Source organism: Pseudomonas sp. DSP3-2-3 (assembly GCF_049898225.1).
GTDB lineage: Bacteria > Pseudomonadota > Gammaproteobacteria > Pseudomonadales > Pseudomonadaceae > Aquipseudomonas.
In genome coordinates this window covers 1-57,671 of sequence record NZ_JAFCXH010000008.1, presented here as the reverse complement: position 1 = coordinate 57,671, position 57,671 = coordinate 1, and the positions used below count along the sequence as shown (strand labels likewise).

Here is a 57,671-nt window from a genome sequence, read left to right as displayed (position 1 = left end):
ACGTTGCCGGGCGCGGCGCAGGATATCCAGCTGCAAACCTCGCAATAACGCCTGCTGTCCGCTGCGACGGCGCAGGAAATCGGCGCTGGCCCGCAAGTGTTCGGTCAACTGTCGACGCGCCCGTCCCGCTGGAACCTGCAGTGGGCCATAACGTGTGCCGGCATGCCACAACGCGAAGCCGATCAGCAGGGCCAGTGTGCTCAGGGCCAGGGGGAAATGCCGCAGCAACAGGCTGAACAGATTGTCGTGCTGCGTGCGCAACACCATGGTGACCTCGCTGCCCTGGGTCAGATACCAGAGCAGCCATGCATTGTCGTACTTGGCGATAGCGCGGTTTTTCCACAGGTCGGCATCGGTGACCACGGTAATCAGCCCGTCGCCGTAAACCATTTGCAGCATGTGGGTGGCTGCAGCGCTGTTGGCCCAGGACTGCGCCTGATCAAGCGGGTCCTCAAGATGGAAGCTGGTATCGAAACTCATGTACGCCGGAGCTTCATCGTTTTCGACATACAGACGCGTGAGTTCGGGCCAGGGTATGGCGGGCGCCTTGTGGGTCGGAGCGAGCAACGGGATGACTGGTTTGAATCGCTCATCATCCTGTTGCCGTTCCTGGTCGTGCAGTTCCGTGGTCAGCAGTTGGTGGATCTGCAAACGGTCCAGCAGCGCGTCGCCGCTACGGCCTTTCTTCTCGTTCCACAGTTGTTCGGCAACAAAGAGCAGTCGCCCGCCAGCGCGAACCCAGCGCAGCAGCCTGTCGACCTGACCGGGCGTCATGTTTTCCCGGCTGTCGAGGAGCATCAGCGTCTGTGGCTGCTGAGCTGGCGTGGGCAGATTGCCGGGGGTGTCGCTGAGCTGAACGGGAATCGCGTGCTGTCGCAGGAAGTTTTCGGCAGCCAGGTAAGGATTGGCGCGCACTTGCGGGGAAGGACCCTGGTCGACTGTTTCGTCGTAGCGCTCAAGGTGTTTGACGAGGTACAGGCCAACAAGGCCCAGGACCAGCAACGCCGATAATGCGATCAACAGGGTTCTGCTGCGGCTCATCGTTGCGCCCCGGTCTTGAACAGCTCGCGCCAGCTGTTGCAGAGTTCCTGCCCGACATGGGCGGGTGGGAGCTGATGGCCGTAAGCAAGGTTCTGCCAGTGGCGGGTGAGGTTGATGCTGAAGTCATGCAGCGACTGTTGATTCAGCTGTGCCACACGTTCCAGCACTTCGCCCTCGGTATCGGCGCTTTTCAGCGGCAGCCGATAATCAGTGAGCAAGCGGCTGAGCAGCGCCCGATACAGCAGGCCGAGCGCTTCGCGGGGTTGGTTCGGCCACAGTTTTTCGGCGCTGCCCGCGACATCGTCGGGCAGGCTTTGCGCCCCGACCTTGAGTCCGAACATCTGCTGCGGAGTGCTGCGAACTACGCGTTTTTTGAGGGGCTTGCGGCTGACCAACGTGCTGAACCAGCTTCTGTAGCGCCAGATCACCAGACCGATCAAGGCAATGGCTGCGCCCCATAACAACACTTTGATAATTTCGGACGCTACGCTGGCGGCATTGAATAACCAGGCCAGCCATTTGAGTGGCGGGTTGGTTTTGTGCTCGGCCTTGGTTGCGTTGGGTGCCGGTTTTTCTTCGGCAAATCGCCAGCCCGAGACAGCTTTGGGGTTCTTGAACGGCGGCTGCTCCAGCAGCGCCTTGATTTGCTGGCGCGCAGCTTCGCTGGACAATGGCTGGTGGGTCAGACGCGCCGTGTTGGGTCCGGCTTCGTTCTTTCGAAAAGCGTGTTCTTCCTGGAGCGGAACCGGGCAGCTCAAATCCGCTTGCGCCGACCATGCCGGGGGCGCCAGGGTCGTCAGGATGACTCCTGCTCCGATGATCAGCACATAGGCGCTGCCGATCAGCCGCTGGCGCAGGCGACGCAAGACCAACTCGATGTCCCAGGCTTCGAGGGCGGTGCGGCGGTTCAGATAAAGCGTGAAGCCGCAGGCAACGTAGATCGGCCCCCAGACAATCAACACCAGCGCATAAAAAGCGTTGGTCAGGTGCTCCAGCCAATTCCAGCTACCTTCGATATCCACAAGGGTGCGCCAGCTCCAATCGATTTCGATTTGTTGCGGTATCAGCGTGTAAAACAGGATGCCCATGCCGATCCACAGGCACAGCTCCAGCGCACTGCCCACCAGGGTCAGGCAGCGCGCGGCGCGCAGGTCTTTCTGGCTGAGCAGGCCGATACGCACACTGCGTTGCGTACCCGACAGGTTTTCCAGTTGCTGCACGGGCAGGGTGAAACTGCGGGCGAGACTGAATCTGCGCCATGTGATGCTGGCTAGCAGTTGCGGTTTCAACAGGCGTAGCCACGCCTTCAACGCGCTTTTCAGGGTCGGTGCCGGGCCGAACAATGCCTGCGAAAGGATCAGTAGCGGCAAAGGTTCGAAGACCGGTTTCAACCACCAGAACAGTACGATTGCCAGGGTTGGATAGTCCCAGAACACCAGACTCAGCAGGGCGAAAACCGGCAGGGTCACAATGGCCCAGCTGGCCATCAACAGGCTGCGGTGCTCTTGAGCCAACAGCACGCCCAGATCGATGGCTTCCCAGGGATTACGTGGCCGAATCGCCACGCTGGCGTCAGTCAGGCGCATGGGCAATCCGTCCGGCGAAAACCAGGTAGCTGATCACCAACCCCCAAAGTGCCGCGCCGACCGCGTATTTGACGGTGGGACCGGGCCAGACCATCGACGACCAATAAGCTTCTATGAATGCCGCGATCAGCAGAAACAGAATCACGCCGTAGATCAGCTGCAGACTTGTTTGCGCTGCACGTCGCAGCGCTTCGCCCCGGGTCAACCGGCCGGGAGCCAGTAATGACCAGCCCAGTTTCAATCCTGCAGCGCCTGCCAGGGCAATGGCTGTCAGCTCAAAGGCGCCATGGCCGACAACGAACGACCAGAACGTCTGCCCGTAGCCGATGCCGGTCAAATGCCCGGCGACGGCGCCAATCATCAGGCCGTTGAAAAACAGGAAGAACAGGCTGCCCAGGCCGAATAACAATCCGGTCGCATAGGTCTGAAAGGCGATACCGATGTTATGCATGATGTAGTAGCCGAACATCATCCAGTCGTCGCTGGATTCACGCTCCAGTGCCTGGCCGATCCGCCGTGCCGTCGGGTCGTACATGCTTTCCATTTCGGCGACCTGCTGGGCGTCGATCACGCTGTACACCAGATCGGGAAAACCATGCACCAGCAGGCCCATGCCAATCAGGCTGCCGAAAAACAGCACGCCGGCAATCCACACGAAGCGCCATTCGGCGCGCACCAGACGGGGAAAGCCGGCCAATATGAAACTCAAAACCTGCATGCCGACGGCGCTGCGATGGCGATAGAGCTGTTGATGGCCGCGCATGGCCAGTTGTTGCAGCGGATCGATCAGGTGGCTGCTGTAGCCGCGCTCCTGGGCAAGGGCCAGTTGATGGCAGATGCGCCGGTAATCGCTGGGGAAACTCCGGCTCGTGGCCGCGTCGGCTTTGCCGCTTTCAAGGGCGTCCAGCTGCTCGGTGAACAGCTGCCAGTCAGGCTGGTGCCGGCTTTCGAAGAGACTCTGTTTCATGTCGGACCCAACAGGCCGCGTGCGATTCCGTTGAGATGAACCACCGCCTGCTCGGGATGAACATGCAGCGGTTGGGCAAGGATCGAGGCGAGTTCGCGGGTACGCTCGGGGGACAGATCCGCCTGTCGCTCGGCGAAACCGAGCAGCGCGCGCTGCTCTTCCAGGCTCAATACGAAGGGCGCAATCACCGGTTCGGCGAAGGGCAGGTCAGGGCGTTGCAACGGCATGTCGCGATAAACCACCAGTGTGCCGGCGGCAAGATCGCCAAGTCGCTTGAATTGCGGGTGTTGCAGGCAGCTTATGGCGCCGATGCTGTAGCCGAAAGGCAGCATGTCGACGAAGCGCAGCAGGTTGCGGATCAGCGAGGAGGTCCAGCCAATGGGCGTGCCGTCATCATGAATGACCCGCAGGCCCATAAAGTGCTTGCCGGGCGTGCGTCCCTGATTCAGCACTTCGAACAGCACCATGTACCACCAGGTCACGAGGAACAGCGCCATGGCGCTCAGGCCCATGCCGAACTTGTCGAAGAAGCTGAACAGCACGAACAGGACTGCCATGACCAGGGCACGGATGCCGAAGTCGATGGTAAACGCGATAGCGCGCGGCACCAGGCCCGCCGGACGCATGATCAAATCGATGCCTTCCGGGGTTTCGATTCGGGTACGGGTGTCCAGTGGCGCGGGTGGCGCTGCATTCCTTGGCAAAGCGTGCGGGGTTGGCATTGTCGGGGACGATACACCTGAGTGTGATGCTGGGGGGTTATTGCCGGTTCGGGCCAAGCTAGCCAGCAAGACTAGCCACGGCGGGGATGCTAAGCAACTGAACTCTGAAAGCAGCGGTTGTAAGAAATGGTTTCGATGTGCAACGAATTATCTCTAATTCGCAATTTGCCTATGGGAAGTCCTACACTTTGCCGATCTTTAGTTCAGGATCAGCCCGTGACTTCCAGCATATTCTGGTACGACTACGAAACCACCGGCATCAATCCGCGCAATGATCGCGCACTTCAGGTGGCAGGTATCCGTACGGATGCCGATCTCAATGAAATCGCTGAGCCGGTCAATATTTATTGTCAGCCCAGCGACGATATTCTGCCTCACCCTGCGGCGTGCATGATTACCGGAATCACGCCGGCCCGACTGGCTGAAAGTGGCTTGGGAGAGGCCGAGTTCATGACTCGGGTGCATGCCGAGCTGTCAGCCCCCGGTACCTGCGGCGCGGGTTACAACACTCTGCGTTTCGATGATGAAATAACCCGCTACAGCCTGTATCGCAACTTCTTCGATCCTTATGCTCGTGAGTGGCAGGGCGGCAACAGCCGCTGGGATCTTATTGACGTGGTGCGCGCCGCTTATGCATTGCGTCCGGACGGCATTGTCTGGCCTGAGGAAGAGGGGCGTGTGACGCTCAAACTTGAGCGTCTGACCGCCGCTAATGGCATTGACCACGGGCATGCTCACGATGCGTTATCCGATGTGCGCGCCACTATTGGCCTGGCGCGCCTGATTCGGGAGAAACAACCTCGGCTTTATGACTATCTTTTCCAGTTGCGCGGTAAACAGAAAGTCCAGGAGCAAATTCGCCTGTTGGAACCACTGGTTCACATTTCTGGAAGGTTTTCCGCTGCCCGACATTACTTGGGGGTCGTGATACCGCTGGCGTGGCATCCGCAGAATCGCAATGCCCTGATTGTCTGCGACTTACAGCTGGACCATTCGCCGCTGCTGGAGCAAGACCCGGAAATATTGCGACAGCGTTTATATACCCGGCGCGAAGATCTGGCCGATGGCGAGCTGCCGGTACCGCTCAAACTGCTGCATATAAATCGTTGCCCGGTTATCGCACCTTTAAAGGTGTTGCGAGACGAAGATCAGCAGCGCTTACAACTGGATATGTCGGCTTTGCAGGCTCGTGCCCGCGAGCTTCAAGACACGCAGGATGTCTGGCAGGAAAAACTCAAGGCGGTTTATGGGCGTGACGATTTTGCCGCCAGCCAGGATCCTGAGCAGCAACTGTATGACGGCTTTATTGGTGATCGTGATCGCAGGCTTTGTGAACAAGTACGCACTGCCGAACCTGAACAGTTGGCGGCCGAGTCGTGGCCTTTCGATGATCAGCGTTTGCCTGAATTGTTATTTCGCTATCGCGCGCGTAACTTTCCGCACACCCTGAGCAGCGAGGAGCAACAACGCTGGCGTCAATTTTGTCAGGATCGCTTGAAGGCCACGGAATACGGGGCGCCTAATACCTTACAAGGTTTTACAACGTCGCTTGCCGAATTGACCCTTAGTGCCACACCTGAGCAGCTCAAGGTATTGAGCCAATGGCAGGATTATGTAACGCAGTTACGCCAGCGGCTGGACCTTTGATAAAACGAAACACTTTATTGCAGGCAATAAAAAACGCCAGATGACTGGCGTTTTTGAGGGGTCGCGAAACAAGGCGACCTGCTTCGGGCTTAGCCCAGCAGGGTTGCCCAGCTCTCAACCTCGTCACCGCCCCACTTGGCTTTCCACTCTTTCAGAGTCTTGTGGTTGCCACCTTTGGTTTCAATGACTTCGCCATTGTGCGGGTTTTTATATTGCTTGACCTTGCGAGCACGCTTGGTGCCGGTAGTTTTTACCGCTGCGCCGCGTGGGGACTTGCCAACTTTGGCGTCCGGATCCAGCAGAGCAATGATGTCACGCAGCGATTTTTGATATTCGCCCATCAGCGTGCGCAGTTTGCCTTCGAATTCCAGCTCGGTTTGCAGTTTGTCGTCTTGGGACAGATTCTTCAAACGGGCTTGCAGTTCTTTGATGGCTTCTTCTGTGGCGCGGTATTCGTTGATCAAGGACATGAGGGATACCTTATGTTGTCAGGTGGCAGGGAGACAGTGACGCAATAATAGTCACGCGCTTTGACCAAGTAAACATTAAAGAAAAGTTTTATTTGAATTATTTAGAAATATACAGGTTTCCTACAGCGTCATAAAACTAGATGGACGCCGCCAACGCAGTAAAGATGCTCGCTATAACGCTGTTAAAGCAGCCAATGATCAGCCGGGCGTCATCTCCGGTGGCAGGATTGAGTAAGGTGGGTGCTGCGGGAGGCGAACACGCAGCCCGGCTACGAATCAGTCAACAGGAATACTGCAGTTTTGCCGCACATTCGCTAGAATGGCGACCTTTGCGAAGTTCTGGAGTTTTTTCAAATGCGCACTTTTCGTCTGGTGATAGCTTGCCCGGACCGTGTCGGCATCGTTGCCAAAGTCAGTAACTTTCTGGCGTCCTATAACGGCTGGATCACCGAAGCGAGTCATCACTCGGACAATCTCAGTGGCTGGTTCTTCATGCGTCACGAGATTCGTGCCGATACCTTGCCGTTTGAACTGGAAGCTTTTCGCGAGGCGTTCACGCCCATCGCCGAAGAGTTTTCGATGGATTGGCGTATCACCGATTCGGCGCAGAAGAAGCGTGTGGTGCTGATGGCGAGCCGCGAGTCGCATTGTCTGGCTGACCTGCTGCACCGCTGGCACAGCGATGAGCTCGATTGCGAAATATCGGCGGTGATCTCCAATCACCAGGATTTGCGCAGCATGGTCGAGTGGCACGACATTCCTTATTACCACGTGCCGGTTGATCCAGCAGACAAGGAACCGGCGTTCGCCGAGGTATCGCGTCTGGTGGCCCATCATCAGGCCGATGTCGTAGTGCTGGCGCGTTACATGCAGATCTTGCCACCCCAGCTGTGCCGCGAATATGCGCATCAGGTCATCAACATTCACCACAGCTTCCTGCCTTCGTTCGTCGGTGCCAAGCCTTATCACCAGGCCTCGCTGCGGGGCGTGAAGTTGATTGGCGCAACTTGCCACTACGTGACTGAAGAGCTGGACGCCGGGCCAATCATCGAACAGGACGTGGTTCGCGTCAGTCACAGCGACAGCATTGAAAACATGGTGCGTTACGGCCGCGATGTGGAAAAGATGGTTCTGGCCCGTGGCCTGCGCTATCACCTGGAAGACCGCGTCCTGGTGCACAACAACAAGACTGTCGTATTCGACTAATCTGTACGCCAACAGTCCGGCTGGCTGTATGCAGACAGGCAGGCAGCAGTCGGACGCTGACGTGACAGCGAGGTGTGAAACGCGTGACTGATCCTCTCGATAAAGCCACTTCAACAGCGCCCCCGACCTTGGGCGAGGGCTGCCTGAGCCGCTACGACCCGGACGCCTTGTCGCCAGATGACGGCACCGAGTTCGAAGGTGCCGCCGAGCTTTGGCGGGATCTGCAAAAGACCTCGGATAAAGCTGACCAGAAAAGCTGAGTTACGCTTCCCGAAGACGCATCAGCTTGTTCAGCAATGGCCGGCCAACCATTAATAAGAAGATCGGGCCGCCAACCACCAGATAGAAGTAATAGGTCACTGCGCGCCAGATCAGAATCGCGGCGGCCGCCGTGGACTTGCCCACGATCGGCGCCAGCAATGCCGCTGAGGTCAACTCGGCGGCGCCCGCGCCACCTGGCAGCAGGCTGAACTGTCCGGCGCTCAGGGAAAGCATCTGGATCAGAAAACTCCACGCCCATTCCACATCCACTCCAAGTCCGCGCAGCGCCAGGTACAGCACGCTGTAGCGCAGCCCCCAATGCATGCAGGTCAGCAGGAAAACCGCCGCCAGCCGTTTACGCGGCATTTTCAGGGTGTCGGCCAGCGCATCCCGAAAATGCAGGAGCTTGCGGGCCCATCGTCGGCGGGTGGTGGCTTTGGTATTGAGCCGCTTGAGCAAGCGACCGTTGAATTTGATGACCTGCCGATGAAAGTGGCCGAAGCCCGCACACAGGCATAAACCGCCGACAACCAGAACGCCGCTGACCGTCAGCATCCACTCCATGCGCTCGCCTAGATGATGAAAAACGGCGTAAAACATGATGCCTACCAGTGCCAGCACGAAGAACAGCAGGTCGCTGAGCTGATCGGTGGCAAACACCGCACTGCTTTTCGCCGCGCCGACGCCATTGCGCGAAAGTACTGCCATCAGGGTCAAGGGTCCGCCGCTGCCGCCGGGTGTGGCGCAATAGGCAAATTCGGCGGCCATTACGACGCCAAGGCTGCGCGGTACGCTGACCGCGCTGCTGCTTTCGCCCAGCAGCAAGCGCAGGCGCATCGTGTTCAGGCACCAGCACACAATGATCATGCCGAACATGGCCAGCAGCAGGGCGAAGGGAAAACTGCCCAGACGCTGAAACATGTCTGCGCCGCCGAGCACCAAGGGAGCCACGATTGCGACCAGCAAACCGGCGCTCAGCCAGAGGATGCGGGTCACGCTGCCGACCTCAAGACGTGCGCCTGCTTTTTCAACCAGGTTGCTTTGGTCATGGGTTGTCTGCCGTTTTCGATAAGTCGTTTCAATAGTTGCAGCCAATAGTTGCGTGAATAGTCGTGGCGCATGTCCACCGGGTGCAGGCCGAGGCGAATTGTCGAAGCATCCTGCAATTGCGCTTCACGATGATCACTGATGAGTTTCGACAGGCCGCGTCGCCAGGGGCTGCGAGCGCTCCAGACGATGCCCGGTGCGTCGATTCGGGAAAAGTCTGGCAGACGATACAGATGTTGCGGATCACTTGTGTAGTCCAATGGTAACTGGCGAAGCGCCTGACGCGTGCCGTCACTCATCAGCCAGGCCGGTGCGACAAACCCGTGCAGCGGCCAGCCGTGGCGTTGGAAAAGCTCGATGCCCGATTCGATTCGGCCCATGGCCCGGGCTTGATCCAAGGCATAAAACTCGCCTTCCCAAGTGTAGATACGCCGCATGAAATAGTCTCGTGGCGTACGCGCCGGTGGGCCGTCGTCGCAATGATAGTAACCGTGCAGGGCCAATTCGTCGCCCCGACTCAGTCGTTGCTGCAGCAGGTTCTGAAACTTCAGGTCATTAACAATCGGGTTACGCTTGTGGAAATCCGGCACCACCAGCCAGGTCATGGGAATTGCGCCCATGGCGTCCACCGCCGCAACAAAGGCCTGATAGTCCGGCCAGGTTTCTGGCGCTACGTCATGCAGAACCAACAGCACACTGCGCTGGTTTGAATTGACGTCAACCATGAGCGAGCGCCGGAGTGCGGCAGTCCAGCACCGCTTGATAGTGTTCGAGCAAGCCGCTGACGACGATATCCCAGCTGTAGCGCTCATTTACATGTTGCCGGGCTGCCTGGCCTTTTTTTGCAGGATTTGTGGCGAACAGTTCGCGCACCGCGCTGGCCATCGCCTGCGGATGGTTGGGTGGGCAGAGCAGGCCGCATTCCTGAGGCAGAATCTCGGTGAATGCCCCGGCTGCCACGGCCACCACGGGAATCCCGCTGGCCATGGCTTCGAGGACGACCAGGCCGAAGGTTTCCTGATCACCTGCGTGGATGAGGGCGTCAGCGCTGGCTAACAGCCGCGCGACTTCAGAGGCGGCGCAGAAATGGCCGATCACCGAAACGTTATCCGGAACCTGCATGGGCATGTGTGACCCGACCAGCAGCAGGTGATAACCCGCACCCAGCCGCTTCATGCAGTCGAGCAGCACCGGCAGGTTTTTCTCCTTGGAGCCACGGCCGGCGAAGATCAGCAAGCGCGTATCTTCGCTAAGACCAAGTTCGGTCTTTACAGCGGGATCGCGCAACCCGGGATTGAACGTGACCAGATCCACCCCAAGCGGCTGCACATAGACGTTCTCGACGCCCAGGCTAATGAGCTTGTCGGCCATGACCTTGCTCGGCGCCAGCACCCGATCAAAATTGCCATACAGCTTGCTGACATAGGCTTCAACGTTGGTTCCCAGCCAACTGCCCACGCGATTGCTCACCAACAGCGGCAGGTCGGAATGATAGAAGCCGATCACCGGCACATCCAGTTGACGGCGTGCGTCCAGCGCAGCCCAGGCAGTGAGATAGGGATCACCGACTTCGATCAGATCCGGCTTCAAGGCTTGCAGGACGTTTCGCCAAGGTGCGACCCGCAACGGAAAACGATAGCCGTTGCCGAAGGGCAGGGCCGGTGCGGGTACTTTATAGATGCCGTCTCGCTGACTGAAACCGGGGCCAGGCACCAGCAGGCTGTGGCGAACGCCAGGGCGCAGGCCCAGACGACGATGTTTGGCGTCAAGGTAGGTACGAACGCCACCGCTGGCTGGGGCGTAGAACATGGTCATGTCAGCGATATGCACGTGAACATTCCTCCGGTGTGTCGTCGTCCTAAACGTTGACCACTGACAAGAATAGTTGTTCGGCGCAACGTGGCGGCTGGTATCGCGGCAACAGACGCACTAAAGCTGAGGAGCGGGGACCGCGCCTCAGGTAGACGCGGCGGTAACAGTGGGGGCTGGTTGAATTAGATGCGGAAGCTGCCGACCAGATGCTTCAGACGAGCGGCCTGTTGTTCCAGGTCCGAACAGGCGCGCAGCGTCGATTGCAGGTTTTCCACGCCCTCCTGATTGAGGGTGTTGATTTCGGTGATGTCCACGTTGATCGATTCGACCACCGACGTCTGTTCTTCGGTCGCAGCGGCCACCGACTGGTTCATGCCGTCGATCTCACCGATGCGTCGGGTTACGCTGCCCAGTCGCTCGCCGGCCTGATTGGCAATGGTCACGCTGTCCTGGCTATGGCGTTGGCTTTCACCCATTGTCGCCACCGAATCTCGCGCACCGACCTGCAATTCTTCGATCATCTTCTGTACTTGCTGCGACGATTCCTGCGTGCGGTGGGCCAGGTTGCGTACCTCGTCGGCGACCACGGCAAAACCACGCCCGGCTTCCCCGGCCCGTGCGGCCTCGATAGCCGCGTTGAGCGCCAGCAAGTTGGTCTGCTGGGAAATACTGGTAATGACTTCCAGGATTTGTCCGATATTCACCGTTTTGCTGTTCAGCGCTTCGATGTTCACGCTCGACGTGCTGATCGTCGACGACAACTTGTTCATCGACTCGATGCTTTGCTCAACCACCCGTTGACCTTCTTCGGCCATCGTGCGCGCGTCACTCGCCTGTTGCGACGCCTGCGCCGCGTTGTGGGCAATTTCCTGCGCGGCCGCGCCTAATTGATTGATCGCGGCGGCGACACTGTTGGTGCGATTGGATTGTTCGTCGGAATTGACCATCGATGAATTGGAAGCGCTGACGACTCTCAGGGCCACTTCGTTGACCAGTTGGGTCGCCGAGGACACTTCGCGAATCGAGCTGTGAATACGTTCCACGAAGCGGTTGAACGCGGTGCCCAATATGCCGAATTCGTCCTGCGCCTGAACGGTCAGGCGTTTGGTCAGGTCGCCTTCACCGTCGGCGATGTCCTGCATGGCGCGGGTCATGACGTGCAAGGGTTGCAACAGCAGGCGAATCAGCATGCCCAGCAAGGCAATGATGATGACCACTGCAATGACCGTGGCGATCACCGCCGAAGTGCGGAACTGGCTGAGCATGGCGAACGCTTTATCTTTATCAATGCTCAGCCCGAGGTACCAGTTCACCGAAGGCAGGCCCTCGATGGGCGCAAAGGTGAAGATGCGGGTCTTGCCGTCAACATCCACTTCGCTCCAGTCGCTGCTGATGCGCGGCGTGTCCTGTGGATAAATCTCTTTCAGGGACTTCATTACCTTGGCTTTGTCCGGGTTGACCAGGACTTTACCGTCAGCGCTGACCAGAAACGCGTAACCCATGCCATCGAAGTTCAGCGCGTTGATGATCTTGACGATGATATTCAGGTTCAGGTCGCCGCCGGCCACACCGATGGTCTGCCCCGCCTTGGTGACCGGCGTGGCGATCGTGATGATCAATTCGCCATTTGAGGCATCGGTGTAGGGTTCGGTCAGCAGGGTGCTGCCGTTGCTCAGCGCGCCTTTATACCAGGGCCGCGAGCGGGGATCGTAATCGGCCGGCAATTCACTGACCGGCAGGCTGATGAACTTGCCAGCGCTGTCGCCCAGATAGGCAAAATCGAATGTCGAAGCCAGCGCCTTTTGACCCAGCAGGCTGGTGACGGTAGCCGGGTCGGGATTGTTGGCAATGGTCTGGGCAACGTTTTCCACCAGCAGGATGCGCCCGGACAACCAGTTCTGAATATTGGTGGCAGTGCTGTTGCCCATTTCCTGAAGATAATTATTCAGGTCGTCTCGAATGGCATGACGTTGCAGATAATCGTTATACAGAGTGAAAGAGGCAAACGCGGCAATCACAATCAATGACGCGGCAAGCAGGATTTTATGGCTGAATTTCAGAGTTTTGTTCATATCGTGATAGGTCCGCTAAGGTTAATTCCGTACCAGACGCGTGTTGGGCGACTGCTTGGCCGGGAGTACCACGAAAAATGGTCAATACTTTCTCTCACTCCTTTAAGAAAAATCCGACAAATTTCCAGGTCATTGGGTGTTATCAAACCTATCGACCACTCAGATATAAAGTTTAAAGACAGGTGACGAAATGCCCGACTCTCAGCAGTTTGTTATTGGCGCCAATCTCGATGGGCAACCGGTAACCCAGGATATACGTCTGGCGAACCGACATGGCCTGGTAGCAGGCGCGACCGGCACCGGCAAAACGGTGACTTTGCAGCGTCTGGCGGAAGCCTTCAGCGATGCGGGCATTGCCGTGTTTGCCGCAGACATAAAAGGTGATCTTTGCGGGTTGGGCGCAACCGGTGAGCCCCAGGGCAAGATTGCCGAACGGATCGCCGGCATGCCCTGGTTGAATCACACGCCGCAGGCTTATCCCGTCACGTTGTGGGATATCCACGGCCAGAGCGGTCATCCGTTGCGCACAACCTTGACGGAAATGGGGCCGCTGCTGCTGGGCAGTCTTCTGGAACTGACCGACAGCCAGCAGTCGGCGTTGTACGCGGCGTTCAAGGTGGCCGATCAGGAAGGACTGCTGCTGCTCGACATCAAAGACCTCAAGGCGCTGCTCAATCATCTGCGCGACAATCCGCAGTTGCTCGGCGAAGACAGCTCGCTGCTGACTACCGGTTCGAGCCAGGCCTTGCAGCGGCGTCTGGCAATTCTGGAGCAGCAAGGGGCTGAAGCCTTGTTTGGCGAGCCCGCGCTGCAACTGGAAGATATTCTGCAACCGACCCGCGACGGGCGCGGGCGCATTCATCTGCTGGACGCCAGCCGTCTGGTGCACGAAGCGCCGAAGGTTTATGCGACGTTCCTGCTGTGGCTGCTGGCCGAACTGTTCGAGCAATTGCCGGAGCGAGGCGACGCCGACAAACCGTTGTTGGCGCTGTTCTTCGATGAGGCGCATCTGCTGTTCGCCGACACGCCCAAGGCGTTGCAGGAACGGCTTGAGCAAGTAGTGCGGCTGATTCGTTCCAAGGGTGTCGGCGTGTACTTTGTCACGCAATCACCGGGCGACCTGCCGGACGATGTGCTGGCGCAACTGGGCCTGCGTATCCAGCATGGCTTGCGCGCGTTCACTGCCAAAGAGCAAAAGTCCCTGCGTGCGGTGGCCGATGGCTTCAGGCCCAATCCCGATATCGACACCCTGGCGGTGCTGACCGAGCTGGGCATTGGTGAAGCGCTGGTGGGCACCTTGCAGGCAAAGGGTACGCCAGCCATGGTCCAGCGGGTGCTGGTCGCACCGCCCCAATCGCGCATCGGGCCGCTGAGCGAAGGCGAGCGGGCGAGCCTGATGGCTCAGTCACCCTTCGTCGGTCGTTATGACAAGCCTGTGGATCGCGAATCCGCTTATGAAATGTTGATCGCCCGCAAGATTGCGACGCCTGACGGAACCGAAGTGCCTGAGAAAAGCGCCAAGGAACAGGATAGCTTCAGCGACATGGCGGGCGAATGGCTGGGCGGCGTGGCGGGGCAGGCCATGAAAAGCGCGGTACGACAAGCCGCTAATCAGCTGGGCCGTCAGTTGGTGCGCGGTTTGATGGGGTCACTGCTGGGCGGGGCAAAAAAACGCCGGTGAGTCAGGAGCAGCGCCCCGCGGATTGCCCGCGCTGGCGCTGCTCACTACTGGATGGTCGTCAGGCCAGTACTTTGGACGCCAGCCAGAATAAACCGGCGGACAGGCCGACAGTTGCCGGCAGGGTCAGCACCCAGGCCAGCAGGATGTTGCGTACCGTACCGCCTTGCAGGCCACTTTTATTCGCGACCATGGTGCCGGCCACGCCAGACGACAGAATATGCGTCGTGGAAACCGGCAGGCTGAACACGTTGGCCAAAGCGATGGCGCTGGCGGTGGTGATCTGTGCCGACATGCCTTGAGCGTAAGTCATGCCTTGTTTGCCGATCTTCTCGCCAATGGTCAGAACCACGCGTTTCCAGCCAACCATGGTGCCGACACCCAACGCCAGCGCGACCGCCAGAATCACCCAGAACGGCGCGTATTCGGTGGTGACCGTCAGGTCCTTACGCAGCTTGTCCAGATCGGATTTTTCACGTGGGCCCAGGGTTGGCAGTTTGGCAACCTTGCGAGCAGTGTCGTCCAGGCAAAGCAGGTAACGACGCACTTCGATGCGGCGTTCAGGCGGCAACGCGTGATAATCGGAAACACCTTTCAGCGTATCGAGCAGGGCGTCGATGGTCGGTTCGGTCTGATCCGGGTTGCAGCTTGAACTGGCTGGCAGATCACCTTTCTCCGCTTTGCCCAGGGCCAGGAATTCACCCAGCGTCGCGCTATTACGGTTATAGAACTGACTCAGGTGCAGGGTTGCATCGCGAGTACGTTCAATCTGGTAGGTGGTGCTGCTCAAGTCCAGAACAAACTGGCTCGGCACGATACCAATCAGCACCAGCATGATCAGGCCGATGCCTTTCTGGCCATCGTTGGAACCATGCACGAAGCTCACCGCCATGGCGGAAATCACCAGTACCAGGCGATTCCAGAACGGCGGATGCTTTTTGTCATCCAGTTTGCGGCGCTGATCCGGTGTCTTGTGCATCTTCGACTGCGGACGCCACCATTTCAAACCGACCAGCACCAGTGCGGCAACCAGGAAACCGGCCAGCGGCGAGAACACCAGCGAAGCGCCGATATCGATCGCTTTCTGCCAGTTCACGCCATCAGCCAACGGAATATCGTTGATCAACGCGTTGGCCAGGCCCACACCGAGGATCGAACCGATCAGCGTGTGGGAACTGGACGCCGGAATACCGAAGTACCAGGTACCGAGGTTCCACGTGATCGCCGCTGCCAGGAGTGAGAACACCATGGCAAGGCCGTGGCCGGTGTTCACGTTGATCAACAGCTCGACCGGCAGCAGGTGAACGATGGCATAGGCCACGCCGACCCCGCCCAGCAGCACGCCGAGAAAGTTGAACACACCGGAGAAGAACACTGCCAGGTGAGGCGGCATGGCTTTGGTGTAAATGACTGTCGCCACCGCGTTGGCGGTGTCATGAAAGCCGTTGATGAACTCGAAGGTGAGGACGAAAGCCAGGGCGAGCAGCAAGCTCACAAGTACCCAAGCATCTAGCCCGCTGAATAAATCGATCATGAAGGTTTTCTGACCCGGTCTGAAGGGGGCGGGATTATGACAGAAAAAATACTGATCGATGTGTCAGCCGCTCACTGGTATCGCCAGACAATGAAAATCAGTGCGTAAATACCCCGCCCGTGAGTTGGTCGGGGAAGTGGTAATGCACTTGTTTCATGAATGCAACCGTGACACGCAATTGCCTTGAAGAGGTCGACCGACTTCGCCAGACGCCGCGCGCCGGGGAATGGAAGGTGTCAGAGCTCTTCTTTCAGGTCGCTTTCCATCTTCTGCAATTCTTGCTTGAACGCTTGATCCAGCAGACTGGCTTTTTTGCGCCAAGGCTTGCGTTCTGGCTCTGGTTGCGCGGCGTAGGTGGTGATTTCCCCGCCGTAAACATCCTTGAAACGTTGTTCCTTGCGCTCAAGTTCCGCGCGCAGTTCATCTTTCGTCACTGTATTACCTGATTAAGTTGAGTTAACTCTGGTGATATCGCGAGCGTAGAAGTGTTCGAACATGATCATCCCAACGTACGACGCTGTAATGGCCTACCGGCCAGACAGATACCTGGGATCAGGAACATGAAGCTGAACGTCTTCTTGCTGCTCGCGGCTACGGACACCAGAAACAACGCTGTCGTAGCGACAAGGTCAAGTTGCAAACGCTATAGCTGTATTGGCGGCAGTTTTCATTTCGCATGATTAAGAAACGATGCACCGCTGCAGTCCAGTGATTCCGGCATGGGAACCGTGCCTGGAGTGCGCCTTGCATTCACTGCGAATCGTTATTGCCAGCCAATTGACTGACACTATCTCCAAGAACTTCAGTCTCGTCAACTATATGTGAGGGTTGAGTTGCCGACGACTTCATTAAAGGCGAATTTTCTGTACGACTGTTCCGAAGTTCAGGTGGGTGATGAATATGACGATAGTTTCATACACGTGATATTGACGCAGTCGGCCAAAATTCTGACGTCTGCTTCTATGCAAAGGCATCAACTGCATTGGCTGTTTTTGCCTGCTACAGAAATGGCATGAAGGAGAGGAATGGCTTTGGGCTATCAATGCGCAGAAATAAAAACGGCCTTGCTTAGTGGGCAAGGCCGCGCCTAGGACTTCTCAGTGGGTACCTGACCAGTATTTCCAAGAAGCCACTTATTGGCAGGTGAAAGGTATAAGTATCTTCGCAGCGGGTCAATTGCGATTATCGGCCAGTTGTTCGATAATCGCCCGTCGTGTTATGAGCTGGGGCTTTAACAAAGCCTGAAAGCGGCGGTATATAAGGCCTAAAAGGGTATGGGTGAGGTATCAACGATGAACGACGAACTGCGTAATTCTTTTGCCTCGCTGGCGCCGCCCATCGTGGCATCGCCCGCCAAGCGCATTCAGGCGTTTACCGGCGACCCGGATTTCATGACGTCGCTGGCGCGCGGGCTGGCGGTGATCCATGCGTTTCAGGAACGTAAACGCCATCTGACCATCGCCCAGATCAGCCATCGCACGGAGATTCCCCGCGCCGCTGTGCGCCGCTGTTTATTAACCCTGATCAAACTCGGCTACGCCACGACGGATGGACGCACCTATTCATTGCTGCCCAAGGTGCTGACGTTGGGTCATGCCTATCTGTCGTCAACGCCGCTGGCGGTTTCCTCCCAGCCGTATCTGGATCGCATGAGTGATTTGCTGCACGAGGCGTGCAACATGGCGACCCTCGAAGGCGACGACATTCTTTACATCGCGCGCTCGGCGACTACCCAGCGACTGATTTCCGTGGACCTGGCGGTGGGCGGTCGGTTACCGGCGTACTGCACTTCCATGGGCCGGATCCTGCTGGCAGCGCTGGATGATGTTTCCCTGCACGAATACCTGGATCACGTGGACTTGCAGCCCAAGACCAGCCGCACCATTCGCACGCAACAGGAATTGCTCGAATGCCTGCAGCAGGTTCGTCAGCAAGGTTGGTGCATTGTCGATCAGGAGCTGGAACAAGGCCTGCGTTCCATTGCCGTGCCGGTTTACGACGCGTCGGGTCAGGTATTGGCCGCGCTCAATGTCAGCACCAGCGCCGGGCGGGTCGCGCGCAGTGATCTGGAGCAGCGTTTCCTGCCAATCATGCTGGACGCCAGTCGGGATCTGAGCACGCAGCTGTTTACCTGAGATGAACCTGATTTGGTGCGATTAACGAACACTTAGTCGATTATCGGATTGTTTGCCTCGATGCCCCGGCATAACCTCATATCCATTCCAGCGCAGAAGTCTTGCGCTGTCCAATGACAAGATTTGAGTTCGGGAGCACCCTCATGGCTGAAATACTTTCTCTACGCGACGCCGTGAAGCAATTCGTCAACGATGGCGACACCGTTGCGCTGGAAGGCTTCACCCATTTGATCCCAACCGCTGCTGGCCACGAAATCATCCGTCAGGGCAAAAAAGACCTGACTCTGGTACGCATGACGCCGGACCTGATCTACGACCAGTTGATCGGTGCCGGTTGTGCCAAACGCCTGATCTTCTCCTGGGGCGGTAATCCTGGTGTTGGCTCGCTGCATCGTCTGCGTGACGCCGTCGAAAAGCAGTGGCCGCACTCGATTGAAATCGAAGAGCACAGCCATGCCGACCTCGCCAATGCTTATGTCGCAGGTGCTTCCGGGTTGCCATTCGCCGTGCTGCGGGCCTACGCCGGTTCCGATCTACCCAAGGTCAACCCGCTGATCAAGACTGTCACGTGCCCATTCACTGGCGAAGTGCTCGCTGCGGTGCCGGCGGTGCGTCCTGATGTCACCGTGATTCATGCGCAGAAAGCCGACCGCAAAGGCAACGTGCTGCTGTGGGGCATTCTTGGGGTGCAGAAGGAAGCCGCCCTGGCTGCCAAGCGTTGCATCGTGACCGTCGAAGAAATCGTTGATGACCTGCAAGCGCCGATGAATGCCTGCGTCTTGCCGACCTGGGCCTTGAGCGCGGTATGCCTGGTGCCGGGCGGCGCGCATCCTTCTTATGCCCACGGTTATTACGAGCGCGACAACCGTTTCTACCAGGCCTGGGACGCGATTGCCCGCGACCGCGCAAGCTTCACCGCCTGGATCGACGAATACATCCTGGGCACCGCTGATTTCAGCGAATTTCAGCAAAAGCTGGCCGCACCGGAGGCAAAATAATGAACTACTCCACCAATGAAATGATGACCATTGCCGCCGCACGCCGCTTGCGCAACGGCGCGGTGTGCTTCGTCGGCATCGGCCTGCCTTCCAAGGCCGCCAACCTGGCGCGGCTGACGTCCTCGCCGGACGTGGTGCTGATTTATGAATCCGGCCCGATTGGCGCCAAGCCTTCGGTCTTGCCCCTGTCGATTGGCGACGGCGAGTTGGCCGAAACCGCCGATACCGTGGTGTCCACCAGTGAAATCTTCCGCTACTGGCTGCAAGGCGGCCGGGTAGACGTCGGCTTTCTCGGCGCCGCGCAAGTCGACCGTTTCGGCAATATCAACACCACCGTGGTTGGCGACTACAACAACCCGAAAGTGCGTTTGCCGGGTGCCGGCGGCGCGCCGGAAATCGCCGGTTCCGCCAAGCAGGTGTTGATCATCCTCAAACAGTCGGCCCGGGCGTTCGTCAACAAACTCGACTTCATGACCTCGGTCGGCCATGGCGAAGGCGGCGACTCGCGCAAACGCCTGGGCCTGCCAGGCGCCGGGCCGGTAGGGATCATCACCGATCTGTGCATCATGGAACCTGAAGCGGATACCAACGAATTTGTCGTGACCACGCTGCATCCTGGCGTGACCCGCGAACAGGTGATTGCCGCCACCGGTTGGGAAGTGCGCTTTGCCGACAACGTCGAATATTCCGCCGACCCGACCGATGTTGAATTAAATGCCCTGCGTGACCTGGAAGCGCGAACCGCTGCCGCTCACGGCCAGGCACCGGGAGAAGCGTGATGCGTGACGTCTTTATCTGTGATGCGATTCGCACTCCGATTGGTCGCTTCGGCGGCGGCTTGGCCAGCGTTCGCGCCGACGATCTGGCCGCTGTGCCGATCAAGGCGCTGATGGAGCGCAACCCTTCGGTGAACTGGAACGAAGTCGACGAAGTGTTCTTCGGCTGCGCCAACCAGGCGGGCGAAGACAACCGCAACGTCGCACGCATGGCGGCGTTGTTGGCGGGCTTGCCCGAGAGCATTCCGGGCGTGACGCTCAATCGGCTTTGCGCTTCGGGCATGGACGCCATCGGTACGGCGTTTCGCGCCATTGCTTCTGGCGAGATGGAGCTGGCGATTGCTGGCGGCGTTGAGTCCATGTCCCGTGCGCCGTTTGTCATGGGCAAGGCCGATGCGGCGTATTCGCGCAACATGAAGCTGGAAGACACCACCATTGGCTGGCGCTTCGTCAATCCGCTGATGAAGGCACAGTACGGTGTCGATTCGATGCCACAAACCGGCGATAACGTCGCCGATGATTTCAAGATTTCTCGAGCCGATCAGGACGCTTTCGCCCTGCGCAGCCAGCAGCGCACTGCCGCTGCCCAGGCTGCGGGCTTTTTCAAAGAGGAAATCGTTGCGGTACGCGTGGCGCACAAGAAGGGCGAAACGGTTGTCGAGCAGGATGAACATCCGCGCGCCGACACCAGCCTGGAAACCCTGAGCAAGCTCAAGCCGGTCAATGGTCCTGACAAGACCGTCACCGCTGGCAATGCTTCGGGCGTCAACGATGGCGCCGCAGCGCTGATTCTGGCTTCGGCCGACGCGGTAAAAAAACACGGGCTGACCCCGCGCGCACGGATTCTCGGCATGGCCAGCGCCGGTGTTGCGCCGCGCGTCATGGGCATCGGCCCGGTTCCGGCAGTGCGCAAACTGGTGGAGCGCCTGGGTTTGGCGGTGGCGGATTTCGATGTAATCGAACTCAACGAAGCCTTCGCCAGCCAGGGTTTGGCGGTGTTGCGCGAGTTGGGTCTGGCCGACGACGCGCCGCAGGTCAATCCTAACGGCGGCGCCATTGCCCTGGGGCATCCGCTGGGCATGAGCGGTGCGCGGCTGGTGCTCACAGCTTTGCATCAACTGGAAAAAAGCGGTGGCCGTCGAGGTCTGGCGACCATGTGTGTCGGAGTAGGGCAGGGCCTTGCGCTGGCGATAGAGCGCTAACGCGACACCCGCAAATCACACTCACCCGAGTCGTCGACTGCCTCCACGAAAAGGCAAATCGACGGCTTGGGTGATTGTTTTAGTGGGTCAAAAACACTGTGGGAGCGAGGCTTGCCCGCGAAGACTTTGCTTCATGCCCGGTAATGTAGTGGCTGTACTTACCCCTTCGCGAGCAAGCTCGCGCCCACAAAATTTCCATTCCATTCCACTCCGCCGGAACGCCGAATCGATAATTGGGGCAACCCGATAATTCTTTTCAAATTGTTGCGCGCTCTTCGGTGACAATGTTACAGGTTATGTCTTGAAATGCTGTTTAACACTTATGGGGAAAAATAATGACAACGACGCATTACACAGGTGAAGAACGCAGCAAGAGGATATTCGCGATTGTCGGTGCTTCTTCAGGCAACCTCGTCGAATGGTTCGACTTTTATGTCTATGCCTTCTGCGCAATCTACTTTGCGCCAGCTTTTTTTCCGTCAGACGATCCAACCGTGCAATTGCTCAATACCGCTGGCGTGTTTGCCGCCGGGTTTCTGATGCGGCCTATCGGTGGCTGGCTGTTCGGTCGGGTGGCCGACAAACACGGTCGCAAGAACTCGATGATGATTGCGGTGCTGATGATGTGCGGCGGCTCGCTGATCATCGCGTGCCTGCCGACTTATGCGTCGATTGGCGCCTGGGCACCGGCGCTGCTGTTGTTGGCGCGTCTGATTCAGGGCTTGTCGGTGGGCGGTGAGTACGGCACGACTGCGACCTACATGAGCGAAGTCGCTTTACGCGGGCAACGCGGCTTTTTCGCATCGTTTCAGTACGTGACGCTGATTGGCGGCCAGTTGCTGGCGGTGCTGACGGTGGTCATCATGCAGCAGTTCCTCAGCACTGAAGAATTGCGCGCCTACGGCTGGCGGATTCCGTTTGTCATCGGTGCCATTGCCGCGGTGATTTCCCTGTTTCTGCGTCGCAGCCTGGAAGAAACCACCACCGCTGAAAGCCGCAAGGATAAAGACGCCGGTAGCATCAGCGCATTGTTCCGCGATCACAAGGCTGCCTTTATCACGGTTTTGGGTTACACCGCCGGCGGCTCGCTGATTTTCTACACCTTTACCACCTACATGCAGAAATACCTGGTGAACACCGGCGGCATGCATCCCAAGACCGCCAGTTACATCATGACCGGCGCGCTGTTCCTTTATATGTGCATGCAGCCGCTGTTTGGCATGCTGGCGGACAAGATCGGTCGTCGTAACTCGATGCTGTGGTTCGGCGCGCTGGGCACGCTGTGCACCGTGCCGATTCTGATGACGCTCAAGACCACCACCAACCCGTACATGGCGTTCGTCTTGATCACCCTGGCGCTGGCGATTGTCAGCTTCTATACCTCGATCAGCGGTCTGGTCAAAGCCGAGATGTTCCCGCCGCAAGTGCGCGCGTTGGGGGTTGGTCTGGCCTATGCGGTCGCCAACGCCGTGTTCGGCGGTTCGGCCGAGTACGTGGCACTGAGCCTGAAGAACATGGGCATGGAGAACAACTTCTACTGGTACGTAACGGTGATGATGGCCGTCGCGTTCCTGTTCAGCCTGCGTCTGCCGAAACAGCCGAAGTACCTGCACGAAGATCATTGATGAGTCACGCGGCTGCTTGAGGCGTACTTTTAAAGATAAAAAAAACCCACCTGAAATGGTGGGTTTTTTTATGGCACGGCTATCAGAACAACTGAACGCTCGGCTTCTCTTGCGAGATTGGCTTGGCTTGTCCGGTCTGCTCATACCAGCCACCGCCCAAGGCCTTGTACAGATTGACCTCGCTGGTGAGCTGGGACAAACGATCGGTGATCAACGACTGCTGCGCGCTGAACAACGAGCGCTGGGCGTCGAGGAAGGTCAGGTTGCTGTCGATACCGATGCGATAGCGACGCTCGGCCAGACGGTAGTAGTCCTGGTTGGCGGCAACGAAATCACTTTGCGCCTGCAACTGTTCGTTGAAGGTTTTACGTGCAGTGAGACCGTCGGAAACTTCCTGGAACGCCGTCTGAATCGCCTTCTCGTAGTTGGCGACGCTGATTTCTTTCTGGATTTTCGAGTAATCCAGGCTGGCGCGCAGGCTACCGGCGTTGAAGATCGGGATGTTGATGCTCGGCTGGAACAGCCAGGTACCCGAACCGCCGTTGAACAGACCGGACAAGTCCGGGCTGATCGTACCGGCATTGGCCGTCAGGCTGATGCTTGGGAAGAACGCCGCACGTGCCGCGCCGATATTGGCGTTGGCCGCCTTGAGTTCATGCTCGGCCTGCAGGATGTCCGGACGACGCTGCAACAGCTCCGAAGGCATTCCGGCGGGTACGAGACTGAGCAGGTCCGCGCTCAGAGGCTGGGCTTGCGGCAGGTTGTTCGGCAGACCGGAACCGAGCAACAGCGTCAGGCTGTTGAGGTCCTGGGCAACCTGGCGCTGATAGCGCGCCAGGGAAACCCGGGCACTTTCCACCGAAGTCCGCGACTGGCTCAGGTCCAGTGCCGACGAGACACCGACTTCATTGCTGCGCGAGGTCAGGCGATAGCTTTCTTCGAACGCCTTGAGGGTGTTCTGGGTCAGCTTGAGCAGTTCCTGGTCGGCTTGCCACGTCAGGTAAGCATTGGCGACGTTGGCCACCAGGCTGATCTGTGTGCTGCGGCGCGCTTCTTCGCTGGAGAAGTAAGTCTCCAGCGCTTGTTCGCTAAGGCTGCGTACGCGACCGAACAGGTCCAGCTCGTAGGCGCTGACGCCCAGTGTCGCCGAGTACTGGCTGGTAATGCCCGACTCGCCGCTGGTGGACAGGTTCGCCGGAACCCGCTGACGGCTGCCGCTGCCCGTGGCGGAAACCGCCGGGAACAGATCGGCACGCTGGATGCGGTATTGCGCACGGTAAGCGTCGATGTTCAGCGCCGCGACACGCAGGTCACGGTTGTTGATCAGTGCCGTCTGGATCAGCTGTTGCAGGGCCGGGTCATGGAAAAACTGACGCCAGCCTTGTTCCGCCGCCGCAACGTTCGCCGCTTCGGCCGGCGAATACGCCGGACCTTGCGGGTACTGCGCCGCGACTGGCGCTGCAGGTTGCTTGTACTCAGGGATCAACGAGCAGCCGCCGAGAATGAACGCGGTAACCGCCAGAGAGATCAGGGACTTGCTCATTGGCCAGCCTCATCATGTGAAGTTTCTTTCTGTTTGCCCTTGAACAACGAGGATACCGAGACGAAGAACAGTGGTACCCAGAAGATCGCCAGGACAACGGCCGTGATCATACCGCCGATTACGCCGGTACCGATCGAATGTTGACTGCCCGAACCTGCGCCGGTGGAAATCGCCAGCGGCACAACGCCGAGGATGAACGCCATGGACGTCATGACAATCGGTCGCAAACGCATCCGGCAGGCTTCGATCGCTGCATCCACAAGACTCTTGCCTTGTTCATGCAGCTCCTTGGCGAATTCCACGATGAGGATCGCGTTCTTCGCCGCCAGACCTACCGTCACCAGCAAGCCCACCTGGAAGAACACGTCGTTGGACAAACCACGCAGGCTCGTTGCCATCAACGCACCGATAACCCCAAGCGGAACCACCAGCAACACCGCGATAGGAATCGACCAGCTTTCATACAAGGCCGCCAGACAGAGGAACACCACCAGCAGCGACAGCGCATACAACGCAGGCGCTTGCGAGCCGGACAGACGTTCTTCGTACGACAGGCCAGTCCATGAATAGCCGATACCCGCTGGCAGTTTCTTCACCAGGGCTTCGACTTCAGCCATCGCTTCACCCGAGCTGTAGCCCGGCGCCGGAGTACCGAGTATTTCCTCCGCCGTCACACCGTTATAGCGCGACAGTTTTGGTGAGCCGTACACCCAGGCGCCAGATGCGAACGATGCGAACGGCACCATTTCACCCTTGGCGTTGCGCACGTACCACTTCTTCAGGTCTTCGGGGCTCATGCGGGCACTTGCTTCACCCTGCACATACACCTTCTTGACTCGACCGCGGTCGATGAAGTCGTTGACGTAGTTACCGCCCAGCGCGATGGACAGCGTGGTGTTGATGTCCGACAGCGTCACGCCCAAAGCACTGGCGCGTTCGTCGTCGATGGTCAGCTGATACTGCGGCTCGTCATTCAGACCGTTGGGACGTACGCCCGCCAGAATCTTGCTTTGCGCCGCCAAGCCGAGGAACTGGTTGCGAGCTTCCATCAACTTGGCATGGCCGACACCGCCCTGATCCTGCAGGAAGATGTCGAAGCCCGTGGCGTTGCCCAGCTCCAGAACCGCTGGCGGAACCACCGCGAACACCATGGCATCGCGGAACCCGAAGAAGTGCGCCTGCGCCCGCTTGGCCAGCGCAAACACGCTGTTTTCTGCGGAACGATCGCCCCATGGCTTGAGCATGATGAACGCCAGACCCGAACTTTGACCGCGACCAGCGAAGTTGAAGCCGTTTACGGTGAATACCGATGCAACTGCGCCACCTTCTTCTTCAAGCAGGTATTTGCGCATGTTGTCGATCACGCCCTGGGTACGCTCGGACGAGGAACCCGCCGGTGTCTGCACCTGAGCAAAGATCACGCCCTGGTCTTCTTCAGGCAGGAACGCCGCCGGGATGCGGGTAAACATCCAGATCATGCCGGCAAAAATCAGCAGGTAGACCAGGAACGCCGGGATGCGGTGCTTGAGCATATTGCCCACGCCGCGCTCGTAGCTCTGCACGCTGCGGTCGAAGGTCCGGTTGAACCAGCCGAAGAAGCCGCGTTTTGGCTGACCGTGTTTTTCATGGTCGATCGGCTTGAGCATGGTGGCGCACAAGGCCGGGGTAAAGATCAGCGCGACGACCACCGACAGGGCCATGGCCGAAACAATCGTGATCGAGAACTGCTTATAGATCACACCGGTGGAACCGCCGAAGAACGCCATTGGCAGCAGAACCGCCGACAGCACCAGCGCGATACCGATCAGCGCGCCCTGGATCTGCTCCATGGACTTGATCGTGGCCTCTCGCGGCGAAAGTTTCTCCTCCGCCATCACCCGCTCGACGTTTTCCACCACCACAATCGCATCGTCCACCAGCAAGCCGATGGCCAGGATCATGCCGAACATGGTCAAGGTGTTGATGGTAAAGCCGAAGGCCGCGAGGATACCGAACGTACCAAGCAATACCACGGGTACGGTCATCGTGGTGATGATCGTGGCACGGAAGTTTTGCAGGAACAGGTACATCACCAGGAACACCAGCACAATCGCTTCGCCCAGCGTGTGCACCACGCCGGAAATCGATTCACTGACCACTGGCGTGGTGTCATACGGATAGACGACTTTCATGCCTGGCGGGAAAAACGGTTCAAGCTGCGCAACCGTGGTGCGAATCGCCTTGGCGGTGTCCAGTGCGTTGGCACCGGTCGCCAGTTTGATCGCCAGACCGGAAGCTGCCTTGCCGTTGAACTGCGCGTCAATGCTGTAGTTCTCGCCACCCAGGCCGACTCGGGCCACGTCACGCAGACGAACCTGCGAGCCGTCCTGATTCACTTTCAGGAAAATGTTGCCGAACTGCTCGGCGGTCTGCAGACGCGTCTTGCCGATGATGGTTGCGTTGAGCTGCTGCCCCGGCATCGCTGGCAAACCGCCCAGCTGACCAGAAGAAATCTGCACGTTCTGCGCGGAGATTGCGGTTTTCACATCCACTGGCGTCAGCTGGAAGTTGTTCAGCTTGGCCGGATCGAGCCAGATACGCATGGCGTACTGGGCACCGAACACCTGGAAGTCACCCACACCGGAGGTACGCGAGATCGGGTCTTGCATGTTCGAGACGATGTAGTTGGCCAAGTCTTCCTTGCCCATGCTGCCGTCTTCAGACACCAGGCCGATAACCATCAGGAAGTTTTTCACTGCCTTGGTTACCCGGATGCCTTGCTGCTGAACTTCCTGCGGCAGGAGCGGCGTCGCCAGGTTCAGTTTGTTCTGGACCTGAACCTGCGCCGTATCCGGGTTGGTGCCCTGGTTGAACGTTGCAGTAATGGTCATGCTGCCGTCGGAGTTACTTTCCGAGCCAACATAACGCAGGTTGTCGATACCGTTGAGCTGCTGCTCGATCACCTGAACCACGGTGTCCTGCACGGTCTGTGCAGAAGCGCCTGGATACGTAACCTGAATCGCAATGGCCGGTGGCGCAATGCTCGGGTACTGGTTGATCGGCAGCTTGAGGATCGATAAAGCCCCGACCAGCATAATCACGAGGGCAATTACCCACGCGAAAATCGGGCGGTCGATAAAAAATTTCGACATGAATTACTCCCCTTTGCTGCCTGCGGCTTTTTCAGTTGCCGGGGCAGGTGCCGGGTTTTCCGACTTGACGTTGGTGGCTTCCGCGACCTTCACTTCTGCGCCTGGTTTAACGTACTGCAGACCTTCCGTAATGATCCGGTCTCCGGCTTCCAGGCCACTTTCGATCAACCAGTCGCTACCCACGGTGCGATTGGCCACCAAGGTGCGCAATTCGACCTTGTTGTCCTTGTTCACGATCAGTGCGGTCGGCGTGCCTTTCAGGTCACGGGTAACGCCTTGTTGTGGCGCCAGGATCGCTGCGGCATTGACGCCGGCCTGCAGGCGAGCGTGCACGAACATGCCCGGCAGCAAACGGTGGTCCGGGTTCGGGAACACGGCGCGCAGGGTCACGGAACCGGTGGTTTGATCCACGGAAACTTCAGAGAACTCCAGTTTGCCTTCCAGCGCGTACTTGCTGTTGTCTTCCAGGGTCAGATTGACCTTGGCAGCATTCTCGCCAGCTTTCTGCAACTTGCCGCTGTCGAGTTCGGCACGCAGCTTGAGCATTTCCACCGAAGACTGCACCACATCGACGTAGATCGGGTCGAGTTGCTGGATCGTCGCCATGGCATCGGCCTGAGCGCTGCTGACCAGCGCGCCTTCAGTTACCGACGAACGACCAATGCGACCGGAAATCGGCGACAGCACTTTGGTGTAGCGCAGATTGATCTGAGCGGTCTGATACGTGGCCTGCGCGGTCAGGCTGTCGGCCAGGGCGGTGTCGTACTCCTGACGGCTGACGGCTTGCTCGCTGACCAGTTGCTTATAACGATCGGCCAGTGATTTGGCAGATTGCAAGGCGGCCTTGGCGCTGTTGGCAGTGGCTTCGTAAAGGGCCGGATCAATCTGATAGAGCTGCTGACCGACCTTGACGTCGGCACCTTCAGTGAACATGCGCTTGAGAATGATGCCGTTGACCTGGGGGCGAACTTCCGCGATGCGGAACGCCGTGGTTCTGCCGGGCAGATCCGAGGTCAGCGTGTATGGCTGGGTTTTCAGAGTGACCACACCAACCTGAGGTGGCGGCGGAGCAGGGGCCGCCTCTTCTTTTTTACTGCAACCGCCGAGCAGGGTGGCCAGGGCGACGGCAGTGACCAGAACGGTAACAGCTGGCTTGAATTGCATGAAGATCCTCGGGTCAGGAGCCTGAGTGCTCAAGAAGGTTAAAGGTTAAAAATGTATTCCGGCTGGATAAGTAGGAAGCTAATGAATATACTTACATTCACGGTTGTTTGTAAATACCCATCCCTGCATCAATATGCCGCAGGAATCGGGGATTGTAGGTTCGGGACAAGGCAATACAAATGCCGCCCGGTTCTGCTTGGGAGCTGTCAATTCACAGCTCCAGGCAATTTGATGAGGTTTTACTGCCATGGTCCGTCGTACCAAAGAAGAAGCTCAGGTTACCCGCAGCCAGATTCTGGAGGCCGCCGAGCAGGCATTCTATGAGCGAGGGGTGGCGCGTACGACCCTGGCGGACATTGCCTCGATTGCCGGCGTGACGCGCGGCGCGATCTATTGGCACTTCAGTAACAAGGCCGATCTGGTGCAAGCGATGCTCGACAGCCTGCAGGAGCCGCTTGAAGAAATGGCCAGGGCCAGCGAGAGCGAGGATGAAGACGACCCGCTGGGCTGCATGAAAAAACTGCTGATTCATTTGTTTCATCAAGTTGCACTGGACCCGAAAACCCGTCGCATCAATGAGATTCTGTTTCATAAATGCGAGTTTACCGATGAAATGTGTGACTTCCGTCGTCAGCGCCAGGCGAGTGCCCTGGAATGCAATGATCGAATCGGCGTTGCCTTGAATAACGCGGTTCGCAAAGGGCAGCTTCCCGCCAACCTCGACAGCGTTCGTGCGTCGATCACGTTGCATGCCTATATCGACGGCATGCTCGGCCAGTGGCTACTGATTCCTGACAGCTATTCGCTCAACGAGCATGCTGAACAGTGGGTAGAAGCAGGCCTGGACATGTTGCGCCTGAGCCCTGCGTTGCGAAACTGATCGGCTGTCGCAGGTTGTACCACCGAATATGCAGCGCATCCATCGTGAACTCAACGCGCATGGACAGGGAGTTTACGCTTCGTTCGTCAAATTGGGGCGCAATGCCAGTATGAAACTTCATGACATTTGTGAGTGACGTAGTCCCGTCTTGTAGGACGTCAGTAGGACATTTCTTGAAACGTGTGGCTGATTTCCCAAACTAATTCCTACGTATTGCTCCTGCGTAAAACTCTCTTCATTCTTTGCTCCAAGCAAACATGAACGGGAAGAAATTGCATGTTTTCGGGCACCCTTGCGCCTATATGCCCTGTCGTTGGCGACAAATTCCTCGCAACCTCTCAACGCTTCAAAGTCGCCCCTGACACCCGAAGCCCTGCATGGGCAATGCGGGAAAGGTCCAATGAAGGTCTTTCACGCCGCCGCGCCGGGATGATCAGGAGGATCGTTCGTGTCGGAAACTCTTTCTGAGGCTGTGCGTTTGTTGGGGCGGCTCAGGGATGGGGCCGGGCGTGTGACGATTGACTCTGCACGCGCCGTGCCCATCCTGCGTATGGGCCTGATCACTACTCTTTATTTCAGGCAGGGTCATACGCTGGATGCCAGGTTCCGGATCGACGCCTGCTTTGCGCGTTTCTACGAGACGTTCCGGCCTTTGCTCAAATGGCAGCATTACCAACACGTGCGCAAGCTGGCGCCGAGCAGTTTCGCCAGGTGTCGACGGCAGATTCTCGACGGCTCACCTCATGAGCCGTTGTTGTGGTCGTTATCCAGCGCAGACGCTTCGCAAGTGGCCAACTATCAGCTGTTGCTGACCTGCACGCCCCAGGAGCAGGCGGATACCGACCTTTGCTGCATGAAAATGGTTCTGCCCTGGGCATACCTGACCGAAAGCGGTGGCGTCGGTTTATACGAGGGCTGGATCAAATTCCTGTGCGGCCAGCTCCATGCCGAACATGGTTATGGCGGCCTGGGGTGCATTCTGCCGTTTGCGGGTCATCGTCATCTGTCGCTGGAATACCGCCTGGCGCTGAGTAATAACGGGCTGATGGTCGACTCGGGCCCACATCTGGAAAGCCTGCGTCTGCTCAATCGCATCAAGGGCGTCAGCTGGTACACGGTGCTTGGGCAACGCTTTGTCCGGCAGCTGGGCGGCAATGATCGTCTGCGAGGCACGCTGAGTTCGCACAGCGATATCACCTTTCACGCCTACGACGGCGGCTTGTTGGTCCGTGCCGGCGTGCTCCCGGATTTGCTCCCCGCGACCGAAACGCCACCGTTGGCCTACAGGGCGCTAAACAAAGTGCTCAGGCCGATCCGTCTACAGGACACCGGTTGCCTGCATCCTTATCCGATCCCCGGTCCCTGCTTCACCAAAGAGACGACCGCGCAGTGGTATGCGCGCTTTGACGACAAACCCAAGCCAGCAGTCAACGCAGGCCAGCCTTGCCCCGAAACCGGTAACTGGTTCAGCAATGCCAAGGCGCGCTCGCGACGGTTTTTCCAGCAGGGCGAAGTCATGCCCGCGTTCGAGCATCTCAAGCCCGAGCGCACGCAGTGGTTCTGGGCTGACTGACCGCACAACCAGCCCTGGCAGCGTCCTGTGAATAGTTCGTCATCGTCCGGTTATTGGCTAAGCTCAGTCCAAACCAATAAAAGAGGGATCGGCAATGCCGTCGTCGCCACGCAGTATCGGGCTCGTAAAAGTGCTCTTGGGGTGGGTATGTCTAATGTGGCTGGGGCAAGGCTGGGCCGGGGCGGAAAGTCCCGATCAAGGGCCGGCGGCCAAAGCGCTGCTGGAAAAAGCCGTGCAGCGCTATCAACAGGAAGGCGACAAAGCCTTCGCCGAATTCAGCCGCCAGGGTGAGTTTGTCGATGGGGAACGTTATGTGTTCGTGGTCGATACCAAGGGCGTGATGCTCGCCAGTGGCGGGCCATCCGTGGTGCTGATCGGCCGGGACGTTTCCCAGGTGCTGGAACCCGATTTGCAAAAGGCGTTCAAGGAGGTGCTGCAAACGCCTGAAACCAAGGGTGTGCAACAGGCGGAATATCGCTGGAACAACTGGGCTGACGGTAAGGTAGAACGCAAACGCGTGTACTTTCAGCGGGTCGGCGAGCGCATCCTGGCGGTGGGTTACTACGTACCGCGCGCTTCACCCGAGCAGGCAAGGGCATTGCTGGACAAGGCCGTCAGCGAACTGGCTCGCGACCAAAAGGGAACGCTGACTGCGATAAACAGCCTTCAGGGCGGATTCCTTCAGGACGATCTGTATGTGTTCGTGGTCGACCTGAGCAACGACCGCTACGTCGCCCACGGCACTAATCTGCGCCTGATCAATACCGACTTCAGGAAGGTCAAGGATCCAGAAGGCAAGCCTGTGGGCGAGCCAATCCTGACGCTGATCGCCAGGCAAGACGCAGGCGAATACGAGTACCGCTGGCGTAACCCGATTACCAACAAAGTGGAAAACAAGCACGCCTATGTGCGCAAGGCGGGTAACTATCTGGTGGCGGTGGGGTATTACAGCAAGTAATCGTCCTTGTGGGAGCGAACTTGTGTGGGAGCGAGCTTGCTCGCGAATAGGCGCGACGCCTCGCCAACAAGTTGGCTCCTACAATGATCACCGCTCCTGATGCTCTCTACCCCGCAACAAATGATTGGGCATCGACAGCGCGGCCACCAATCCGAACAGGGATACCGCCGCGCTGATCATCATCAGGTGCTCGAACGTCAGCGCCAGTTCACTGCGCAGGTTTTGCAGCGCGGGGCCGCTGGCGGCGTTGAGACTGTCCATCAACACATTGCCGGAACCGCCCTCAATACCTGCCACCGCGCCACTGACATGAGCCAGGTCTGTGCCTTGCAACATGGCCAGCAGTAGCGCGGACATTACCGCCACGCCCACGGCCCCGCCCAGGGAGCGAAACAGGTTGGTGGTGCTGGTGGCGACGCCCATGTCTCGCACCGCGACGGAGTTCTGCGTACCGACCAGCGAAGTCGGAAACTGCATGCCGCTGGCGAAACCGGTCAGCACCATGAACAGGCCGGTGAGCAGCACCGACTGCGGCGGGGTGAAGGCCATGCCGAGGATCGCCAGCGGCATCAGCAGCGCGCCGGTCAGGATCAAGGGTTTGTAGCGTCCGGTCAGGGAGGTGCGGCGGCCGGCGAAATAAGCGCCCATCGGCATGCCAATCGCCAGCGGCAGCAGGTGCAAGGCGGCGCTGTCGGCACCGCCGCCGGTGACGGTCTGGAAACGCAGCGGCACCAGCACGATCAGCGAAATCGCCTGGAAACTGGTGAAAAACACCGTGCACCAGCACAGTACCGCGCTGCGATTGGCGAACAGATGCATGGGCAGCAGCGGCTCTGGCGCGCGCCGTTCGTAGAGCACGAACACCACCAGTGCCAACAGCGCGATGCCCAGCAAGGCGACCACTTGATCATCGCGCCAGCTGCGGCCCTGGCCAATTTCGGTGATGCCCAGCAATAAAGAGCTGAGGCCGACGATCATCAGCACCGTGCCGAGGTAGTCAATGATGGGTTTGCGTTGCGGGACGGGCAGACCGATCAGCGTGCGTTTGGCGACCCACCAGGCGAGCACGCCCAGCGGCAGGTTGATCAGGAACACCCAGCGCCATGACAGATACTCGGTCATGAACCCGCCGAGCACCGGGCCGGCTACGCTGGCGGCGGCATACATCCCACTGAAATAACCCTGGTAACGCCCGCGTTCGCGAGGTGGGACGATGTCGCCGATGATCGCCTGGCTCACCGAAACCATGCCGCCCGCGCCGATGCCCTGAATGATCCGCGCCAGCACCAGTTGTTCCATGCTTTGCGCCATGCCGCAAAACAGCGAAGCCAGGGTAAACAGCCCGAGGCCGAACAGCATCAGATTGCGCCGCCTGTACAAATCGCCCAGCTTGCCGTAGATCGGCACCGCGACGGTCAGCGCCACCATATAGCCAGAAATCACCCAGGCCAGCAGGTCGAAATCCATGAATTGCGCGGAAATGGCTGGCATCGAGACGGCGACGATGGTTTGGTCCAACGCGCTGAGAAAGACTGCCATCATCAACGCAAACAGAACGCTGCGGATGGACGGCGTGGTTTGATTAAGGTTGGTCAAGGCAGAACCTGATCGACAGTGTTTACCCGCCGCCATTGCGGCAGGAGAAAGTCGTCAGTCTAATCCGATAGCTTGCTAATCGATAGCTGCCTTAGGCATAGCCCGTGGAGAAACCCCGTGGGAGCTTACGAGCAACGTGAGGCAGCGATAGCGGTTGACCTGACACACCGCTTCGCGGCCGTCGTAACCTCCGATCGCTCCCACAATTCGATCCCGCAACTCATCGCAACGCGCTGAAGGTCGCATCAGTGGGGACGCAATGGCCGAAGCTGCAACTGGCCACGCGAGGTGCTTCGCGGATCAGCTCGATCCGGTATGCGCCCGCTGCGTAAAGGGCAACGATGGCGCTGACACCTATTGCAGCCAGGCATTTTCTTGTTGTTATGTTCATGACGCTTTCCTCATTCCGACTACAGAGCAGTTCTGAAAGGGACTGAGGAAATTGTAGGACACGTTCTGCTGTGGTGTAGGAAAGAAGCGATCTAGCAAATGGCCAGTTCGCCGCCAACGGTTATAGATCCGCCCGTTGCGCTGCTTGCGCCAGGAGCCAGTCAATCAGTTCCTGCAGCTGTGGCGAAGCGCCTGGTCGTGTCGGGAACACAAAGTAATAGGCGGCGCCGGTACGAACTTTCAGGTCGAAAGGCATGACCAGGCGGCCGGTGCTGAGGTCTTCTTCAATCAGCGCCCAATCACCAATCGCCACGCCAGTGCCTTGCGACGCCACCGACATCGCCAGGTCCAGGGTGTCGAAATGCTGCCCTTTGCTGATATTGCTGACGGTCGCGCCTGCGGCTTTCAGCCATTGCTCCCAGTCGCGCTGGTCCCGGGTTGGATGCAGCAGCATGTGCTGTTCCAGGTCCGCGAAGGTTTTGAGCGGCACCGGCCCGGCCAACAATTGCTGGGAACAGACCGGCGTCAGTTGCTCGTCGAAAATGTGATGGACCTGCATCGAACTGTCCGGCCGCGCGCCGTAGACCACGGCGGCATCGAATTCCTCCCGGCGAAAATCCACCGCGTGCTGCACAGTGGTGGTCAGTTCCACCGGCACATCCGGGCGTTCCTTCTGCCATTGCAGCAGGCGCGGAAGAAGCCAGCGCATCAGGCAGGTCGGCGCCTTGAGTTGCAACGCGTCGCGTTTGACGCCCACTTGCTCGACGGCTTCGTCGATCAGCGCGAAGACCTGCTGAATGCGCGGAAACAATTCCCGGCCCTGCGCCGTGAGGCTCAAGCCGCGTGCCTGGCGTTGAAACAACGAATAGCCCAGATGGCTTTCCAGCCCGGAAATCTGCCGACTGACCGCGCCCTGGGTGATGTGCAACAGTTCGGCGGCGCGCGTGAAATTGCAGCACTGGGCCGTGATCAGGAAGGTGTGAAGCGCAGGAAGTGGCGGCAAACGTTTCATAGGATTTCAGGCATGCATGGGGAACATGCCTAAGCATGACATTTTATACGTTGTCACAACCATGCCCGGCAGTTCCAATTACCCTCACAAACTGTGCCCACTCGCGCCTGACCTGACGCGCGAACGTCGGACAGTTCTCGAACCGATGAAGGATAAATGGCAAATGGCGACTTGCGGCGAAGTGTTGGTGAAGTTACTGGAAGGTTATGGTGTCGAGCAGGTGTTCGGTATTCCCGGGGTGCATACGGTTGAGTTGTACCGTGGTTTGGCGGGTTCGACGATCAACCATGTCACGCCCCGCCACGAGCAAGGCGCGGGTTTTATGGCAGACGGCTATGCCCGCACCAGCGGCAAACCCGGCGTGTGTTTCATCATCACCGGCCCCGGCATGACCAACATCACCACGGCGATGGGCCAGGCGTACGCCGACTCGATTCCGATGCTGGTCATTTCCAGCGTGCAGTCGCGCAATCAACTGGGCGGCGGGCGCGGCAAGTTGCACGAGCTGCCTTCGCAAAGTGCGCTGGTGGCGGGCGTCGCGGCGTTTTCCCATACCCTGATGTCTGCGAGTGAATTGCCGGGTGTGCTGGCGCGCGCGTTTGCCTTGTTCCAGGCCGGTCGCCCGCGCCCGGTGCACATTGAAATTCCGCTGGATGTGCTGGTAGAGGAGGCCGATGAGCTGCTGCAAAGCAAACCGGTCAGCGTCTATCGCTCCGGCGCGGCACCTGCGGCCGTGACGCAAATGGCCAGTCTGCTGGCCAAGGCCAAGCGCCCGTTGATCCTTGCCGGTGGCGGGGCCATCGATGCGGCCCAAGCGTTGATGAAACTGGCGGAGCAGCTGGATGCGCCAGTGGCGCTGACCATTAACGCCAAAGGCATGTTGCCATCGCGCCATCCGCTGCTGATCGGTTCGACACAATCCCTGGCGCCGACGCGGGCGCTGGTCATGGATGCCGACGTGGTCCTGGCCATCGGCACCGAGCTGGCGGAAACCGATTACGACATCACCTTCACCGACAGCTTCAAGATTCCCGGCACGCTGCTGCGCATCGACATCGATGCAGATCAGACCGTGCGCAATTTCCCGCCTGCGGTCGCATTGGTATCCGACGCTGAGATCGCGGTCAACGCCTTGCTCACCGAACTTGTCGGCCAACATCGGCAGGAGCGTGCCGATGACTGGGGCCGCACCCGCGCCGCGGCGCTGCGTGAAACCCTCGAAGCGTCCTGGGACAGCGCGACTCGCGGGCAAACCCGATTCCTGCAAACTGTGCTCGATGTTCTGCCTGATGTGGTGCTGGTCGGCGACTCCACTCAGCCGGTGTATACCGGCAACCTGACCCTGAATCTGGAGCACCCGCGGCGCTGGTTCAATTCGTCCACCGGCTACGGCACGCTGGGTTATGCCTTGCCCGCAGCCATCGGTGCCTGGCTGGGCGCCGCCGATTCGGGCGCGCGCAATCCGGTCGTCTGCCTGATTGGCGATGGCGGTTTGCAATTTACCCTCGCGGAACTGGCCAGCGCGGTGGAAGCGCGCACGCCGGTCATTGTGTTGCTGTGGAATAACCAGGGCTACGAAGAGATCAAGAAATACATGCTCAACCGTGCCATCGAACCGGTTGGCGTGGACATCTATACCCCGGACTTCGTCGGCGTGGCCAAGGCCCTCGGCTGCGCAGCACAGGCGGTGTCGGGTGTCGAAGAATTGAAGGTCGCGTTGCAGGCGGCCCATGAGCGTCCGGGACCGACCTTGATTGAAATCGACCAGCAGGTCTGGATAAACGGGATGCAAGACTGATGAGCATGATGACTGTGCAACACGGCCTTTATATCAACGGACAATGGCGTTCGGGCAGCGAATTGCTGACCGTGATCAACCCGGCAACCGAAGCTCAGCTGGCGACGGTTGGCGGCGGCGATGCCTTGGCGGTGGATCAGGCAGTGCAGGCTGCCAGCGCAGCGTTTGCTTTGTGGTCGCGAACCTCGGGGACTGATCGCGGCCGGATTCTGCGGACCATCGCCGCTGGCGTCGCCGAGCAACGTGCGACATTGATGCAGCTGCAATCGAGCAACAACGGCAAGCCCGAGTTTGAAGCCGCGATTGATGTCGATGACGTGATCGCCACGTTTGAATACTACGCCGGCCTCGCCGAGGCGCTGGACGAGCAGCAGGATCGCCCCGTCGTATTGCCCAGCGAAGATTTCACTGCGCGGTTGCGGCGGGAGCCGTGTGGCGTGGTCGGGCTGATCGTGCCATGGAATTTCCCCATGGTGACCACCGCCTGGAAACTCGCCCCGGCGTTGGCTGCCGGTTGTTGCGTGGTTCTCAAGCCCTCCGAAGTCACGCCGTTGGCCGAGCTGCAACTGGCGAAAATCATTGCCGCCAGCGGCTTGCCGGACGGCGTGTTCAATCTGGTCTGCGGCACTGGTCTGGCCGTCGGCGCGCCAATGGCAGCTGACCCGCGCATCGCGAAAATCTCCTTCACTGGCAGCAATGCTGTTGGCGTGCAGGTCATGCAGCGCGCCGCTGAAACCATCAAGGGCGTGAGCCTGGAGTTGGGTGGCAAGTCCTCGTTGCTGGTGTTGGACGATGCTGATCTGGATCTGGCGGTCGAACTGGCCAGTGGCGGCGGCTATTTCAATGCCGGGCAAATGTGCTCGGCCACCAGCCGGGTGCTAGTCGCTCAGTCATTGTTGGCGGAGTTTCTGCAACGCCTGATCGCTCGGGCCGAAGCTATTCAGGTGGGCGAGCCGTCGCAAGAGGGCGTGGAAATGGGCCCGCTGGTCAATCTCGCGCAATATCAGCGGGTGATTGCGCATATCGAAGCCGGAAAACAGGCCGGCGCGCGGCTGTTATGCGGCGGCGAACGTCCGGTTGATCGTCCGCTGGGCTATTTTTTACGGCCCACGGTGTTCACTGACGTGCCCCTGGACAGTGCACTGTGGCGCGCAGAGATTTTCGGCCCGGTGCTGTGTGTGCGAGGTTTTGCCTCTGAAGCCGAAGCCATCGCCCTGGCCAATGACAGTGAGTTCGGCCTGGTAGCCAGCGTAGTTGGCGCCGATCCGCAGGCCACCGAACGGGTTGCCAATGCCCTGCACGCCGGACTGGTGTGGATCAACGCGCCGCAGGTGATTTTCCCGCAGGCGGCCTGGGGCGGTTACAAACAAAGCAGTCTGGGCCGCGAGTTGGGGCCTTGGGGCATGCAGGCTTTTCAGGAAATAAAGCACGTCATCCGCGCTGTCTGATCGGGCACGAACGGCTCACGCATGCCTCTTGGCGAGGCATGCGTTTGACACATGGCTTCAATGACAAATTTTCGATTGTTGGGGGTTCGACGGGCACTCAGGATGACCTCGCCGACTCAGCTGATGCGCCCGGATCACGGGCCTTTGGTGAGAGCTTCGGGAACGCGGTTCGCCTGTTGCGACGATGCGTCACCCTCAACATGCAGCAACGAAAATGGAGTCCAGAATGGGCCAGCATGATCTGAACAGAAGGCAGTTCATCAAGACAGTGGGCGTCGCATCGGTAGCCGCAGCGGCCATGTCGATGCCGTTCATCCGCGCCAACGCCAGCGACACTCGATTCCAGGGCAAAACCCTGCGGCTGCTGACCTGGTCCGATGACACCGGCCTGGCTGCGTTGCGCAACATTGCGGCGACTTTCGAAGCCAAGACCGGCGCCAAGGTCATTGCCGACCGCACCGGCAGCACTTCGGAAATGGTCGCCAAGCTCAAGGCTGGCGGTGATCGTCCGCAATACGACGTCATTACGCTGGCTGGTGTTGGCGCTGAAGGCCTGGCAGCGGCTGGTTTGCTGGAAAAACCCGACCTCAACCGCATTCCGAACATCGTCGACGTTCCGGAGAAATACCGCACCGGCGCCAACGGCCACGGCATTGGTTATCTGTTGTGGTGCAACAGCCTGATCTACAGCACGCGCACCGTGAAGGAAGCACCGGACAGCTACGCCGCATTGTGGGACAAGGACCTCGCACCGAGCATCTTCCTGCCGCCGCCGAACTGGACCGAGGCCATGGACCTGATCATCATCGCCGCCAAACTGGCCGGTGGTGACGAACACAATATCGAGCCGGGCTTCAAGAAGCTCGCCGAGCTCAAGGATCGCGTTGTGACCCTGGGCGAAAACCCGAATCAGATCGCTGAACTGTTCCGCACCGGCTCGCTGGACATGGGTGGCCTGTACGCGCCAGCGTTTTTCCCGAATCAGATTCGCGACCCGGCCTACGGTCTGGGCGCCACTTTCGGCATGAAAGAAGGGTTCTATACCGACTTGATGCAGTCGGTCCTGCCGAAAAATCGTCCGGGCGATACCGACTTGGCCTACGCCTTCATCAACCATTCTCTGGACCCGCTGGTGCAGGGCAAGATGGCGGAAGACATCTACAACGGCCCGGTCAACTCCAAGGCGATCATCTCCGCCGAGGCGCGCAAGAGCCCGTACATCCTCACCCCCGAGCAAATTGCCGACAAAGCGATCATGCACGACAACGCTTTCCTGGCCTCCGTGCACGACCAGTGGATTCGCCGCTACACCGAGATTTTCTCTTCCTGAGAAAAGGGCGCGATGTGTGGGAGCGAGCTTGCTCGTGAAGAGGCCGGTACATCAGACGCTTTCGCAAGCAAGCTTGCTCCCACAGGTCCCGGGTTGCCTTTGAGAATCGGGTGATCCCTCGGTTACTAATAAAGAGAACACCACCATGGAACACCAATCCTTGATCCGCCCGGTAGCCGTGGCTGTTGCACGCAAACCGAGGACATTTTCTCCAACCGCCCGCGCCTGGCTGTTCCTTACGCCATCGATGCTGTTCATGGCGGTTCTGATTGCCGCCAGCTTGCTGGTCCTGCGCATGAGCGTGGGCACCAAGGGCGCGGAGTGGACCGGTTTCAGCCTCGACAGTTATGCCCAACTGCTGGAACCCTATTATTTGAAGTCATTGCTGCTGACCCTGCGCCTGGCGCTGATCAGCGCGGTGATTGCCGTGATCCTGGCGATCCCGGTCGGCTACACCATGTCGCGTCTGCAATCGCCCTTCATCCGGCGCATATTTCTGGCGGCCGTATTGCTGCCGCTATTGGTCAATCTGCTGCTGCAAAGCTACGGCTGGCTGGTGATCCTCGGTCCGGGTGGCATGCTTAATCAGGCGCTCAAAGGCATGGGCCTGATCACGCGGCCGATCATGATGTTGTACAACCAGAACGGCGTATTGATGGGCCTGGTGCAGACCGCGTTCCCCCTCGCAGTGCTGCCGATTGCCAGCGCCATGCGCGGTGTTTCCCGCAGCTACGAAGAAGCGGCCGCGACCCTTGGCGCCAGCCGCTTTCAAGTGTTTCGTCAGGTCGTCCTGCCCATGAGTCTGCCGGGAATTACTACCGGCGCCACTTTGGTGTTTGCCTACAACGCCAGCAGTTTTGTCGTACCGCTGCTGCTGGGCGGTAGACGTGTGCCGATGCTGGCCGTCATGGTTCACGACCAGATCGCGCCGTTGATGAACTGGCCGGCGGCTTCGGCGGCGGGCGTGGTGCTGATTGTCACGACGCTGGCGATCATGACCCTTTCGGAATACATCACCGGGCGCCGACGCCGCATGCTGGAGGCTTCGCAATGAGTCTTTCGACGAAAAAACGCTTTCGCCTACAACCGGTTTTACCTGGCGACACCGGCCGTTTCGCGGCGATTCTTTCCGGTTTCATCCTGCTGCTGGCGGTCATGCCGATCCTGACCATGATCGTCATGTCGTTCAGCGGCGCGTCGAACCTGGATTTCCCGCCTTCCAGCTACAGCCTCAAATGGTATGAAGCCGCCTGGCGCACCTTTGTTTCACCGGACTCCAGCGATGTTCTGAGCCTGGGCAAGGCCATGACCACCAGCCTGTTGGTAGCCTGCCTGACCATGGTTTTTGCGACGATTATCGCCGTGCCCGCTTCCTACGCGCTGACCCGCTGCGAATTTCGCGGCAAGGCTGTGGCCATGCAATTGATGTCGCTGCCGCTGGTGTTTCCCATGGTGGTGTTGGGCCTGGCGCTGTTGCTGATATTCGACAACCTGCCGTTCCACATGGACACCTCGCGACTGGTGATTGCCCACGTGATTCTGGCGCTGCCCTTCGTGGTGAAAAACTGCACGGCGGCGATGATGTCCATCGGCAGCGAAGTGGAGGAGGCCGCGCAAATGCTCGGCGCCTCGCCGCTGCGGGCGATTGTCGACGTGGTGGTGCCGCTGATGAAGTCGGGGATTCTCGCCGGCATGCTGCTGGCGTTCATTGTCTCGTTCAACGAATTCACCGTGACCTACTTCCTCTACAACATCGACGTGATGACCGTGCCGATCTGGATGTACAGCCGCACCGTGTCGTCGCTGGATCCGACCGTTTTTTCCTTCGCCGTGCTGATCGTGCTCATCGACTTCGTCCTGATCTGGGCGCTGGAGAAGCTGGTTGGCGAAGGTGGCGTCTCGTTCTGATTGCCCATTGAGGTTTACAAAAAATGACCGGATTGATTCTGGAAAACGTAGAGAAATACTACGGCTCGGCCTGCGCGGTAACCGACGTCAACCTGCATCTGCCAGAAGGCAAGCTGGTGTGCTTTCTAGGCCCGTCCGGCTGCGGCAAGACCACCTTGCTGCGCATGATCGCCGGGCTGGAAACCCTGACCAGCGGCGAAATCCGCCTGGATGGTGAAGACATCAGCCATACGCCGGCGCATCAGCGCAATTTCGGCATGGTGTTCCAGTCCCTGGCGCTGTTCCCGCATATGACCGTCGGCGAGAACATCGCTTACCCGCTCAAGCTGCGCGGCGTCGGTAAACCTGAGCAAAAGGCGCGGGTCAGTGAGTTGCTGGAATTGATCCAACTGAAGCAAATGGTTGATCGCCCGGTGGCGAAATTGTCCGGTGGCCAGCGTCAGCGTGTGGCGATTGCCCGGGCCATCGCTTCGCATCCCAAGCTGCTATTGCTCGACGAGCCTTTGTCGGCGCTGGACGCCAAGCTGCGCGAGTCCATGCAAGTGGAAATCCGCCAGTTGCAGAAGCGTCTGAATATCACCACGATTCTGGTCACCCATGACCAGCGCGAGGCCATGACCATGGCCGATATCGTTGTAGTGTTGGGCGAACACCGGATCCAACAGGTGGGCACGCCCATCGAGATTTATCGCAATCCGGCCAACGAATTTGTGGCCGACTTTATCGGCTCGGGCAATATCTTTGCGGCGACTGCGCTGGGTAACGGCAAGGTCGGCATGCCAGGCGGGGAAGCGCTGAATGTGCCGATCAGCGAGAGCATCGTGGTCGGCTCCAACATCAAAATGCTGGTCCGCCCGGAAGACTTGCAGCTGTCACTGCCGCAAACCGCAGCGGCAAATCAGTTGGCCGGCACTGTGACGTTCATTCGTGACATTGGCGCGACCATTGAAACCACGGTCGACTGCTCAGGTGTGTCGCTGACTGCGCTGAGCACGCCGAATCAATGCGTGGGGCTGAGCATTGGCAACCTGGTATCGGTAACCATTCCGTCCGAGGCGTGCCGGGTGTTGAGCGCCTGACTTCGGCAACCGGTCAAACGATTTTGCGCAGGCGCGCCAAATCCCTGAGCGGAGGCGCGCCGAACTGACGGCTGTATTCCCGGCTGAATTGCGACGCGCTTTCATAGCCCACTTTGTAACCGGCGGCGGACGCATCGAGTCCGTCGGCCAGCATCAAGCGCCGGGCTTCCTGCAGGCGCAGTTGCTTCTGATATTGCAGCGGGCTCATGGCCGTCACCGCTTTGAAGCGGTGATGCAGGGTCGAGACACTCAAATTGACTTCCCGCGCCAGCTCTTCGATGCGCAACGGCTCACCGAAGTGCGCGTTCAGCCAGGTGATTGCCTGAGTGACACGATGGGTCTGGCAGTTGGCGATGGCAATTTCGTACAACCGATGCCCTTGTTGACTACGCAGCAAGCGATAGAGGATTTCGCGTTTGATCAGCGGTGCGAGCATGGCGATGTCTTTCGGGCTGTCCAGCAAACGCGACAGGCGCAGCACTGCATCCAGTAACTGCGTGTCGATGCGCTCGACATACAGGCCGCGCCCGCTCGGGCGAGTCGGCACACTCATGGGGCCGGCTTCGGCAATCAACGCATTGATTTCAACGGGATCGATGTCCAGGCGCAGCGCCAGGTTGGGGTTATCCACGGTGGCGTTGAGGATCCTGCCGCTCAACGGCATCGCCACCGACACCACCAGATAATTCAGCGGATCATAGGTGTAGGTTTCGTCGCCAAGACGCACTTGCTTGCTGCCGTGGGCGAAGATACATAAAGCCGGCTGCGCCACGGCTGGCAAGCTTTCCGAAGGATTTTCATAGCGGGCCATGAACAGCGGCGCGATAGCGGTCTGGAACGAGCCTTCCTTCGGCGCATAGCGACGAATCAGGTCAGCCAGCTCGGCGCGCTGCTTTTCCATGTCTGCGCTTAGCGTTTCAACGTGGCGTTCGAGCTGCGACATGTATCGAGTCCTTTGATCCTTGGTGAATGCGCCCAGCTTATTTTTGTGCAAGGCAAAGCGCTACGCGATTCCTGCCGGATGATTGCCTGATCCTGCCGGGCGACGTCGCGCGAGGCGATGCGGCGGCCGATTTGCCAGCATCCACGGCAATTCAGTGGGTACCTGATGTATAGAAGACTGACCGCAGAAAACCGCCTCCGTGCAGAATCAGGCAAGAACGTGGCAGGAACTGTCTACCGGGTAATTGCCAGCAGCCTTTAATCTCTGCTCCTGTCGCAGCACTGCGAATTTCTTCACGCGGCACGTAAAACAAGGAGCCAGGACCATGCCTCAATCAACTTCGGTGAGCCATCTCGTTTTCGCCCGTGCCCGGATCGGTCAGAGTGACCAGCTCGGTGCGCGCCTGGACAGTCTGATCGCGCCTTCGCTCAATGCCCCCGGCTGCCTGGAATTTGCCTTGCAGCATTCGGCGCGTGATCCCGACCTGTGGCTGATTTCCGGTTCATGGGCTGACGAACAGGCCATGAGCGCCTGGTTCGAGACGCCGCATTTGCAGGTGTTTTCCGAGATCGTTCAGGAACTCATCGTCAGCAGCCTGGATTTTCATACCTTCGCGACCGACGACGGCGCCGATGCCAATGTGCAGCAGATGCTGCGCGCGATCTAGGTAACCCACCGCAGCCCCGACCGTTTAGAATCTCCTGCTTTCCACGCACAGCAGGATCGCCTTCATGGCCCGTAAAGAATTTCAGGATTTCGAAGCTGTTACCGCAATGGTCCCCGGCGAAGGTGGTTACGACGCAGCGATTGCCGTCAAAGCCCTGCACGCGGGTGGCGCGCCTGTGTTTCATCGGGTGCTGGACGGGCAGAAATTCAAGACCGCTCACGACGCCGACCTTGCCGCCACCGCAGAACTGGCGCGGCTGAGCAATATCGACGCCGACGGCAATCTGGTTTTCGACCCGCAGTGAGCAGTCTGTCGTAATCAGGCTTTCGGGCGGAACATCTGGAACAGCGCTTCCGGCCCGAGCTGGAAATAATCCGCAGGACCGCCGCCACGCAGGATCGGCTCGCCGGCCGCCGTGTCGTAAATACCGTCCTTGAGCAGCCGCTTGGCGATGTGTACCGCAACCACTTCGCCAAGAATCAGCCAGCTGGGTACAAGTTCTTTGTCCGCGCGTTGCAGCTGGATGATCTGGGTAACCTTGCACTCGAACGACACCGGCGTTTCCTTGACCCGAGGCACCGCGATGATCTGTGATGCCAGCGGCGTCAGGTTGGCCAGTTCAAACTCGTTCACATCCGGCGATACCGGCGCGCAGCTCTGGTTCATGGCTTCGGCCAGTGGACGCGTGGCCAGGTTCCAGACGAACTCGCCGGTCTGTTCGATGTTATTCAGGCTGTCTTTGCGACCGACACTGCAAAAACCGATGATCGGCGGAATGTAGTTGAAGGCGTTAAAGAAGCTGTACGGCGCCAGATTCAGTTTGCCGTTGGCGTCCTGCGACGAAATCCAGCCGATAGGACGTGGGCCAACGATGGCATTGAACGGGTCATGGGGCAGACGATGGCCTTGGGAAGGTTCGTACGAATGGATGTCATCTGACATTGGCGCAATTCCTGTTACTGCGAAGAGAGAGCAGAGTTGCGTCATAGTGCAAGGCTGGCGCTGGACATTCCAGAGTCGCCAACAGATTTAACGGCTCGGAAACGATTAAGCCCGGCATTAAGCCGGGCTGGGTGTAGCCGTTGAGTGATTAGCTCAGACGGTTTGCACCAACATGGTCGGCGCCATCAGCAGCCAGACGATTTGCACCTACGTGATCAGAACCATCAGCGGCCTGGCGATTCTGACCCACGCGGTCAGCACCATCAGCGGCCAGACGATTTGCACCTACATGATCAGCACCATCAGCAGCCTGGCGATTCTGACCCACTCGATCAGCACCATCAGCCGCCAGACGATTTGCGCCTACGTGATCTGCGCCATCAGCAGCTTGTGGGTTGTGGGTAGCGTTGGTGTGTGCCGAGCCGCCTTCAGCGACAACGGTGGAATTGAGCAGGTTGCTGGTATCAACGGCAGGAAGGGCGAAAGCGCTTGATGCCAGAACAGAGAAGGCCAGGCCAAAAATCAGTTTGTTGGTTTTCATGATGAGTTACTCCACAGCGAATTTGTTTGCGACTCGGTATGAAGCTAATGCTACGCGCCTGACTTTTATTAAGAAGTTAATAGGGTTGCTAGCGATCATCGCCAAAAATGATAGTACGCCACAGGGCGCGGTTTTCGGGCGTGTCGGGCGTTATTGCGCGGTGGTGGTGCATTTCTCTGAAAAGTCTTGCAACAAGCTGGCTTGACAAAATAAATAGTGAGCTCTGGTTGCGCTGTTTACCGGTTTGTCAGCGAAAAATTGCACCAGAATATCTGCGCCCTTGCTAAAGCTTCTTCCATAAAAAAGGGCAACCCCATCAAATGTGGCTGCCCTCGATCACTCAGGGTGATATGACTCAGTCGGTTTCGATGCGCGAATGCTTGCGAGTGTCCTTCATGAACACATAAACCAGCAGCGAAACGGCGATGCAAGCGGTGACATACCAGTAGTACCCCGTCTCCATCCCGATGCTCTTGAACCACAGCGCGATGTATTCGGCAGTGCCGCCAAAGATCGATACCGTCAGTGCGTAAGGCAGGCCAACACCCAGGGCGCGGATTTCGGTCGGGAACAACTCAGCCTTGACCACCGCATTGATCGACGTGTAACCGCTGACGATGATCAGCGCCGCCATGATCAGGAAGAACGCGCCCCACCAGCTTTGCACGGTGTGCAGTGTGGTCAGGATCGGCACGGTACACAGCGTGCCCATCACCCCGAAGGCGATCAGGATGGGACGCCGGCCGATCTTGTCGGACAGCGCGCCGACAAAGGGTTGCAGGCACATGAACAGAAACAGCGTTGCCGCCGAGATGGTCGTCGAGTCGGTGATGCTCATGCCGACCGTGTTCACCAGATACTTCTGCATGTACGTGGTGTAGGTATAGAAAGCCAGGGTGCCGCCCATGGTCAGGCCGACCACGGTCATCAGTTCCTTGGGATGGCGCATCAGCGTGCGCATCAGGCTTTCTTTCGGCTTTTCTTTCTTCTTGCGGGTGAACGACTCGGTTTCTTCCATGCCACGACGCAGGAACAGCGCAACCACTGCGCACAGCGCGCCGATCACGAACGGCACACGCCAGCCCCACGCGTACAGCTGTTCGGTGGTGAGGGTTTGCTGCAACACGATCAACACGCCCAGAGCGATGAGCTGCCCGGAAATCAGCGTCACGTACTGGAAGCTGGAGAAGAAGCCGCGACGCTCCTTGGTTGCCATCTCGCTGAGATAAGTTGCCGAGGTGCCGTATTCGCCACCCACCGACAAACCCTGCAACAGACGGGCAAACACCAGCAGGATCGGGGCACCGACGCCGATCATTTCATAGCTCGGTGTCAGGGCGATGATCAGCGAACCGAAGCACATCAACAGCACCGAAGCCATCAATGCGGCTTTGCGGCCCTTGCGGTCGGCGTACAAACCCATCAGCCAGCCACCAATCGGGCGCATCAGGAAGCCTACGGCGAAGATGGCTGCGGTGTTGAGCAGTTGGGCGGTGGTGTCGCCCTTGGGGAAGAAGGATTTGGCAAAATACAACGAGAAGGCGGCGTAGACGTACCAGTCATACCACTCGACCATGTTGCCGACCGAACCGCTGAAGATTGATTTGAGACGACTTGAGGTGGTCTTCACAGCGGCAGGCGCGCTGGCTGACCCTTGCGACAGGGAGGTAGGGATTTCCATCTTGTTCCTTACATTCATTGTTTTTAGAAGGGCACGTCAAAATGCGGCCGTGCCTTCCTATAGCAGGAGCCGTGCCAGCGGGCAGAGGCCCGGTTTAGAAGGGTTTGCGAGGGTTTATGAGCGGGAATCCGCTTATGGCGCGGATGACAGTGAGCGGAAAGTTGCCGATGAGGGCTGCGTTCGGCACTAATCCAGTGGGAGCGAGCCTGCTCGCGAAGGCTTCTTTTCGGGCGCGGAAAGATGTGCGGATGTACCGGCCTCATCGCGAGCAAGCTCGCTCCCACAATTTCGCTGCAACAGATCGCGAGGTGCTACACAAACATCTCACGCAACAATCCATGCCGCTGCATCTTCTCGTTCAACGTGCGGCGTGGCAGTTGCAGTTCGTGGAGCACCGCCTTGATGTCGCCTTTGTGGCGGGTGAGGGCGGCGCGCAGGCAATGGGCTTCGAACGCTTCCTGCTGCGCAGCGAGCGATGGCCCGGCGTCCAGTGCGACCGGTTCCGGCGCGCTCAGGCCCAATGTCTGGCGTTCAGCGGCATTGGCCAGTTCGCGCACATTGCCCGGCCAGTCGTGGGTCAGCAACTGGCTCAACTGCGCAGCGCTGAGTTCCGGCGCTTTGCGGCCAAGGCGTTGCGCGGCGGCCTCGGCGAAGTGGTTAAACAGCTGCGGAATGTCTTCGCGGCGCTCGCGCAATGGCGGCAGGCGTAGTTCAGCGACATTAAGTCTGTAGGCCAGATCCTCGCGAAAACGTCCGGCGCGGGCTTCTTCGAGCAGATCGGGTTTGGTGGCCGCGATGATCCGCAGATCCACTTTAATCGGCTTGTTGGAGCCCAGGCGTTCCAGCTGTTTGTCCTGCAAGACGCGCAGCAACTTGACCTGTTGGGCCAGCGGCATGCTTTCGATTTCATCGAGAAACAAGGTGCCGCCATCGGCATATTCCAGCTTGCCGATGCGCTTGCCCTGGGCGCCGGTAAACGCTCCGGTTTCATGGCCGAACAGTTCGGCTTCGAATAACTGTTCGGGGATCGCCGCGCAATTGAGGGCGACGAAGGGCTTGTTGGCGCGCGGACCGAAGTCATGCAGGCAGCGCGCAACCAGCTCTTTGCCGCTGCCCGTTTCACCCCGGATAACCACATTGACCGGCAGTTGCGACAGATCCAGTACCTGGCGGCGCAAGGTCTGCAAGCCCGGCGAAACGCCGAGCAGCGTCGCGTCCAGTTGCGAGCGGGCATCGGCCTGCTCGTGCAGACGGCGGTTTTCCAGGACCAGTTGGCGCTTTTCCAATGCCCGACGCAGGTTGCTCAGCAGGGTTTCCGGGCTAAAGGGTTTTTCCAGGAAGTCATAGGCGCCGTCGCGCATGGCATCTACCGCCATCGGCACATCGCCATGCCCGGTCAACAGGATTACCGGCAGGTCGGCGTCCAGCGCTTGCAACCTTGCGAGCAATGCCAGGCCGCCCATGCCCGGCATGCGTACGTCGCTGAGCACCACCCCCGGAAAATGCTCCGGCAGGTTCGCCAGACAATCCTCGGCGCGGCTATGCACCTGCACCTGGAATCCGGACAGCGTCAGCCATTGCTCCACGGCCTCACGAATCGGCGCTTCGTCGTCAACGACAATGACGGAATTCAGCATGCGGGTCCAGCCTCCAGGAAGTCGTTCGACAGACTGAACGAGAAGCGTGCGCCCTGACCATGATTTTGCGCCGCAAGTCGTCCGCCCAGTTCGTGCACGATGGCGTAGGACACCGCCAGCCCAAGTCCAAGGCCATCGCCAACCGGCTTGGTGGTAAAGAAGGGATCGAACAGGCTGACCATATGTTCATCGGCGATACCACCGCCGCTGTCGATGACGCACAGGCACCAGCGATTCTCCTGCGCGCTGATCACGATTTCCAGACGCTTGAGCGGTTTGTCGCTCATCGCATCCAGAGCATTGCGCAGCAGGTTGATCAGCACCTGTTCCAGGCGAATGGCATCGCCGCGAACCCATGCAGGCCGGGTCAGGCGCAGCACGCATTGGATGTGTTCGTCACGGATGCGCGAATCCAGCAGCAGCAAGGCTTGATCGACCACTGCGGCCAGATCCAGTCGCTCGCGCAGGCCTCCGGGGCTTTTGCGGGCGAAGGTTTTCAAGTGTCCGGTCAGCGCGGCCATGCGCGTCAATTGCTGGTCCAGCGGCGCCAGGGCTTTATAAGCATCATCAATGCGCCCGTGATCGAGCAGCAGGCGCAAGGTGGCGAGTTGCATGCGCTGGGCGGTCAGCGGTTGATTGATTTCGTGCGCCAGCGCTGCGGACATCTGCCCCAGCGCGGCGAGTTTGGTCGATTGCACCAGGCCGTCCTGAGCCGTGCGCAGTTCCACCGTGCGCTCCAGCACCTGACGCTCCAGCTCGTCACGGCTGCGTTCGCGCATGCGCGCCAGGCGCCAGCGCTGATAAAGGAACAGCCCAAGAAATATCAGCGTCAGCCAGGCACCGGCGGCGGCAATGCCGGCGTTGCGAATGTCTTCGCTGGCCATCTGCGGTTTACGCAGCAGATGCAGCGTCCAGTCTTCGGCAGGCAAGGGCATTGATTGCCAGAGGTAATCCGCTGTTTCGTCAGGGCCGTCGACACGGGTCAGATGGCTGTTTTCGCCAAATGCGCGCAGTTCGCGGCGGCGCAATGGTGAAAGCGGTTGCCGGTCGTATTGCCGGGTGCTGAGCAGTTGCGCGCGGTCCTCAACGGAAATCGGCCGCAATTCGCGATAACGCCAGCCCGGCTGGTTGGCGATGAACACGATGCCCTTGGAGTCGCTGATCAACAACAGATCATCGCCTTGCGCCCATTGGTGCTCAAGGTCGGGAAACTCCAGCTTGACCACCATGGCACCGAGAAACCCGCCAGCATCGTTGGTCACTGCGTTGGACAAAAAATAACCAGGAATGCCACTGGTAACACCTACCGCGTAAAAGCGGCCGATGCCTTTGGCCCTGGTTTGTTGAAAGTAAGGACGAAAGCCGTAGTTATGGCCGACGTAACTGCTGGGTAGCCGCCAGTTGCTGGCGCCAACGGCCAGGCCATGGCGATCCAGCAGCTCAAGGGTCGAGGATTGCGCCGCGCCATTGATACGCTCCAGCTTGCGATTTAGCGCATCCTGGGATTGCGCCGTGATCGGGCCGTTGAGTGCCGCGCGTATTTCCGGGTCCAGCGCGAGCACCGCAGGCAGCGCGCGATAGCGTTCAATCAAGGTGTGCAGCGTGTTGGCGTAAAGGGACAGCTGAACCTCCGCCCTTGCGGCATCGTCCGACAATGCATGTCGCTGCGCCTGACGCATCGCCAAGCCCGCCGACACGGCTGCGCCAGCAAGAATCAGCAGTGCATAAAGGACGATGCGTAGGCTGCGGGAGGTGAATGTCATGTCAGGTATTGCCTGATTTATGGCGGGCAGAAGACACAAAACTTGTGGGAGCAAGCTTGCTTGCGAAGGCAATATTTCAGACGCAGAAAAATGCGCTGTTCCTACTGCCTTCTTCGTGAGCAAGCTCGCTCCCACAGAATTACTCTGCAGTTGCAGCCTTACAACAAATTGAAACTCGCCTGCTTCACCGCTTCTGAATCAAGGCCGATCATGACCTTGAATTCGCCAGCTTCCGCCGCGTATTTCAGGCTTGGGTTGTAGAACTTCAGATCGTCTTCGCTGAGGGTGAAGCTCACGACTTTCTCCTCACCGGGCTGCAACATGACTTTCTCGAAGTTCTTCAGCTCCTTGACCGGACGACTGATGGATGCGGCGACGTCGTGCAGATATAGCTGAACCACGGTCGCGCCAGCAACCTTGCCGGTGTTCTTCACCGTCACGCTGGCGGTCAACTTGCCTTTGCGCGGCATGTCGGTGGCCGACAGTTTGATGTCCGATACGTCGAATTGGGTGTAGCTCAAGCCATAGCCGAACGGGAACAGCGGGCCGTTGGTTTCTTCGAAGTAATGGGAGGTGTAGTTGCCGACCTTGTCCGGAGAGTAAGGGCGACCGGTGTTCAGGTGCGCGTAGTAAGTAGGAAGCTGGCCAATCGAACGTGGGAACGACATCGCCAGCTTGCCGGACGGGTTGTAGTCGCCGAACAGTACGTCGGCTACGGCGTTGCCGCCTTCGGTGCCGGGGAACCAGGTTTCCAGCATTGCATCGGCCTGGGCCAGTTCGTCGACCAGCACCAGTGGGCGGCCGTTCATCAGTACCAGGACCAGCGGCTTGCCAGTCGCCTTCAGCGCCTTGATCAGGTCGCGTTGCTTGCCGGGAATGTTCAGGCTGCTGCGGCTGGCCGCTTCATGCGACATGCCACGGGACTCGCCAACCACGGCAACAATCACGTCAGCCTGCTCGGCGGTCTTGACCGCTTCGTCGATCATTTCCTGGGCTGGACGTGGATCGACATCGACTTCGTGTTCGATGAAGTTCAGGTATTCATTGATGTGGTCGTTGTCACTGACGTTGGCGCCACGGGCATAAACCAGTTTGGCCTTGTCGCCTACGGCATTGGCCAGACCGTCATACACGGTGACCGACTGATTCGGCCGACCGGCGGCGGACCAGCTGCCGAGCATGTCCAGCTGGCTCTTGGCCAGGCTGCCGATTACGGCGATGGTGCCCTGTTTTTTCAGCGGCAGGGTTTCGTCCTTGTTTTTCAGTAAAACCAGCGTCTTGCGTGCAACATCCCGTGCTTCGCCGCGATGCAGGCGGTCGTCGGAATAGGTGTCGGCCGGGTCCTGTGCCGCGTCGCCGATGCGCAGGTACGGATTGGCGAACAAGCCCATGTCGTACTTGGCGCCCAGCACTTCACGTACGGCGTTGTCGATTTCCTTGACGGAAACTTCGCCATCTTTGACCAGCCCTGGCAGTTCTTCACCGTAGGCCTTGTCGTTCATGCTCAAGTCGACGCCCGCCTTGATGGCCAGCTTGGCGGCTTCGCGGAAATCTTTCGCCACGCCGTGGTCGATCAATTCCTTGATCGCGCCGTGGTCACTGATCGTGACGCCCTTGAAGCCCCAATCCTTGCGCAACAGGTCTTGCAGCAACCATGTGTTGGATGTTGCAGGCACGCCGTTGATCGAGTTGAGGGCGATCATCACACCGCCCGCGCCTGCATTCACCGCTGCGCGATATGGCGGTAGGTAATCTTGGTACATACGCGTAGGACTCATGTCCACGGTGTTGTAGTCCCGGCCGCCTTCAACTGCGCCGTACAGGGCGAAGTGCTTGACGCTGGCCATGATGTTGTCCGAGGCGGCAGTGCTCTTGCCCTGGAAGGCCTTGACCATCACGTCGGAGATTCGCGATACCAGGTAGGTGTCTTCACCGAAACCCTCGGAGGACCGGCCCCAGCGCGGATCGCGGGAAATATCCACCATTGGCGCGAAGGTCATGTCCAGACTGTCGGTACTGGCCTCAATGGCTGAGATGCGCCCGCTCAAGGCGATGGCGTCCATGTCCCAGCTGGCAGCCAGGCCCAGGCTGATCGGGAAAATCGTGCGATGGCCGTGGACCACGTCGTAGGCGAAGAACATCGGAATCTTCAGACGGCTCTTGGCGACAGCGGCTTCCTGCAGCGGGCGGTTTTCCGAGCGCGTGATGGAATTAAACGTACCGCCAATCCGGCCTGCGGCGATCTCCTTGAGGATCATCGGCTGTGGCATTTCCGAACTGATGCTGATCAGCCGCAATTGCCCGATTTTTTCATCGAGGGTCATTTGCTTGATCAGGTTGGAAATGAACGCGTTTTTTGCCTGCAACGTGGCCTGATTATTGGCGACAGGCGCACTGACATTGCTTGCGGCCAACACTGGCTGGCTGGCCAGACTGACCAGAAGACCGAGTAAACACAGCTTATTCATGAATGATTTCTCAAGGCTTTTGCCTGCAACTCACATTAAATGTCAGGCAGCCATATTTTGGGTTTTAGACCTTTGGCGCTTATTGTCGGTCAGGGGCGATGGGATGCCGCTGAACTCTTGGTCATTACCGGCATCTTTGTAGCGCAGCCACTTTTTTATCCGATGATCCGGCGTTGGCGACGGATTATGCCGGGGAACTTCTGTTTTGGCTAAAATCACTTGAGCCATACGGAATAAATAGCCATTACAGGAGTTACATAATGATTCACTTACAGCGTTACCAGCCTCACAACGGACGTCGCTACACATGGGCAACCGGCGTTTTACTACTGCTCAGCAGCCTGTTGAGCGGTTGCGGCATCAACAATATTCCTACCTACGATGAACAGGTGAAAGCGGCCTGGGCTCAGGTCCAGAACCAGTATCAGCGTCGCGCCGACCTGATCCCCAATCTGGTGGAAACCGTCAAAGGCTATGCCAAACACGAGCAAGACACGCTGACGGCGGTCATCGAGGCGCGGGCCAAGGCGACGTCGATCCAGGTCGATGCCAATACCTTGAACGATCCAGCCAAACTCAAGCAGTTCCAGGACGCCCAAGGCCAGTTGACCGGGGCATTAAGCCGCCTGATGGTGGTTTCCGAACGCTATCCGGACCTCAAGGCCAACCAGAACTTCCTGTCATTGCAGTCGCAACTGGAAGGTACGGAGAACCGGATCGCCGTTGCACGGCGTGACTTCATCGCTTCGGTTGAACGCTATAACACCGAGATTCGCACCTTCCCGGGTCGTCTCTGGCACACCGTGATGTACAGCGACTTGCCGATTCGCCCGAACTTCGAAGCGACAACGCCAGGTTCCGATAAAGCCCCGGAAGTGAAATTCTGATGAAGGCGCTGCGACTCACGCTGCCGGTTCTTCTGTTGTGGGCCTGCGCCTTGTCGGCGCAGGCCGCGCTGGTATTTCCGCCGTTGACCGGACGCGTGGTCGATAACGCGCAGTTGCTCGACGCACAGAGTTCAGCGCAGTTGACGCAGATGCTTGAGGCCCACGAACAGGCGTCCGGCGAGCAAGTGGTGGTGGTCACGCTGCCGGACCTGCAAGGCACCAGCATCGAGGATTTCGGCTATCAGCTGGGCCGCGCGTGGGGGATTGGCGAGAAGGGCAAGGACAGCGGCGCGCTGCTGATCGTCGCCCGTGATGATCGCAAGGTGCGCATCGAGGTGGGTTACGGCCTGGAGGGTCGCCTCACCGATGCGCAGTCTTCGGTGATCATCAATCAGGTGATCACCCCGGCGTTCAAAGCCGGTAACTTCGCTGGCGGCATCACTCAGGGCGCGCAAGCGATCGTTCAGGTGCTGGGCGGCAACCCGCTGGCTGAACCCCAAGCGGCGGCTGACGCTGAACAACAGGGTACGGGTTTCGACAATGTGCCGGTGTTGATCATCGTGGTGGTGTTCCTGATCCTGATTTTCCTTAAATCCGGGCGCGGCGGCGGTGGCCGGGGCGGCAGGGGAGGCTTTATTACTGCTGGAGGCCTTGGCGGTCTGGGTGGACTCGGTTCCGGTGGCTCAGGTGGCGGTGGCGGTGGCGGTGGATTCAGTGGCGGCGGTGGCAGCTTCGGCGGCGGCGGTGCTTCGGGCAGTTGGTAATCGATGGATCAATGAGTGACGCAACCATGGCTTTACTGAATCAAGACCAACAGCGCCAGGTCGCCGAAGCGATCGCGCGCGTCGAACTGCGCACCGATGCCGAGCTGGTGACAGTGCTGGCCCGACAGGCCGACGATTACACCTATGTCCCGCTGATCTGGGCCGGTCTCCTGGCCTTGCTGCTGCCTGGCCTGATCAATTATTTCCCCGGCTGGCTGAGCGCCAACGAGCTGTTATTGACGCAAATCGCGACCTTCATCGTCGTGGCCCTGATCTGCCGTTTCAGCCCGCTGACCATGTATCTGGTTCCCGCCTCGGTTCGCCATTGGCGCGCGGGTAACCTTGCCCGTCGCCAGTTCCTGGAGCAAAACCTGCATCACACTGTGGGCGGTACGGGCATCCTGATCTTCGTCTGCGAAGCCGAACGCTACGTGGAAATCCTCGTCGACCACGGCATTTCCAGCCGTTTGCATGACGACACCTGGCAAACCCTGATCGACGTTTTCACCCAGCACGTGCGCGACGGCCGGACGTTGCAGGGCTTTCTCGACTGTATTCAAGGCTGCGGCGAGTTATTGGCTGAACACGTGCCGGTGACTCAGGTCAGGAATGAATTGCCGAATCGGTTGGTGGTGTTGGGGTGAGTGGGCTCATGGATTGACGCGATTTTTTGTACGCGGCCCGTTCTGGCGAATCGGTTGCTTCACAGCCGAAATTGACGTCGCAAAGTTCAGAAATATCCCACAGATTCACCGGTCCATCGCTGACTGACGCTTTAGCCATCAAGCATGCAAAGTCCTGCCTTTTCCAAGGACAAGGACTTGCCCGTGCTCATCCAATCCCGCTGCCAGCATTTCGTGACAGGACAGGAGTCCTGACATGCCTGATCCCGCTGGCACCCTGAGCCGTGGCCCGTGCTGCGAAATCAATAAACTCATCGTCCAGGTAGTCGGCAAGAACCATCCCTCGACCCAGCGCCTGGCTTTCTACGAGGAGGACGCCCGCAAACGGCTGGATGCACTGACCGCGCAAGACCGCCCCGAAACCGTGACCGCCTACATGTGTGCGGCCAGCGCCTTGCATGTCTGGGACTGGTCCGGCGAGCCCAAACATCGCCTGATGCTGGAGGTCGAGACCACGCAGGGCAAGCCGATTCTGTTACCGCTCCCCGAAACACGGATCACGCCGAGGCAACTGGATCAGCAGTGGAACCAGATCGTCCCGGTGCTGCCGTTTGTGGCCCTCCCCGGTGTCAACAGCGCCTACGATCATGGCACTCCGGTGTTGTGCCGCGCCGGATTTATCTATGTCTTCGTCAACGGCAGGCTGTGGCGGGAACTGGAAGTCCGGATCAGCGATGAGCGCACCACGTATCACGATATCGAGCTGGATAAATTCCGCGAGGGCGAGGGATACGTTGAAGACGCGCGGCTCGCCACCGGCAAGGCCCTGGACGACATCTGGTTGCCCGCCAACTGGAATGATCGACCGGTAGACACGCAGCTGTGTTTCAGCGAGGTGCAACTGAGCGGGGCTCGGTTGCAGCGTCTGGAAAGCGACTCGGCGTTGCGTCGTCAGCGCTGTCAAAGCCCGGACTTGCGGGTCTCGAAAGAACGCTCCAAAACGGTCTTTGCCAACCGACCGGATGGCGTGGCCATGCTGGACGCTTTCAGCAATTTTGATGTGCGTGACAAGGAGAATCAGGCGGCGGCCAGTAGAGCCCATGTCACGTGGCTGAACCTCAACAGGAGCGCGTTCCCGCTATCCATTCCGGCGCCACAACGCGCGCGCCAGACCGGTTTTGAGTGGATGATCGACCAGCCGGCGCGCTACCTGTGCGACCTGAGCGGAGAGTTTCTGGCAGACGCGTTCAGCGCTGCCCGCAAACATGTGCGGCTATGCGAAGCGGGGACCGCGCCCTACGTGCCATTGCCGCTGGAAGTCGGCGCCTGGGCACAATGCCTTGAGCACATCGTCGACCCGAATACCCAGGGCGATGCGGGCCTGTGGACGGCTCAACCGCCTGCCCCCGACGTGTTGCAAACAGCGCGATCCCGCGCGCTCTACGGCGTGATGCTGCTCGACACCCAGTACCGCCTGCGCCATCTGAGCACCCGGATTTATGACCAGCGCCACCTGCTGGAACTGTGCGGCGCGCGGGCGCAGCGCTATCCGCATCACGCCAGCGCCTTGCTGGTGCAACAACTGATTGTTCCGCAATCCATCGGCGGCAAGAAGAACCCGCTGCACCAGCAACTCGACATGCTCAAGGAAAAGAGCCAGCTGGATATCAACCGCTTCACCGCCAGCAGCGAACGCGCCCAGCTGTGGCGTCAGCAGGAAATGAGCCAAGCGCTGCTCAGCGAATGCCTGCAACAACGGCAGACCGAACAATCCCTCGCCGATCACTTGAGTCTCGATGGCTTCAAATACGCGGCGGCTTTTCATTTTGTCAGCCAACTGTTCGTCACCCTGGCGCTGGGTCCGTCGGGCTACGATCCCTTGGCCGCCAGTGGCGACATCAGCGACGCCCTGACCGGCCTCAGCCTTTACAGTCCCGACGCCAGCGCCGGCCAACAGTGGATCGCCAACGTCGTCAACGACCCGCAGCATGTCATGCACCGCATGCTCTGGCCGGATGCCGCTCAGCAGGATCTCGACGCGCCGTATCAGGCACCCGCCGACCCGGAGGTTAATCAGGGCGACGGCGTTTTTCGGGCGACGGAACTGGCCAGGACCGAACAGGACAGCGTTTTGCCCGCCGCAGCATACTCGACGATCGATGCAGT

The 57,671-nt window shown here is 59.0% G+C and carries 48 protein-coding genes and 2 pseudogenes (1 of these 50 running past the window's edge); 24 read left to right on the top strand and 26 right to left on the bottom strand.

Going from position 1 to position 57,671, the window contains the following annotated elements; genetic code table 11:
- The 4 genes in view from ACP7E4_RS11570 to ACP7E4_RS11555 are tightly spaced (each overlapping or abutting the next) and all read right to left on the bottom strand, a layout consistent with a single transcriptional unit that may run on beyond the window.
- Nucleotides 1-1,041 carry the 5' portion of a DUF4350 domain-containing protein gene (locus ACP7E4_RS11570; RefSeq protein ID WP_426113861.1) on the bottom strand. 177 nt of this gene lie to the left of the window's left edge, so 1,041 of the gene's 1,218 nt are visible here — the first part of the coding sequence; its start codon is at nt 1,039-1,041; its stop codon lies beyond the left edge, outside the window.
- A complete protein-coding gene (locus ACP7E4_RS11565; protein WP_426113863.1) occupies nt 1,038-2,627 on the bottom strand; it encodes a DUF4129 domain-containing protein in 1,590 nt (529 codons plus the stop codon). The genes ACP7E4_RS11570 and ACP7E4_RS11565 overlap by 4 nt, the downstream gene beginning before the upstream one ends.
- The gene (locus tag ACP7E4_RS11560; protein WP_426113865.1) at nt 2,614-3,594 is read right to left on the bottom strand and encodes a stage II sporulation protein M; all 981 of its coding nucleotides are present in this window, start codon (nt 3,592-3,594) and stop codon (nt 2,614-2,616) included. Before ACP7E4_RS11560 ends, ACP7E4_RS11565 begins: the two co-directional genes overlap by 14 nt.
- Nucleotides 3,591-4,316, bottom strand: a complete 726-nt coding sequence (locus ACP7E4_RS11555) for an RDD family protein (protein ID WP_426113867.1) — start codon at nt 4,314-4,316, stop codon at nt 3,591-3,593. Before ACP7E4_RS11555 ends, ACP7E4_RS11560 begins: the two co-directional genes overlap by 4 nt.
- Nucleotides 4,317-4,532: 216 nt before the next feature.
- On the opposite strand from ACP7E4_RS11555, the gene sbcB reads away from it, so the two are divergent.
- The gene (sbcB, locus tag ACP7E4_RS11550) at nt 4,533-5,963 is read left to right on the top strand and encodes an exodeoxyribonuclease I (RefSeq protein WP_426113869.1); all 1,431 of its coding nucleotides are present in this window, start codon (nt 4,533-4,535) and stop codon (nt 5,961-5,963) included.
- An 89-nt stretch (nt 5,964-6,052) separates the two neighbouring features.
- Here sbcB and mvaT read toward each other — a convergent pair whose 3' ends face one another.
- Nucleotides 6,053-6,433, bottom strand: coding sequence for a histone-like nucleoid-structuring protein MvaT (gene mvaT, locus ACP7E4_RS11545; protein ID WP_020293038.1), 381 nt, complete (start codon nt 6,431-6,433; stop codon nt 6,053-6,055).
- Nucleotides 6,434-6,787: 354 nt separating this feature from the next.
- Here mvaT and purU point away from each other — a divergent pair, with 354 nt between their 5' ends.
- Both purU and ACP7E4_RS11535 read left to right on the top strand, forming a co-directional pair.
- Nucleotides 6,788-7,639, top strand: coding sequence for a formyltetrahydrofolate deformylase (gene purU / locus ACP7E4_RS11540; RefSeq protein WP_331151498.1), 852 nt, complete (start codon nt 6,788-6,790; stop codon nt 7,637-7,639).
- An 83-nt stretch (nt 7,640-7,722) separates the two neighbouring features.
- A complete protein-coding gene (locus ACP7E4_RS11535; protein WP_426113872.1) occupies nt 7,723-7,899 on the top strand; it encodes a hypothetical protein in 177 nt (58 codons plus the stop codon).
- Between the two features lies 1 nt (nt 7,900).
- On the opposite strand, the gene ACP7E4_RS11530 is transcribed toward ACP7E4_RS11535, so the two are convergent.
- The 5 genes and pseudogenes from ACP7E4_RS11530 to ACP7E4_RS11510 form a co-directional block, all read right to left on the bottom strand.
- Complete coding sequence (locus ACP7E4_RS11530) at nt 7,901-8,896, bottom strand: lysylphosphatidylglycerol synthase transmembrane domain-containing protein (protein ID WP_426113874.1); 996 nt, start codon at nt 8,894-8,896, stop codon at nt 7,901-7,903.
- Nucleotides 8,893-9,672: a DUF2334 domain-containing protein gene (locus ACP7E4_RS11525; RefSeq protein ID WP_426113876.1), complete on the bottom strand. Its 780-nt coding sequence runs from the start codon at nt 9,670-9,672 to the stop codon at nt 8,893-8,895. Before ACP7E4_RS11525 ends, ACP7E4_RS11530 begins: the two co-directional genes overlap by 4 nt.
- Nucleotides 9,665-10,756: a glycosyltransferase family 4 protein gene (locus tag ACP7E4_RS11520; RefSeq protein WP_426113955.1), complete on the bottom strand. Its 1,092-nt coding sequence runs from the start codon at nt 10,754-10,756 to the stop codon at nt 9,665-9,667. Before ACP7E4_RS11520 ends, ACP7E4_RS11525 begins: the two co-directional genes overlap by 8 nt.
- Nucleotides 10,757-10,941: 185 nt before the next feature.
- A complete protein-coding gene (locus tag ACP7E4_RS11515; RefSeq protein WP_426113957.1) occupies nt 10,942-11,706 on the bottom strand; it encodes a methyl-accepting chemotaxis protein in 765 nt (254 codons plus the stop codon).
- A 93-nt stretch (nt 11,707-11,799) separates the two neighbouring features.
- A pseudogene (locus ACP7E4_RS11510) lies at nt 11,800-12,831 on the bottom strand (HAMP domain-containing protein); the annotation flags it as partial.
- A gap of 190 nt (nt 12,832-13,021) precedes the next feature.
- Here ACP7E4_RS11510 and ACP7E4_RS11505 point away from each other — a divergent pair.
- Nucleotides 13,022-14,512, top strand: a complete 1,491-nt coding sequence (locus ACP7E4_RS11505) for a helicase HerA-like domain-containing protein (RefSeq protein ID WP_426113878.1) — start codon at nt 13,022-13,024, stop codon at nt 14,510-14,512.
- A 58-nt stretch (nt 14,513-14,570) separates the two neighbouring features.
- Here ACP7E4_RS11505 and ACP7E4_RS11500 read toward each other — a convergent pair whose 3' ends face one another.
- Both ACP7E4_RS11500 and ACP7E4_RS11495 read right to left on the bottom strand, forming a co-directional pair.
- Entirely contained in the window at nt 14,571-16,043 is a 1,473-nt protein-coding gene (locus ACP7E4_RS11500) for an inorganic phosphate transporter (RefSeq protein WP_426113880.1), read from the bottom strand.
- A gap of 236 nt (nt 16,044-16,279) precedes the next feature.
- A complete protein-coding gene (locus ACP7E4_RS11495; RefSeq protein ID WP_020293046.1) occupies nt 16,280-16,477 on the bottom strand; it encodes a hypothetical protein in 198 nt (65 codons plus the stop codon).
- Between the two features lie 858 nt (nt 16,478-17,335).
- Between ACP7E4_RS11495 and pcaR the strand changes: the two genes are divergently transcribed.
- The 5 genes from pcaR (at nt 17,336) to ACP7E4_RS11470 (ending at nt 22,779) form a co-directional block, all read left to right on the top strand.
- Nucleotides 17,336-18,178 carry a pca regulon transcriptional regulator PcaR gene (gene pcaR, locus ACP7E4_RS11490; RefSeq protein ID WP_065834422.1) on the top strand — a complete coding sequence of 281 codons (843 nt, stop codon included), beginning with the start codon at nt 17,336-17,338 and terminating at the stop codon, nt 18,176-18,178.
- Between the two features lie 143 nt (nt 18,179-18,321).
- Nucleotides 18,322-19,176, top strand: a complete 855-nt coding sequence (locus tag ACP7E4_RS11485; RefSeq protein WP_426113883.1) for a CoA transferase subunit A — start codon at nt 18,322-18,324, stop codon at nt 19,174-19,176.
- The gene (locus ACP7E4_RS11480; RefSeq protein ID WP_426113959.1) at nt 19,173-19,955 is read left to right on the top strand and encodes a CoA-transferase subunit beta; all 783 of its coding nucleotides are present in this window, start codon (nt 19,173-19,175) and stop codon (nt 19,953-19,955) included. The genes ACP7E4_RS11485 and ACP7E4_RS11480 overlap by 4 nt, the downstream gene beginning before the upstream one ends.
- Nucleotides 19,952-21,154 (top strand): 3-oxoadipyl-CoA thiolase, encoded by a 1,203-nt coding sequence (gene pcaF, locus ACP7E4_RS11475; protein ID WP_426113885.1) that lies wholly within the window; start codon nt 19,952-19,954, stop codon nt 21,152-21,154. Before ACP7E4_RS11480 ends, pcaF begins: the two co-directional genes overlap by 4 nt.
- 335 nt (nt 21,155-21,489) lie before the next feature.
- Complete coding sequence (locus tag ACP7E4_RS11470) at nt 21,490-22,779, top strand: MFS family transporter (RefSeq protein ID WP_426113887.1); 1,290 nt, start codon at nt 21,490-21,492, stop codon at nt 22,777-22,779.
- An 82-nt stretch (nt 22,780-22,861) separates the two neighbouring features.
- On the opposite strand, the gene adeC is transcribed toward ACP7E4_RS11470, so the two are convergent.
- Genes adeC through ACP7E4_RS11455 form a run of 3 tightly spaced genes read right to left on the bottom strand, consistent with a single transcriptional unit; the run spans nt 22,862 to nt 28,617 of the window.
- Entirely contained in the window at nt 22,862-24,322 is a 1,461-nt protein-coding gene (adeC, locus tag ACP7E4_RS11465; RefSeq protein ID WP_426113889.1) for an AdeC/AdeK/OprM family multidrug efflux complex outer membrane factor, read from the bottom strand.
- Nucleotides 24,319-27,453 carry an efflux RND transporter permease subunit gene (locus ACP7E4_RS11460; protein ID WP_426113891.1) on the bottom strand — a complete coding sequence of 1,045 codons (3,135 nt, stop codon included), beginning with the start codon at nt 27,451-27,453 and terminating at the stop codon, nt 24,319-24,321. The genes adeC and ACP7E4_RS11460 overlap by 4 nt, the downstream gene beginning before the upstream one ends.
- A 3-nt stretch (nt 27,454-27,456) precedes the next feature.
- Nucleotides 27,457-28,617, bottom strand: a complete 1,161-nt coding sequence (locus tag ACP7E4_RS11455; protein WP_426113893.1) for an efflux RND transporter periplasmic adaptor subunit — start codon at nt 28,615-28,617, stop codon at nt 27,457-27,459.
- Between the two features lie 247 nt (nt 28,618-28,864).
- Between ACP7E4_RS11455 and ACP7E4_RS11450 the strand changes: the two genes are divergently transcribed.
- The 3 genes from ACP7E4_RS11450 to ACP7E4_RS11440 all read left to right on the top strand — a co-directional run bounded on the left by ACP7E4_RS11450 (nt 28,865) and on the right by ACP7E4_RS11440 (nt 32,028).
- Nucleotides 28,865-29,497 carry a TetR family transcriptional regulator gene (locus ACP7E4_RS11450; protein ID WP_426113895.1) on the top strand — a complete coding sequence of 211 codons (633 nt, stop codon included), beginning with the start codon at nt 28,865-28,867 and terminating at the stop codon, nt 29,495-29,497.
- A 448-nt stretch (nt 29,498-29,945) separates the two neighbouring features.
- The gene (locus ACP7E4_RS11445; protein ID WP_426113897.1) at nt 29,946-31,070 is read left to right on the top strand and encodes a type VI immunity family protein; all 1,125 of its coding nucleotides are present in this window, start codon (nt 29,946-29,948) and stop codon (nt 31,068-31,070) included.
- Nucleotides 31,071-31,224: 154 nt separating this feature from the next.
- Nucleotides 31,225-32,028, top strand: coding sequence for a cache domain-containing protein (locus ACP7E4_RS11440; RefSeq protein WP_426113899.1), 804 nt, complete (start codon nt 31,225-31,227; stop codon nt 32,026-32,028).
- Between the two features lie 87 nt (nt 32,029-32,115).
- Here ACP7E4_RS11440 and ACP7E4_RS11435 read toward each other — a convergent pair whose 3' ends face one another.
- The 3 genes from ACP7E4_RS11435 to ACP7E4_RS11425 all read right to left on the bottom strand — a co-directional run bounded on the left by ACP7E4_RS11435 (nt 32,116) and on the right by ACP7E4_RS11425 (nt 35,026).
- Nucleotides 32,116-33,624 carry an MDR family MFS transporter gene (locus ACP7E4_RS11435; RefSeq protein ID WP_426113901.1) on the bottom strand — a complete coding sequence of 503 codons (1,509 nt, stop codon included), beginning with the start codon at nt 33,622-33,624 and terminating at the stop codon, nt 32,116-32,118.
- Nucleotides 33,625-33,844: 220 nt separating this feature from the next.
- Nucleotides 33,845-34,015: a hypothetical protein gene (locus ACP7E4_RS11430; RefSeq protein WP_426113903.1), complete on the bottom strand. Its 171-nt coding sequence runs from the start codon at nt 34,013-34,015 to the stop codon at nt 33,845-33,847.
- A gap of 120 nt (nt 34,016-34,135) precedes the next feature.
- Nucleotides 34,136-35,026 (bottom strand): LysR substrate-binding domain-containing protein, encoded by an 891-nt coding sequence (locus tag ACP7E4_RS11425; RefSeq protein WP_426113905.1) that lies wholly within the window; start codon nt 35,024-35,026, stop codon nt 34,136-34,138.
- 163 nt (nt 35,027-35,189) lie between these two features.
- Here ACP7E4_RS11425 and ACP7E4_RS11420 point away from each other — a divergent pair, with 163 nt between their 5' ends.
- The 6 genes from ACP7E4_RS11420 (at nt 35,190) to ACP7E4_RS11395 (ending at nt 42,589) form a co-directional block, all read left to right on the top strand.
- Nucleotides 35,190-36,824 (top strand): 5-guanidino-2-oxopentanoate decarboxylase, encoded by a 1,635-nt coding sequence (locus ACP7E4_RS11420; protein ID WP_426113907.1) that lies wholly within the window; start codon nt 35,190-35,192, stop codon nt 36,822-36,824.
- Between the two features lie 5 nt (nt 36,825-36,829).
- Entirely contained in the window at nt 36,830-38,272 is a 1,443-nt protein-coding gene (locus tag ACP7E4_RS11415) for an aldehyde dehydrogenase family protein (protein WP_426113961.1), read from the top strand.
- 226 nt (nt 38,273-38,498) lie between these two features.
- Nucleotides 38,499-39,602 carry an ABC transporter substrate-binding protein gene (locus ACP7E4_RS11410; protein ID WP_020293062.1) on the top strand — a complete coding sequence of 368 codons (1,104 nt, stop codon included), beginning with the start codon at nt 38,499-38,501 and terminating at the stop codon, nt 39,600-39,602.
- 145 nt (nt 39,603-39,747) lie between these two features.
- Nucleotides 39,748-40,656 carry an ABC transporter permease gene (locus ACP7E4_RS11405; protein ID WP_426113909.1) on the top strand — a complete coding sequence of 303 codons (909 nt, stop codon included), beginning with the start codon at nt 39,748-39,750 and terminating at the stop codon, nt 40,654-40,656.
- Nucleotides 40,653-41,510, top strand: a complete 858-nt coding sequence (locus ACP7E4_RS11400; protein ID WP_426113911.1) for an ABC transporter permease — start codon at nt 40,653-40,655, stop codon at nt 41,508-41,510. Before ACP7E4_RS11405 ends, ACP7E4_RS11400 begins: the two co-directional genes overlap by 4 nt.
- A gap of 23 nt (nt 41,511-41,533) precedes the next feature.
- The gene (locus ACP7E4_RS11395; RefSeq protein ID WP_426113913.1) at nt 41,534-42,589 is read left to right on the top strand and encodes an ABC transporter ATP-binding protein; all 1,056 of its coding nucleotides are present in this window, start codon (nt 41,534-41,536) and stop codon (nt 42,587-42,589) included.
- 13 nt (nt 42,590-42,602) lie between these two features.
- Here the strand turns inward: ACP7E4_RS11395 and ACP7E4_RS11390 are convergent, their stop codons facing one another.
- The gene (locus ACP7E4_RS11390) at nt 42,603-43,532 is read right to left on the bottom strand and encodes an AraC family transcriptional regulator N-terminal domain-containing protein (protein WP_426113915.1); all 930 of its coding nucleotides are present in this window, start codon (nt 43,530-43,532) and stop codon (nt 42,603-42,605) included.
- 325 nt (nt 43,533-43,857) lie between these two features.
- Between ACP7E4_RS11390 and ACP7E4_RS11385 the strand changes: the two genes are divergently transcribed.
- Nucleotides 43,858-44,199, top strand: coding sequence for a putative quinol monooxygenase (locus tag ACP7E4_RS11385; protein WP_426113917.1), 342 nt, complete (start codon nt 43,858-43,860; stop codon nt 44,197-44,199).
- A gap of 64 nt (nt 44,200-44,263) precedes the next feature.
- On the top strand, nt 44,264-44,503 hold the full coding sequence (locus ACP7E4_RS11380) for a hypothetical protein (RefSeq protein ID WP_426113919.1): 240 nt from the start codon (nt 44,264-44,266) through the stop codon (nt 44,501-44,503).
- 14 nt (nt 44,504-44,517) lie between these two features.
- Here the strand turns inward: ACP7E4_RS11380 and ACP7E4_RS11375 are convergent, their stop codons facing one another.
- The 7 genes from ACP7E4_RS11375 to ACP7E4_RS11345 form a co-directional block, all read right to left on the bottom strand.
- Nucleotides 44,518-45,141, bottom strand: coding sequence for a flavin reductase family protein (locus ACP7E4_RS11375; RefSeq protein ID WP_426113921.1), 624 nt, complete (start codon nt 45,139-45,141; stop codon nt 44,518-44,520).
- A gap of 148 nt (nt 45,142-45,289) precedes the next feature.
- Nucleotides 45,290-45,682, bottom strand: coding sequence for a hypothetical protein (locus tag ACP7E4_RS11370; protein ID WP_426113923.1), 393 nt, complete (start codon nt 45,680-45,682; stop codon nt 45,290-45,292).
- 355 nt (nt 45,683-46,037) lie between these two features.
- Nucleotides 46,038-47,363, bottom strand: a complete 1,326-nt coding sequence (locus ACP7E4_RS11365; RefSeq protein WP_426113925.1) for an MFS transporter — start codon at nt 47,361-47,363, stop codon at nt 46,038-46,040.
- Nucleotides 47,364-47,674: 311 nt separating this feature from the next.
- Nucleotides 47,675-49,000: a sigma-54-dependent transcriptional regulator gene (locus ACP7E4_RS11360; protein ID WP_426113927.1), complete on the bottom strand. Its 1,326-nt coding sequence runs from the start codon at nt 48,998-49,000 to the stop codon at nt 47,675-47,677.
- Entirely contained in the window at nt 48,994-50,763 is a 1,770-nt protein-coding gene (locus tag ACP7E4_RS11355) for an ATP-binding protein (protein WP_426113929.1), read from the bottom strand. Before ACP7E4_RS11355 ends, ACP7E4_RS11360 begins: the two co-directional genes overlap by 7 nt.
- 158 nt (nt 50,764-50,921) lie before the next feature.
- Entirely contained in the window at nt 50,922-53,231 is a 2,310-nt protein-coding gene (gene bglX / locus ACP7E4_RS11350) for a beta-glucosidase BglX (protein WP_426113931.1), read from the bottom strand.
- A gap of 42 nt (nt 53,232-53,273) precedes the next feature.
- A complete protein-coding gene (locus tag ACP7E4_RS11345; RefSeq protein ID WP_426113933.1) occupies nt 53,274-53,459 on the bottom strand; it encodes a hypothetical protein in 186 nt (61 codons plus the stop codon).
- A 32-nt stretch (nt 53,460-53,491) separates the two neighbouring features.
- Here ACP7E4_RS11345 and ACP7E4_RS11340 point away from each other — a divergent pair, with 32 nt between their 5' ends.
- The 4 genes and pseudogenes from ACP7E4_RS11340 to ACP7E4_RS11325 form a co-directional block, all read left to right on the top strand.
- Complete coding sequence (locus ACP7E4_RS11340) at nt 53,492-54,118, top strand: LemA family protein (protein ID WP_426113935.1); 627 nt, start codon at nt 53,492-53,494, stop codon at nt 54,116-54,118.
- Nucleotides 54,118-54,882 carry a TPM domain-containing protein gene (locus tag ACP7E4_RS11335; RefSeq protein ID WP_426113937.1) on the top strand — a complete coding sequence of 255 codons (765 nt, stop codon included), beginning with the start codon at nt 54,118-54,120 and terminating at the stop codon, nt 54,880-54,882. Before ACP7E4_RS11340 ends, ACP7E4_RS11335 begins: the two co-directional genes overlap by 1 nt.
- Nucleotides 54,883-54,908: 26 nt before the next feature.
- Nucleotides 54,909-55,526: a TPM domain-containing protein gene (locus ACP7E4_RS11330; protein WP_426113963.1), complete on the top strand. Its 618-nt coding sequence runs from the start codon at nt 54,909-54,911 to the stop codon at nt 55,524-55,526.
- A gap of 235 nt (nt 55,527-55,761) precedes the next feature.
- Nucleotides 55,762-57,671, top strand: a pseudogene (locus ACP7E4_RS11325) (hypothetical protein); the annotation flags it as partial.

Excerpts from the sequence above, each read along its gene's own strand:
- ACP7E4_RS11565 (WP_426113863.1), bottom strand. The coding sequence starts at position 2,627 with ATGCGCCTGACTGACGCCAGCGTGGCGATTCGGCCACGTAATCCCTGG.
- ACP7E4_RS11560 (WP_426113865.1), bottom strand. The coding sequence starts at position 3,594 with ATGAAACAGAGTCTCTTCGAAAGCCGGCACCAGCCTGACTGGCAGCTG.
- ACP7E4_RS11555 (WP_426113867.1), bottom strand. The coding sequence starts at position 4,316 with ATGCCAACCCCGCACGCTTTGCCAAGGAATGCAGCGCCACCCGCGCCA.
- mvaT (WP_020293038.1), bottom strand. The coding sequence starts at position 6,433 with ATGTCCTTGATCAACGAATACCGCGCCACAGAAGAAGCCATCAAAGAA.
- purU (WP_331151498.1), top strand. The coding sequence starts at position 6,788 with ATGCGCACTTTTCGTCTGGTGATAGCTTGCCCGGACCGTGTCGGCATC.
- ACP7E4_RS11525 (WP_426113876.1), bottom strand. The coding sequence starts at position 9,672 with ATGGTTGACGTCAATTCAAACCAGCGCAGTGTGCTGTTGGTTCTGCAT.
- ACP7E4_RS11520 (WP_426113955.1), bottom strand. The coding sequence starts at position 10,756 with ATGTTCTACGCCCCAGCCAGCGGTGGCGTTCGTACCTACCTTGACGCC.
- ACP7E4_RS11515 (WP_426113957.1), bottom strand. The coding sequence starts at position 11,706 with ATGGTCAATTCCGACGAACAATCCAATCGCACCAACAGTGTCGCCGCC.
- ACP7E4_RS11505 (WP_426113878.1), top strand. The coding sequence starts at position 13,022 with ATGCCCGACTCTCAGCAGTTTGTTATTGGCGCCAATCTCGATGGGCAA.
- ACP7E4_RS11500 (WP_426113880.1), bottom strand. The coding sequence starts at position 16,043 with ATGATCGATTTATTCAGCGGGCTAGATGCTTGGGTACTTGTGAGCTTG.
- pcaR (WP_065834422.1), top strand. The coding sequence starts at position 17,336 with ATGAACGACGAACTGCGTAATTCTTTTGCCTCGCTGGCGCCGCCCATC.
- ACP7E4_RS11485 (WP_426113883.1), top strand. The coding sequence starts at position 18,322 with ATGGCTGAAATACTTTCTCTACGCGACGCCGTGAAGCAATTCGTCAAC.
- ACP7E4_RS11470 (WP_426113887.1), top strand. The coding sequence starts at position 21,490 with ATGACAACGACGCATTACACAGGTGAAGAACGCAGCAAGAGGATATTC.
- adeC (WP_426113889.1), bottom strand. The coding sequence starts at position 24,322 with ATGAGCAAGTCCCTGATCTCTCTGGCGGTTACCGCGTTCATTCTCGGC.
- ACP7E4_RS11460 (WP_426113891.1), bottom strand. The coding sequence starts at position 27,453 with ATGTCGAAATTTTTTATCGACCGCCCGATTTTCGCGTGGGTAATTGCC.
- ACP7E4_RS11455 (WP_426113893.1), bottom strand. The coding sequence starts at position 28,617 with ATGCAATTCAAGCCAGCTGTTACCGTTCTGGTCACTGCCGTCGCCCTG.
- ACP7E4_RS11450 (WP_426113895.1), top strand. The coding sequence starts at position 28,865 with ATGGTCCGTCGTACCAAAGAAGAAGCTCAGGTTACCCGCAGCCAGATT.
- ACP7E4_RS11440 (WP_426113899.1), top strand. The coding sequence starts at position 31,225 with ATGTGGCTGGGGCAAGGCTGGGCCGGGGCGGAAAGTCCCGATCAAGGG.
- ACP7E4_RS11430 (WP_426113903.1), bottom strand. The coding sequence starts at position 34,015 with ATGAACATAACAACAAGAAAATGCCTGGCTGCAATAGGTGTCAGCGCC.
- ACP7E4_RS11425 (WP_426113905.1), bottom strand. The coding sequence starts at position 35,026 with ATGAAACGTTTGCCGCCACTTCCTGCGCTTCACACCTTCCTGATCACG.
- ACP7E4_RS11420 (WP_426113907.1), top strand. The coding sequence starts at position 35,190 with ATGGCGACTTGCGGCGAAGTGTTGGTGAAGTTACTGGAAGGTTATGGT.
- ACP7E4_RS11415 (WP_426113961.1), top strand. The coding sequence starts at position 36,830 with ATGATGACTGTGCAACACGGCCTTTATATCAACGGACAATGGCGTTCG.
- ACP7E4_RS11410 (WP_020293062.1), top strand. The coding sequence starts at position 38,499 with ATGGGCCAGCATGATCTGAACAGAAGGCAGTTCATCAAGACAGTGGGC.
- ACP7E4_RS11405 (WP_426113909.1), top strand. The coding sequence starts at position 39,748 with ATGGAACACCAATCCTTGATCCGCCCGGTAGCCGTGGCTGTTGCACGC.
- ACP7E4_RS11400 (WP_426113911.1), top strand. The coding sequence starts at position 40,653 with ATGAGTCTTTCGACGAAAAAACGCTTTCGCCTACAACCGGTTTTACCT.
- ACP7E4_RS11395 (WP_426113913.1), top strand. The coding sequence starts at position 41,534 with ATGACCGGATTGATTCTGGAAAACGTAGAGAAATACTACGGCTCGGCC.
- ACP7E4_RS11390 (WP_426113915.1), bottom strand. The coding sequence starts at position 43,532 with ATGTCGCAGCTCGAACGCCACGTTGAAACGCTAAGCGCAGACATGGAA.
- ACP7E4_RS11385 (WP_426113917.1), top strand. The coding sequence starts at position 43,858 with ATGCCTCAATCAACTTCGGTGAGCCATCTCGTTTTCGCCCGTGCCCGG.
- ACP7E4_RS11380 (WP_426113919.1), top strand. The coding sequence starts at position 44,264 with ATGGCCCGTAAAGAATTTCAGGATTTCGAAGCTGTTACCGCAATGGTC.
- ACP7E4_RS11375 (WP_426113921.1), bottom strand. The coding sequence starts at position 45,141 with ATGTCAGATGACATCCATTCGTACGAACCTTCCCAAGGCCATCGTCTG.
- ACP7E4_RS11370 (WP_426113923.1), bottom strand. The coding sequence starts at position 45,682 with ATGAAAACCAACAAACTGATTTTTGGCCTGGCCTTCTCTGTTCTGGCA.
- ACP7E4_RS11365 (WP_426113925.1), bottom strand. The coding sequence starts at position 47,363 with ATGGAAATCCCTACCTCCCTGTCGCAAGGGTCAGCCAGCGCGCCTGCC.
- ACP7E4_RS11360 (WP_426113927.1), bottom strand. The coding sequence starts at position 49,000 with ATGCTGAATTCCGTCATTGTCGTTGACGACGAAGCGCCGATTCGTGAG.
- ACP7E4_RS11355 (WP_426113929.1), bottom strand. The coding sequence starts at position 50,763 with ATGACATTCACCTCCCGCAGCCTACGCATCGTCCTTTATGCACTGCTG.
- bglX (WP_426113931.1), bottom strand. The coding sequence starts at position 53,231 with ATGAATAAGCTGTGTTTACTCGGTCTTCTGGTCAGTCTGGCCAGCCAG.
- ACP7E4_RS11345 (WP_426113933.1), bottom strand. The coding sequence starts at position 53,459 with ATGGCTCAAGTGATTTTAGCCAAAACAGAAGTTCCCCGGCATAATCCG.
- ACP7E4_RS11340 (WP_426113935.1), top strand. The coding sequence starts at position 53,492 with ATGATTCACTTACAGCGTTACCAGCCTCACAACGGACGTCGCTACACA.
- ACP7E4_RS11335 (WP_426113937.1), top strand. The coding sequence starts at position 54,118 with ATGAAGGCGCTGCGACTCACGCTGCCGGTTCTTCTGTTGTGGGCCTGC.
- ACP7E4_RS11330 (WP_426113963.1), top strand. The coding sequence starts at position 54,909 with ATGGCTTTACTGAATCAAGACCAACAGCGCCAGGTCGCCGAAGCGATC.